Source organism: Mycobacterium sp. NGS68, assembly GCF_059812195.1.
Genome location: NZ_JCALCE010000018.1, coordinates 1 through 55,969 on the forward strand (window position 1 = coordinate 1; position 55,969 = coordinate 55,969).

Genomic DNA, 55,969 nt, shown 5'->3' on the forward strand with positions numbered 1-55,969 from the left:
GCGTCTGCTCAGCTAATTACTAAGTCGCGCGTGTAATGTCCACGGACATTCGGTACGTCCACTTTCGGGAATGAGGCTGGCAGGCGATGACGGCACAGTCGGGGTCGACATTCAACGGCAAAATCGAACTGGATATTCGCGATTCGGAACCGGATTGGGGCCCGTACGCAGCTCCGACCGCGCCGGAGAATGCGCCGAACATCCTCTACCTGGTGTGGGACGACACGGGCATCGCGACCTGGGACTGCTTCGGCGGTCTGGTGGAGATGCCCGCGATGACGCGCATCGCCGAGCGCGGCGTCCGGTTGACGCAGTTTCACACCACCGCGCTGTGTTCGCCGACCCGGGCGTCGCTGCTGACGGGTCGCAATGCGACCACCGTCGGCATGGCGACCATCGAAGAGTTCACCGACGGCTTCCCCAACTGCAACGGCCGCATCCCGGCCGACACCGCGCTGCTCTCGGAGGTGCTCAACGAGCACGGCTACAACACCTATTGCGTCGGCAAATGGCACCTGACGCCGCTGGAGGAGGCCAGCATGGCGGCTACCAAGCGGCACTGGCCGACGTCGCGTGGCTTCGAACGCTTCTACGGGTTCATGGGCGGGGAGACCGACCAGTGGTACCCCGACCTGATGTACGACAACCACCCGGTAAACCCGCCCGGCACACCGGAAGACGGATACCACCTGTCCAAGGACATCGCCGACAAGACGATCGAATTCATCCGCGACGCCAAGGTGATCGCCCCGGAGAAACCGTGGTTCAGCTACGTGTGCCCAGGCGCCGGGCACGCCCCGCACCACGTCTTCAAGGAATGGGCCGACAAGTACGCCGGCAAGTTCGACATGGGCTACGAGCGCTACCGCGAGATCGTGCTGGAGCAGCAGAAGTCGATGGGGATCGTGCCCGCCGACACCGAATTGTCGCCCGTCAACCCGTATCTCGACGTCAAGGGACCGCAGGGCGAAGCGTGGCCGCTGCAGGACACGGTGCGGCCGTGGGACTCGCTCAACGACGACGAGAAGAGGCTGTTCGCCCGGATGGCCGAGGTGTTCGCCGGCTTCCTGAGCTACACCGACGCGCAGATCGGCAGGATCCTGGACTATCTCGAGGACTCCGGCCAACTGGACAACACCATCATCGTGGTGATCTCCGACAACGGCGCCAGCGGGGAGGGCGGCCCGAATGGCTCGGTCAACGAGGGCAAGTTCTTCAACGGATACATCGATACCGTCGAAGAGAGCATGAAGCTCTTCGATCACCTAGGCGGGCCGGAGACCTACAACCATTACCCCATCGGGTGGGCGATGGCGTTCAACACGCCCTACAAGCTCTACAAGCGCTACGCGTCGCACGAAGGCGGCATCGCGGACACGGCAATCGTCTCGTGGCCCAACGGAATTGCGGCGCACGGTGAGGTGCGCGACAACTACGTCAACGTCAGCGACGTCACGCCGACCATCTACGACCTGCTTGACCTGACGCCGCCGGAGACCGTGAAAGGCATCGCGCAGAAGCCCTTGGACGGTGTGAGTTTCAAAGCCGCCCTTATGGATCCGACGGCCGACACCGGCAAGAAGACGCAGTTTTACACCATGCTGGGCACCCGCGGGATCTGGCACGACGGCTGGTTCGCCAACACCGTGCACGCCGCCACGCCCGCGGGCTGGTCACACTTCGACAAGGACCGCTGGGAGCTCTACCACATCGAGGCGGACCGCAGCCAGTGCCACGATCTGGCGGCCGAGCAGCCCGAGAAGCTGGAAGAGCTTAAGGCCCTGTGGTTTTCCGAGGCCGCGAAGTACAACGGACTACCGCTGGCCGACCTCAACCTGTTGGAGACGCTGACCCGGTTCCGGCCCTACCTGGTCGGCGAGCGCAACACCTACGTCTACTACCCGGACTGCGCGGACGTCGGGATCGGCGCGGCCGCCGAGATTCGGGGCCGCTCATTCGCCGTGCTGGCCGACGTGACCGTGGACACCACCGGCGCCGAGGGCGTGCTGTTCAAACAGGGCGGCGCCCACGGCGGGCACGTGCTGTTCCTGCAGGACGGCCGCCTGCACTACGTCTACAACTTCCTCGGCGAGCGCCAGCAGCTGGTGTCCTCGGCGGGTCCGATCCCGCTGGGCAGGCACCTGCTGGGTGTCCGCTACGAGCGCACCGGAACCGTGGCGAACAGCCACACGCCGCTGGGGGACCTGACGCTGTACTTCGACCACAACCCGGTCGGCAAGCTCGCCGACGTGACGACGCACCCGGGCACGTTCGGCTTGGCCGGCGCCGGCATCACCGTCGGGCGCAACGGCGGCTCGGGCGTGTCCAGCAGGTACAAGGCGCCGTTCGCGTTCACCGGTGGCACCATCGACCAGGTCACCGTCGACCTGTCCGGGCGGCCCTACGAGGATGTGGAAAAGGAAGTCGCGCTTGCCTTTTCGCGCGACTGACCGGGCGGCGGGCTGGCGGTACGCGGCGCTCGGCGCCGTGGCCCTGGCCTGCCTGTCGGGAGCCGCGGGTTGCGGCAGCGCCGTTGACCGCACCCAGACGGACCAGGGGCCGCTGACCACTACCAAGACGCGGCCGAAGGGCGACCCCGCCGAATCGGTCCCCGGTATCGCTGCGACGTCGTCGGACCAGATCCCGCCGGGCGCGCTGGCCTGCGTCCCGTCGGGAATCACCGGCCGCCCGACCCCGGCCACGGTGTCCGACCCGGCCGCGCCGCGGATCACGGTCGCGGCGCCCGACGGCTGGAATGCAACTGCGGGAAGCGGCGATACGGCGTTGACAATGACCGGCCCGGACGGCATGTCCGCGAAGGTGACCATCGCCCCGACGGACCTGCCGCCCGAAGGCGCCTTCCTGCGCTACACCGCGGCGATGGGTCCCGGCATGGCGCGGCTCAAGTTCTCGGTCGCCGGGGCGCCGTTTTGCGGCTACAGCAGTCAGCAGCTGACCATGACGGTTCAGGGCCCGTCGGGCCCGATCGGCTACGCCGACCGCATCACTCACATCTGGACCAACACGAAGAAGTATTTGGTGGCCGTCCATCTCGAAGGGCCGGGCAGTGCGGTCGGGTTCAACGCGGCCAAGACGGTGTTGCTGCAGCAATTCACGGTCGTCATACCCTGACGGCTGGGCCGAGTGCCACACGCGCCCCGGATTTCCACCGCGGCGGCGCACCGCGTTGTTAGTCTGGCCCGATGTCGGTTCTCGTGTTTTGGGCTGCCGCAGCGGGTAATTCGAGAAGAGCTCGGCTTCCACGCGCCGCGGCCGCAACCGGAAAGGTGACCCTCGATGTCGCATAGCGGACCAGCTACGCCACCCCCGATGTCCCGCCCGCCGGCCCCGACGACGTATGAGACGGCGCCGCAACCCAGGTCGCGCGTGATGAAGCTCGCGACGGCGTTCGGGATTCTGTCGGCTCTTATCGTCGTCTACGCCCTGACCTTGGTCGCGGTGCACATGTTGGCCAAATCGGCGCCCGCGCTGCCGCCGGTCGACCTGAGCAAGTTGGAGGCCGAGGACACCGTGGTGAAGGTCCACCTCGAGGAGATGAAACCGGTCGCTAACCGCCTCACGGTGAATGTCCAGGTGTATCCCAAGCTGACGATCTTCGACCAAAACCTGGGTGTGCTCACCAAAGATGCCGCGGTGCGGTTGTATCCGGACAACGACCTGGGTGACCTGCAGTACCCGGCCGGGAAGGCGCCCGCACAGGTGAGCACGACCTTGGTGGCGGAGGGCGATCCGGGTAATTGGCCGTTCGACTCGTACACGACGCAGACCATTCAGGCCGACGTGCTCACGGGACCCCTCGACCATCGCGAGAAGGACCCGGCCCGTGTCGAGGTCACCGGAAAGCTCGAAGGCTGGGACGTCTCCGTCACTCGCATCCACGACCCCGGCGACCCGCCGGAGGAAATGAGCAACGTCATCATCACGCTGCACAGGTCGAAAGGGTCGCTGATCTTCGACCTAGGCATCTGCCTGGTGCTCATCACCCTGCCCACGTTGGCCCTGTGGGTGGCCATTCCAATGGCGTTGGGCAAGACGGCGTTCCTGCCGCCGTTCATCACGTGGTACGCCGCCATGCTGTTTGCGATCGTGCCGCTGCGCAACATCCTGCCCGGCTCGCCACCGCCCGGATCGTGGGTCGATCAGGCCATAGTGCTGTGGGTGTTGATAGCGCTGGCGGTCGCGATGACGATGTTCATCTTCGCGTGGTGGCGACAACAGGATCCGAAAAAGAAGACCTGACCGGCGTCACTCCGCCAGAATCGGGCCGCCCACCGCGGCGATCGCGTCGATTGCCTGGGACACCCGCGCCTGGAAGCCGGGGGACAGCGGGATGTAACCGCTCCTGTTGAGGTCGATCTGGCCCGGTCCGATCGCCGCCTGCAGAAAGGCCTTGACGGCCTGGGCCTCGTCGGCCCTGGGGTACTTGGAGCAGACGATTTCGTAGGTGGCCAACACGATTGGGTAGACGTCGGGCTGGGTCGGGTTGTAGAACGACGAAATGTCGAGCACCAGGTCGTTGCCCTGCCCGACGATCCTGGCGCCGGTGATGGTCTTGCCGACCGTGTCGGTGCCGATGCGGACCGGGCGCAACGACCTGCGACTGGCGGGGGTCTTGATCTCGGCGGCGTAAAGCCCTTGCTGCAGTGCGTAAGACAGTTCGTTGTAGCTGATCGCGCCCTCGGTGGCCTTCACCAGAGCCGAGGTGCCGTTGTTGCCCGCCGCGCCGCTGCCGACGCCGCCCTGGAACGTCTTGCCGGCGCCCCTGTTCCACGCGCCGCCGGATGCCGCCTGCAGGTAGGACTGGAAGTTGTAGGTGGTGCCGGAATCGTCGCTGCGATAGATGACGTGGATGTCCTCCGCCGGCATCGATGCGTTGAGCGCGGTCAGCGCCGGGTCGTCCCAGCGCGTGATGGTGCCGTCGAAGATCCTGGCCAGCGTCGGAGCGTCGAGCACCAACGTGTCGACGGCGCTCAGGTTGTAGGTGATCGCGAGCGGCCCGAACACCACGGGCAGGTCCCAGGCGTCGGCGCCGCCGCAGCGCTGCTTGGCGGCCGCGCGCTGCTCTGCATTCAACGGCGTGTCCGACCCGGCGAAATCCGTTTTACCCGAGAGGAATTCGCTGATCCCAGCGCCCGACCCGTCGGCGGTGTAGTTGAGCGTCTGGCCCGCGCAGGCCTTCGTGTACGCGGCGATGAATCGGGTCATCGCGTTAGCCTGCGCGGTCGAGCCGCTGGCCGCCAGCGCCTGCTTGCCGCCGCAGTTGACCTTGGCTCCCGCGGTGTAGGCCAGCGTGGCGGGCGAGTTGCTGCAGGCCGACAGCGCCAAGGTGCCCGCGGCCAGCAGGCCCACGACAGCTCCCGATCGTTTGTGCTTCACGGTCGCCATTTACAGCCACCGAATTAACACCCAAACAAACACCGGGTGAAACTGGTCGAAACTTGCGCTGGATTTCGATGTCGCGACGCCGTGGGCACGCCCGCGCTACGATCTGCCTCGACCGCACCCCACCAGTCGGAAGTGGACACACCGATGAGCCATCACGCGCCGCCCGCACCCCCACCCGCGACGCCTCCGACGCCCACGCCGCCGGAAGCCCCGGAACCGGCTGCCAAGCCACGGGGTCGGCGCGCGCTGCTCGTCGCGGGCATCCTGGCGGCCTTCCTTCTCGTCTACGGTTTGTCGCTGTTCGGCGTGCACATGCTGGCCAAGTCCTCGTCGGGTCCGCTGCCCAATGTGGACGAGGACCCCGGCGAGGAAACGGTCGTGTTGGTGCGCCTCGACAAGCTGGACACCGTCGCGAATCGCCTCACGGTGAAGGTGCTGGTAATTCCGCCGAAGGCGATCTACGACGACAAGTTGCGGGTGTTGACCGACGAACTGTCCGTTCGCTTCTCCCCGGATAACGAGCAGGGGGATCTCGTCTACGCCTCCGGGAAAGCCCCCGCGGTGGTGACCACGACGTTTGAGGCCCACGGTGATCCCGGTAATTGGCCATTCGACTCCTACAAGACCGACACGTTTACGGCCGACGCGCTGGTGGGGAAGGGCGGGCAACGCCAATACAAACCCGCCCGAGTGGAAGTGACCGGGTACCTGGAAGGCTGGGACGTCGATGTGCGCCGTCTCCATGACGCCGAGGACAAGGAAGACCCGAACAGCCTGGACAACGTCGTCGTCACGTTCCACCGGGCCAAGGGACCGTTGATCTTCGACCTCGGCATCTGCCTGGTCCTGTTCAGCCTGCCCGCGTTGGCGTTCGCGGTGGCCATTCAGATCGCCATGGGCAGAAGGAAATTCGTCCCGCCCTTCGTAACCTGGTTCGCGGCAATGCTGTTCGCCGTCATCCCGATTCGTAACTTCCTGCCCGGTGCCCCGCCGCCGGGCGCGTGGGTCGACCAGGCCTTGGTGCTCTGGGTGCTGATAGCGCTGGTCGGGGCGATGGGCCTGTATATGTTCACTTGGTACCGGCAGTCGGATTAGCGATCGTCCTACCCTGGTGGGGTGCTCACCGAGCTGATCGAACTGCCGGGCGGATCATTCCGCATGGGCTCGACGAGCTTCTATCCCGAGGAAGCCCCGGTCCACAGCGTGACCGTCGGCGCCTTCGCGGTGGAGCGGCATCCGGTGACCAACGCGCAGTTCGCCGAATTCGTCGACGCCACAGGCTATGTCACCGTCGCCGAGCAACCGCTGGACCCCGCGCTCTATCCGGGGGTGAACCCCGATGACCTGCGTGCCGGCGCCATGGTCTTTCGCCCGACGGCCGGGCCGGTCGACCTGCGCGACTGGCGCCAGTGGTGGGACTGGGCGCCGGGGGCGAGCTGGCACCATCCGTTCGGCCCCGACAGCGGCGGCGGTCTGAGCGCGGGGGACAGGCCCGATCATCCCGTCGTCCAGGTGGCCTACCCCGACGCCGCGGCCTACGCGCGCTGGGCCGGACGCCGGCTACCGACCGAGGCGGAGTGGGAATACGCGGCCCGCGGCGGAGCCACGACCACCTATTCCTGGGGCGACGAGGCCCGTCCCGACGGTCAGCTGATGGCCAACACCTGGCAGGGCAGGTTCCCGTACCGCAACGACGGCGCGCGCGGCTGGGTGGGCACGTCGCCGGTGGGGACGTTCCCGCCGAACGGTTTCGGCCTGGTCGACATGATCGGCAACGTCTGGGAGTGGACGGCCACCGAGTACTCGGCGCGCCATCGGCTCGATCGCCTGCCCAAGAGCTGCTGCACCCCGTCGGGACCGGCCGACCCGAGCGTCAACCAGACGTTGAAGGGCGGTTCGCATTTGTGCGCTCCGGAATACTGCCATCGCTACCGTCCGGCGGCTCGGTCACCGCAGTCGCAGGACACCGCGACCACGCACATCGGGTTCCGTTGCGTGGCGGATCAGGCGTCCGGCTAGCAAACACAGTGAACGCCGGGTGGACGGCACATGACGAAAGCTTCCGCACTCCCGTACCCGGCGGATTTCGAGGCGCGGCGGGCGCGGGTCTTCGCTAGCATCTGACGACGTGTCGCCCCGACATAGTCAAATTCGCCGCCCCGGTGCCCGTGGCGGCGACCGATGACCACCGAGACCGAGCCGCCGCCGTCGGTCAAAGAACAGGTCAAGGAAAAGTCGCCGTCGGCAAAGAAAAAGAAGAAGAAGCCGCCGGCCCCCGAGAAGTCGGATCTGCCGCGGATCCTGATCGGTGTAGGCATCCTGGTGGCCGTCGTCACCGCCTACGCGCTGTCGCTGGTCGGTGTCCACATGCTGCAACGATCGGAGGGCCCGCTTCCTCCGCTGGACCTGAGTCAGGGCGGCGGCGACGCGACCATCGTGCAGCTGCGCCTCGAGGAGCTGAAACCCGTCGCCAACCGGCTCGTGGTGAATGTCCTTGTCTATCCAGGGGTTTCGCAGTACGACAACCGATTCGACGTGCTGGCCAACGACGTCGCGGTGCGCCTGTATCCGACCAGCGACCTGGGCGACCTGCACTACCCGAAGGGCAAGGCGCCGGTGCAGCTCAGCACCACCATCGAGGCGCACGGCGATCCCGGCAACTGGCCCTTCGACTCCTACAGCACCGAACCGATCTCGGCCGATGCGTTCGTCGGCGCCGGCGACGCGCGCAAGAAGGTGCCTGCCCGCGTCGAAGTCACCGGATCACTCGACGGCTGGGAGATCAGCGTCAACCGGGTGCACGACGCCAGCGCGCTCCCGACGTCGCGGGCCACCGACAACGGGAACGTGGTCGTCACCTTCAAGAGGGCCAAGGGCCCGCTGATCTTCGACCTGGGCATCTGCCTGGTGCTGATCGCGCTGCCCACCCTGGCGCTGTTGGTGGCCGTCCCGATGGCGCTGGGCCGACGCAAGTTCCTGCCGCCGTTCGCCACCTGGTACGCCGCGAACCTGTTCGCGATCGTCCCGCTGCGCAACATCCTGCCGGGCGCGCCGCCGCCGGGGTCCTGGATCGACCAGGCCATCGTGCAGTGGGTGCTGATCGCGCTGGTCACGGCCATGAGCCTGTACATCGTCGCCTGGATCCGGCAAGGGGATTAGGCGGCAGGCGGGGCGAATGTCGGGTTGTGGGACGCTCGCTGGCGGAAACCGTGGCATGACCCGACACTCGGCGAGCAGGGGAGCGGCGGTCGAGCAGGGGAGCGTCAGGGCGCGAATTTTGCGCTGAGCTGCCCTTCCCCTAGACTCTAGGGGTTGCCCTGGGCAGACCTCGGCTGGTCGCGCGTAAGCGCTGTCGGCCCTGCGTGCCCTTAGGCAAAGAAAGACCGCGCATGTCAGGTTATTGGTGGGTCATGCCTGCCGAGCTTTTCTCCTGCCGTGCACACGTAAAACCAGGTCAGGAGATCTAGTGATTCAGCAGGAATCGCGGCTCAAGGTCGCCGACAACACCGGCGCCAAGGAGATCTTGTGCATCCGCGTGCTGGGTGGCTCGTCGCGGCGTTACGCGGGGATCGGTGACGTCATCGTCGCCACCGTCAAGGACGCCATTCCCGGCGGCAACGTCAAACGCGGCGACGTCGTGAAGGCCGTCGTCGTCCGCACCGTCAAGGAGCGCAGGCGTCCCGACGGCAGCTACATCCGCTTCGACGAGAACGCGGCCGTGATCATCAAGCCCGACAACGACCCGCGCGGCACGCGCATCTTCGGGCCGGTCGGCCGCGAACTGCGGGAGAAGAAGTTCATGAAGATCATCTCGCTCGCCCCGGAGGTGTTGTAGATGAAGGTCCATAAGGGCGACACCGTGCTGGTCATCGCCGGCAAGGACAAGGGTGCCAAGGGCAAGGTGCTGCAGGCCTACCCGGACCGCAACCGGGTGCTGGTCGAGGGCGTCAACCGGATCAAGAAGCACACCGCGATTTCGACCAACCAGCGCGGTGCCCGGTCCGGCGGAATCGTCACGCAGGAGGCGCCGATTCACGTCTCCAACGTGATGGTCGTCGACTCCGACGGCAAGCCCACCCGAATCGGCTACCGCACGGACGAGGAGACCGGTAAGCGCGTCCGCGTTTCCAAGCGCAACGGCAAGGACATCTGAAATGACCACTACAGAGGCTGACAGGAAAGCGCCGCCGCGCCTCAAGGCGCGCTACCGCAGCGAGATCCGCGACGCGCTGCACAAGCAGTTCGGCTACGGCAACGTCATGCAGATCCCGACGGTGACCAAGGTCGTCGTGAACATGGGCGTCGGCGAGGCCGCCAGGGACGCCAAGCTGATCAACGGCGCGGTCAACGACCTGGCGCTGATCACCGGTCAGCGGCCGGAGATCCGCAAGGCGCGAAAGTCCATCGCGCAGTTCAAGTTACGTGAGGGCATGCCGATCGGCGTCCGGGTCACCCTGCGGGGCGACCGGATGTGGGAGTTCCTCGACCGCCTCACCTCGATCGCGCTGCCGCGTATTCGCGACTTCCGCGGGCTCTCGCCCAAGCAGTTCGACGGCGTCGGCAACTACACGTTCGGACTGGCCGAGCAGTCGGTGTTCCACGAGATCGACGTGGACAAGATCGACCGGGTTCGCGGCATGGACATCAACGTCGTCACCTCGGCGACAAACGACGACGAGGGACGAGCGCTGTTGCGGGCCCTCGGCTTTCCGTTCAAGGAGAACTGAGCATGGCGAAGAAGGCACTGGTCAACAAGGCCGCGCGCAAGCCGAAGTTTGCGGTGCGCGGCTACACGCGCTGCAGCAAGTGCGGCCGCCCGCGCGCGGTGTTCCGCAAGTTCGGGCTGTGCAGGATCTGCCTGCGTGAGATGGCGCACGCCGGTGAGCTGCCCGGCGTGCAGAAGAGCAGCTGGTAAGGGGCAGAGGGACTAAACCATGACGATGACTGACCCCATCGCGGACTTCCTGACGCGTCTGCGCAACGCCAACTCGGCGTACCACGACGAGGTGACGTTGCCGCACTCGAAGATCAAGGCGAACATCGCCGAGATCCTCAAAAAAGAGGGCTACATCACCGACTACCACACCGAGGATGCTCGGGTGGGCAAGGCGCTGGTCGTCCAGCTCAAGTACGGACCCAGCCGGGAGCGCAGCATCGCGGGGTTGAAGCGCGTGTCCAAGCCGGGTCTGCGGGTGTACGCAAAATCAACCAACCTGCCGCGGGTGCTCGGCGGCCTGGGTGTGGCGATCATCTCGACCTCCTCGGGCCTGCTCACCGACCGTCAGGCAGCCAGACAGGGCGTGGGCGGCGAAGTCCTCGCGTACGTGTGGTAGCGGGAGAGGTAGCGGATAAAGATGTCGCGCATTGGTAAGCAGCCGGTTCCGGTTCCCGCCGGAGTCGACGTAACGATCGAGGGCCAGAACATCTCGGTGAAGGGTCCCAAGGGCACGCTGGACTTGACGGTCGCGGAGCCAATCACGGTGTCGCGCAACGACGACGGCGCCATCGTGGTCACCCGCCCCGACGACGAGCGGCACAACCGCTCGCTGCACGGGCTGTCGCGCACCCTGGTCTCCAACCTGGTCACCGGGGTGACCGAGGGCTACACCACCAAGATGGAGATCTTCGGGGTCGGCTACCGGGTGCAGCTCAAGGGCTCCAACCTCGAGTTCGCCTTGGGCTACAGCCACCCGGTGGTGATCGAGGCGCCCGACGGCATCACGTTTGCGGTCGCCACGCCGACGAAGTTCTCGGTCTCGGGGATCGACAAGCAGAAGGTCGGCCAGATCTCGGCGAACATCCGCCGCCTGCGTCGCCCCGACCCGTACAAGGGCAAGGGCGTGCGCTACGAGGGCGAGCAGATCCGCCGCAAGGTCGGAAAGACAGGTAAGTAATCATGGCGCAATCACAAGCTGACACGGCCGCGCGAAAGCCGGTGGGGCAGAGCGTATCCGCAACCCGACGGGTTTCGCGGCTGCGTCGGCACGCCCGGCTGCGCAAGAAGATCTCGGGCACCGCGCAGCGCCCGCGTCTCGTGGTGAACCGCTCGTCGCGGCACATTCACGTGCAACTGGTGAACGACCTCACCGGCACCACCGTGGCCGCCGCGTCGTCGATCGAGGCCGATGTGCGTGGCCTCGACGGTGACAAGAAAGCCCGCAGCGTGCGGGTCGGTCAGTTGATCGCCGAGCGCGCCAAGGCCGCCGGCATCGACTCCGTGGTGTTCGACCGTGGCGGCTACACCTACGGCGGACGGATCGCGGCCCTGGCCGATGCCGCACGCGAGAATGGATTGAGTTTCTGATGATTGGGAGGACCGCATAATGGCGGAGCAGTCGGCAGGCGGCGGAGACAACCGCGCTGACAGCCGGGATTCGCGCGACGGCCGCGATTCGCGCGGTCGGCGCGACGGTGGTGGCCGCGGCGGTCGCGAGCGGGACGGTGACAAGAGCAACTACATCGAGCGTGTCGTCGCGATCAACCGGGTTTCCAAGGTGGTCAAGGGTGGTCGTCGCTTCAGCTTCACCGCCTTGGTCATCGTGGGTGACGGCAACGGCATGGTCGGTGTCGGTTACGGCAAGGCCAAGGAAGTTCCGGCGGCGATCGCCAAGGGTGTCGAGGAAGCGCGTAAGGGCTTCTTCCGCGTACCGCTGATCGGCGGCACGATCACGCACCCGGTGCAGGGCGAGGCGGCCGCCGGTGTGGTGCTGTTGCGTCCGGCCAGCCCGGGTACCGGTGTCATCGCCGGCGGCGCGGCGCGCGCGGTGCTGGAATGCGCTGGGGTGCACGACATCCTGGCCAAGTCGCTGGGCAGCGACAACGCGATCAACGTGGTGCACGCCACCGTCGCCGCGCTCAAGCTGCTGCAGCGTCCGGAGGAGGTGGCGGCCCGTCGCGGGCTGCCCATCGAGGACGTCGCCCCGGCCGGGATGCTCAAGGCGCGCCGCGAGAGCGAGGCGCTGGCCGCCGCAGCAACGCGAGAGGCGCAATCATGAGCCAACTGAAGATCACCCAGGTGCGCAGCACTATCGGCTCCCGCTGGAAGCAGCGCGAGAGCCTGCGCACGCTGGGTCTGCGACGGATCCGGCATTCGGTGATCCGCGAGGACAACCCGCAGACCCGCGGGCTGATCGCCGTGGTGAGCCACCTCGTCGCGGTGGAACCCGCTGGAGGTGACGCGAAATGACGATCAAGCTGCACGACCTGAAGCCCGCGCCGGGGTCGAAGACCGCGCGCACCCGCGTCGGTCGCGGTGAGGGCTCCAAGGGCAAGACCGCGGGCCGCGGTACCAAGGGCACCAAGGCGCGCAAGAACGTGCCGGCGACCTTCGAGGGTGGGCAGATGCCCATCCACATGCGGTTGCCGAAGCTCAAGGGATTCCGCAACCGCTTCCGCACCGAGTACCAGGTCGTCAACGTCGGTGACATCGGCCGGCTGTTCCCCGAAGGGGGCACCGTCGGTGTCGACGAATTGGTGGCCAAGGGTGCGGTTCGCAAGAACACTCTGGTGAAAGTTCTTGGCGACGGGAAGCTGAGCGTCAAGGTCGACCTGACCGCGCACAAGTTCAGCGGCAGCGCACGCGAGAAGATCACCGCCGCCGGCGGCTCGGCAACGGAGCTGTAGGCAGGGCAAAACTGAACCAAAAGCCCCCGACACGCAGTGCGTGCGGGGGCTTTTGGTTTAGATTTCGCCTCATGACCGACACCCCGGAAGCCGAGTGCGAAGAACAGCATCTGCCGTTCGACGAGGGCATCTGGGATGCGGTCGCCGCGGTCACCGAGCGGATGCATGGCAAGGGCGTGCTGTTGAGCGCGAACGCGGCCACGGCGCTGATGATGATCGCCGGCATGGTTTTCGGCGGCGGCCTGGGACGCAACACGCTCGGACACCGCGAGGTGCTGATGATCGCGGTCGCGTCGGTGTCCACGCTGATTTCCATTGCCGTCGGGTATTTTCGTGCGCTTCGCCGGGCCCGGCGGGCGTCGGCGTGGGTGCGCGAGCGGAGGCAGGCGACCCCGGCCGAGCGGCGTCTGGTACTGCTGTGGCCCGAGTCGACGGCCGTCGACGTGCTCGGCGCCTGGTCACTGGTGTCGCTGGTGGTCAGCGTGTTCGCCGCGGCGCTGGGATATCCGCCACTCAGCTCGTTTCGCATCGTCGTCATCGGCTTTCTGGCCGGGTGCGGCGCCGCTGCGCTGTCGTTCATGCTGCTGGAACAGCTGTTCCGGCCGGTGCTGCAGTTGGCCTTGGGGGGCAACGCTGCACCGGGCGGATCGAAGCTGGGGTTGCGCCGGCGGTTCTTCCTGCTGTGGGGGCTGACCGGTGCGGTGCCGCTTTCGGTGCTCGGCACCATCTGGATCGGGCAACCCGCCGAGGAGCGGGCGCTGCTGCCGGTGGTGCTCGCGGTGAATGCGGCTGTCGCCGTGGTCTGGGGTCTGGGAGGCACGTACGCGGTGTCCCGCTCGGTGATCGAACCGGTGACCGTCCTGCGGGCCGCCCAGCGGCGGGTGCAGGACGGCGACCTGACCGTACAGATCCCGGTCGACTACGGCGGCGAAGTCGGGCAACTGCAGGCCGGGTTCAACCACATGGTCGCCGGGCTGCGCGAACACCAACGGCTGCACGACATATTCGGCCGCCACGTCGGCATCGAGGTCGCTCGCGCCGCCCTTGCGACCGGGGTGCGGCTGGGGGGTGAGCGCCGGCATGCCTCGGTCCTGTTCTTCGACCTGATCGGCTCGACCGCGATGACGCAGCGCCTGGAACCCGAGGCCGTGGTGGCCGTGCTGAACGACGTCTTCGGCGCCGTCGTCGAATGCGTGACCAAAGAGGGCGGTTGGGTGAACAAGTTCGAGGGCGACGCCGCACTGTGCGTGTTCGGCCCGCCCGGCGAGCACACGGGGCAGGCCGCCGCGGCGTTGCGGGCCGCGCGGGCGTTGCGGGCTGAGTTCGTCGCGCTGGCTGAAAGCCATCCCGGCCTGGACGCCGCGATCGGCGTGTCCTCGGGGGAGGTCATTGCCGGCAACATCGGGGCGGCCGACCGCTACGAATACACCGTCATCGGCGACGCCGTCAACGAAGCCGCCCGGCTCACCGAACAAGCCAAGAAGGTGCCCGAGCGGCTGCTGGTCTCCCACGCCGCGGTCGCTGAAGCCGGCGACGAGGCGTCCTGGTGGCGAGCCCACGAGCCGATGCTGCTGCGAGGCCGGTCATCCGCGACCGAAACCTACGTCCCCCTGGCGCGAGCAGACGCAAAAGCGCCCTAGAACTGCTCGCGCGGGCTAACGCAGCCGCGGAAGCACCTCGGCGGCAAGGCGTTCCATCTGCTCACGGTTCTCCGCGACGTCGGCGCCGACCGGATTCAGCAGCAGCATCTGCGCCCCGGCGTCGATTACCCGGCCCAGCCCCCGCACGACGTCATCGGGAGTCCCGCACACCGGAACCGCGTCGACGCCGGGCATCTGGCCGTAGATTCGGCGCAGGCCGGCGAGCACCAGCTCGCGGGCGCGGGCGGCGTCGTCGTCGATGGTCAGGTAGACCCGCTTGCCGATGGTGAACCGCGCGGCGTCCTTGCCCTGTTCGGCAAGTTCGCGACGGACCACGTCGGCGGCGCCGGCAAAAGCCTCCGTCGTCGAGGATCCCGCTCCCAAGAACGCGTCGCCGTGACGCACCGCGCGGGCCAGTGCCTTCGGGGCGCCGCCCCCGAACCAGACCGGCGGGTGCGGGCGCTGCACCGGCTTCGGCTGGATCGGCAGGTCCTCGACGTCGCGGAACCGGCCATGGAACGTCACCCTCGGTTCGTCGGACCACGCCGCCTTCATCAGCTCCAGGCCTTCGGTGAAATAGCTGATATAGCTGGATTTGTCGACGCCGAATGCGGCGAACTTGCGCGTGCCGCCGCCGGGTGCCACGCCGAGGTCCAGCCGCCCGTGGCTGAGCCGGTCGACGGCGGTCGCGGCCGACGCCAGCTGCAGCGGATCGTGCAGCGATGTCACCAGGACCGCCACGCCGAGGCGCAGCCGTTCGGTGCAGGCCGCGCAGTAGGCGAGCAGCTCCAGCGGCGCCAGCAACGGGGCGGGGCCGATGATCTGCTCGAGCAGCCACCCGCCCTCGAACCCGAGTTCCTCGGCGCGCGCCAGATACGCCCGCAGCCCCGCGGCATCGAACGTCTCGTAGTCGAATTGGGGGATGGCGATCGAGAACCTCACAGAACCACCGTACGGCGGACGATCGGTAGGCTGGGGGATCATGTTTGCCTTCCTGCCTCCAATTCCAGGCCTCTCAAATGTGGGAGACGAGGTGCGTGCCCTGGCCAGCCGGGTCGACACCGCCCGCCACCACGGCATCCCCGACGGCTGCGTGCTCGAGTTCAACCTGCGCTCGGTGCCGCCGGAAACGACGGGCTTCGACCCCCTGACGCTGGTCACCGGGGGTGGCCGGCAGCTGGCGCTGCGCGACGCCGTCGCCGCGCTGCACCGCGCCGCCGAGGACCCCCGGGTCGCCGGGCTGGTCGCCCGCGTGCAACTCGCGGGGTCACCGCCCGCGGCCGTCCAGGAGCTGCGCGAGGCGATCGCGGCGTTCAGCGCCGTCAAGCCTGCGCTGGCCTGGGCCGAGACCTATCCCGGGACCCTGTCGTACTACCTGGCCTCGGCGTTCGGCGAGGTCTGGATGCAGCCGTCGGGAACCGTCGGGCTGATCGGTTTCGCGAACAACGCGATGTTCCTGCGCCACGCGCTGGAAAAGGCCGGCATCGAAGCGCAGTTCATCGCCCGGGGCGAATACAAGTCGGCGGCAAACCTTTTCACCGAGGACGGCTTCACCGACGCGCACCGCGAAGCCGTCACGAGGATGCTGGAAAGCCTGCAGGACCAGGTGTGGCAGGCGGTCGCCGCATCCCGCAACCTCACGACCGAGCAGCTCGACGGGCTGGCCGACCGGGCGCCGCTGCTGCGTGACGACGCCGTCGAGGCCGGCCTTGTCGACCGGGTCGGCTTCCGCGACGAGGCCTATGCGCGCATCGCGGAGCTGGTGGGTGTGGACCCGAAAGACGTTGATAGCGAACCAGACCCGGACAAGCCGCCGCGACTTCCGCTGGCGCGGTACGCCGGTGCGGCCCGGTCCCGGCTAACGCCGCCCACGCCGCCGATTCCGGGTCGCAAGTCCAAGCCCACCGTTGCCGTCGTCACCCTCGAAGGCCAGATAGTCAACGGGCGCGGCGGGCCCCAATTGCTGCCGGTCGGTCCGTCCAGTGCCGGCGGTGACACCATCGCGGCGGCGCTGCGCGAGGTCGCCGACGACGATTCGGTGTCCGCGATCGTGCTGCGGGTGGACAGTCCCGGCGGGTCAGTCACCGCGTCGGAGACCATCTGGCGTGAGGTGGCTCGGGCCCGCGAGCGTGGCAAACCGGTGGTGGCGTCGATGGGCTCGGTCGCCGCGTCCGGCGGCTATTACGTCTCGATGGGCGCCGACGCGATCGTGGCCAACCCGGGCACCATCACCGGATCCATCGGCGTGATCACGGGAAAGCTGGTGGTCCGGGACCTTAAGGATCGGCTCGGCGTCGGCTCGGACACCGTGCGTACCAACGCCAACGCCGACGCCTGGTCGGCGGACTTACCCTTCACGCCCGAGCAGCAGGCTCACCGGGAGGCCGAGGCGGACCTGTTCTACAACGACTTCGTGGAACGCGTCGCCGAGGGTCGCAAGATGAGCGTCGAGGACGTGAATGACGTTGCGCGCGGCCGGGTCTGGACCGGCGCGGACGCTCTCGAGCGCGGTCTGGTCGACGAGCTCGGCGGGTTCCGGTCCGCGGTGCGCCGCGCGAAGGTGCTGGCCGGTCTCGACGAGGACACCGAGGTCCGCATCGTCAACTACCCCGGCTCGTCGCTGCTCGACCTGGTGCGGCCGAGCGCGCTGCTGACGCGCGCCGTGGCCGGCTCGATCGCCACCGTCGTCGACGAGGTCGCGCAGACGTTCAGCGGGGCCCGGGCGCTGTGGCTGGGGGAGTCGCGCTTCTAGTCCCGACCGTGGCTGACCGCTGCTGCGCCCCGCTGACCGGCAGTTTGTGCACAGTCGCGGTGGCTGAGCCCGTCGACCTGCCCGCGAGGGTAGGCGCCGCGTCCGTTTGACGAGTCCCCCGCGCCACAAGAGTCGGCATTCGGCGTTTTGCCCGCAGCGACACGCTGTCGCGCGAAGGTGGGCAAACCGGCACATGCTCCCGACCGCGAATGCAGTGGCAGAGGGGGCCAGCCACCTGACTTCCGCGCACCGAGCGCGGGCGCCCTCGCCGAGCGTGAATTCCCTGCGAGATCACGGCCGTTTTTTCGCAGCCGTTACACATTCGGCGCGCCGCATGAAGGCGGTGCCGGTAGCGAGGCCGGCAGCGAGCCCGCCTCGGACAGGCCCTAGCCGCTCAGGGTGCCGCTGATGAAGATGATCTCGCCCAGCGGGTCGTCCTCATCCGGCGGGGGCACGTCCAGGCCGTTGCGGACGAACAGTTCCGACCGCGTCACGCCCTCGACGTTCCACCCCTTGGCCTTTAGATATTCCAGGACGTGGCTGCGTTCGCCGGTGTAGACCAGCGACGCCATGTCCAGGTCCAGCCCGTGGTTACGGAACGGGTTGGGCGTCTCCGCCGCCTGGTTCACGTCGAAATCCACTATGCCCGGCACGAATTCGGTCGCGACCGTGCTGCCCGGGACGCTGAGCGAGGTGATGTTGTCGAACAACCGGTCCTGGGCCTCGGGCGGCAGGTAGATCAGTAGGCCTTCGGCCAGCCACGCGATCGGCGCCGAGGTGTCCAGACCGGCCGCCGTCAACGCCGCGGGCCAGTCCCCGCGCAGATCGATGGGGACGGTGCGCCGGGTCGCGGCGGGTTCGGCGCCGATGTCGGCCAATGTCGTGGTCTTGAACTCGATCACCTGCGGCTGGTCGATCTCGTACACCACGGTCCCCGCCGGCCACGGCAACCGGTAGGCCCGCGCATCCAGACCGGACGCCAGGATCACGGCTTGGCGCACCCCGGCGTCGACGGCGGCGGTGAAGTAGTCGTCGAAGTACTTGGTGCGCACCGCCATCCCGTCGACCATCGCCTGTGCCCGCGCCGGCGAGAAGTTCTCGAACGCGGTCAGGTCGAGTTCGCCATCCAGCATCTTGACGAAGAAATCCACGCCGACCGCGCGCACCAGCGGTTCGGCGAACGGGTCGTTGATCAAACCGCGGGAGTCCTTCGTCGCCGCGGCGCGCCCAGCCGCCACCAAAGTGGCGGTTGCGCCGACGCTGGACGCCAGATCCCAGTTGTCATCGTGAGCACGTGGCATCAGACGACCCTGCCGAAGGGTGAAGTCATCGCGTGGCACTCACGTAGAACAGGTCGGTGCGGGGCATGTCGTCGTCCTCGGCGGGCGGAAGACCGTTGTCTGTCAACAGGTCCCGCGCGTTGACGGCGGTCACCGTCCAGCCGTGGCCGGCGAGGTAGGCCGCGGCCTCGTTGCGGTCGCCGAGGTAGACCAGCCCGGTCATGTCGAGGTCGAAACCGTGTGCCCGCCAACGTTCGGAGATGGCCTGCATGCGCTGCATCATCTTCTCGCGGTCGGCGGCATTGGAGTTGCTGACGCTTTCGGTGGCGAATCGGCTGCCGGGCGCGCTGAGCTCGGTGACGGTGTCCAGCAGCCGGTCCTGCGCGTCGGGCGGCAGGTACCCCAGCAGCCCCTCGGCGCTCCACGCGGTCGGCTGCTGCGGGTCGAATCCCGCCGCGCGCAGGGCGGCGGGCCAGTCGTCGCGCAGGTCGACGGCCACCGTCCGGCGGTTGGCGGTGGGCGTGGCGCCGAGTTCGGCGAGCGTGCGGGACTTGAACTCGATGACCTGCGGCTGGTCGATCTCGTAGACCATCGTCCTGGCTTGCCACGGCAGCCGGTAGGCGCGCGAGTCGAGCCCTGAGGCCAGGATGACCACCTGCCTGATGCCCGCCTTAGTGGCTTCGACGAAGAAGTCGTCGAAGAACTTGGTGCGCACGGCCATGTTGTCGGTCATGCGGGCCATGGCGCCGACAGAGCGGTCCGGATGGTCCTTGTCGTCCAGGTCGGCCGGGTCTACCTCGCCGCTGGCCAACCGGGTGAGCAGGTCCACCCCGACCGCGCGGACCAGCGGCTCCGCGAATGGATCGTCGATCAGGGCGTTGTCGGCTCGGCTTGCCATCGCGCGGGCGGCGGCGACCATGGTCGCGGTCACCCCGACGCTGGATGCCAGGTCCCAGGAGTCGCCGTCATACCTGGTTGATCCGGTGGACGTCATGTACTTGCCCCTATCAGAAACGGCGGAGTTGATACTTAGCCAATATAACAAATCGCGGCCGCGGAAGGTTCCCGGATCTTGACGCGCGGTGCAGGCTGGACGCATGGCGTATCAGGTGGCCGGCAGGCGGGTGCTCATCACCGGCGCGTCGTCCGGGATAGGGGCGGCACTGGCCCGGCGCTTGGCAGCAGGGGGCGCGGTGGTGGGCCTCGTCGCGCGTCGCCGCGACCGGCTGAGCGACGTACTGGCCGACTGCCGGCGGACCTCGCCCGACTCGGCCATGTGGGCGGCCGACCTGGCCGACACCGCGGCGGCGGGCGAACTGGCGCTGCGGGCCTGGGACCGGTTCGACGGCATCGACGTGCTAGTGAACAACGCGGCCGTCCCGAAGCGCCGGGCCGTCAGCGAGCTCCGGCCCGACGAGGTGGAAGGGGTCATGCGGGTCAACTTCTTCGCCCCGATGCGGCTCACCCTCGCCGTGCTGCCGCGCATGCTGGCGCGGCGGTCGGGCTTGATCGTCAACGTGTCCAGCGTCGGCGGCCGCCTCGGGATCATCCACGAAACCGCCTACTGCGCAAGCAAGTTCGCGCTGTGCGGGTGGAGCGAGGCGATGGCCGTGGATCTGCACGGCAGCGGCGTGTCGGTGAAGCTGATCGAGCCCGGCCCGGTCGACACGGAAATTTGGGACCAGCCCGGCAGCGAGGAGCCCCTCTACCAGGGGCCCAAGGTGCCGGCCGACGAGGTGGCCGCGGCCATCGTCGCGGCCCTGGACGGCGACGGCTTCGAGCACTACGTCCCGGACATGAAGGCGGTGGTCGATGCGAAGAGCGCCAATATCGATGCGTTCATCGCCGGTGCGGCCATGATGGCGCCGCGATGAGGGCCCTGGTGTACGGCGTGGCGCCGGAGCCGTTTGTGGTCGCCGACCACGCCAACGCGCTGACGAAGAACCTGGCGCGCACGCCGACGGTGCTGCGAGAAGTGCCGGATCCTCATCTGTTGCATGAGGATTGGGTGATCACCCGACCGCGGCTGACCGGAATTTGCGGCTCGGACTCCAAGCAGATCCTGATGGATTTCGGCGAGGACGACGTCGACAATGCGATGGCCGCGTTCTGCTCCTTTCCTCAGGTGATGGGCCACGAGGTGGTCGCCGACGTGGTGGCGTTGGGGCCGCGGGCGCGGGGCCTGGACGTCGGGCAGCGGGTGGTGCTCAACCCCTGGCTGTCGTGCGGGCCGCGCGGGATCCAACCGGCCTGTCCAGCCTGCGAAAGCGGCGACTACAGCCTGTGCTGGAGCTTCACCGACGGCGACATCAAGCCCGGCATCCACACCGGTGTCTCCGCGGACGTGACCGGCGGTTACGCGGAGTTGATGCCGGCCCACGACAGCATGCTGTTTCCCGTACCGGATTCCGTACCCGACGAACTGGCGGTGTTCGCCGACCCGTTCTCGGTGTCGCTGCACGCGATCACCCGTCACCCGCCGCCCCGCTCGGGCCGCGTCCTGGTGTACGGGGCGGGCTCGCTCGGGCTGTGCGCGGTAGCGATCCTGCGCGCGCTGTACCCCGACGCCGCGGTGGCGGTCGTTGCGCGCTTCCCCGCCCAGGCCGACCTGGCCCGGCTGTTCGGTGCCGAGATCGTCCTTGCGCACGAACCGCGCCTGGCCGTCATCGAGGAGTTGGTGGCCTGGGGTGGCGGCCGGCTGCGGCAGCCGTTGGCGGGACTGCCGATGGCGTATCCCGGTGCCGTCGACGTGGTCTACGACACCGTCGGCAAGCCGGAGACTTTCGAGGTCGGGGTGCGGGTGCTCGCGTCGCGGGGCACGTTGGTGAAGGCCGGCGTGCACGCGCCCGGGCGTTGGGAGTGGAGCCCCCTGTACTTCAAGGAGATCAGCTGGGTCGGGTCGAACGCCTTCGGGTTCGAAGAGGTCGACGGGGTGCGCAAGCACGCGATCGCGCACTACCTGGATCTGGCTGCCACGGGCCGGATTGACCTGCGGCCCATGCTGACTCACACCTTCCCGCTGGAGCGATGGCGGGACGCTTTCCTGGCAATCGCCAACCAGGCCGACAGCGGCGCGGTCAAGGTCGCGTTCGACCAGCGCTGATCCGCTACGCCGGACGGGTGGCGCGGTAGTAGTTGAGCCGCCCGACGAAGCGGTGTGGGTGGGTCGCGACCTCGGTGCAGTCGAATCCGGCGGCGCGCAATAGCCGAGGTATCGCATCGCCCAGATTGCCGGCGGCGTGCGGGCTGTGCTTGACGAGTCGCGCCGCGAGGCCGTCGTGGTCGGTCATGTTGCCGCCCATGTCGACCAGATGCAATTGGCCGCCGGGACGCAGAACCCGAAAAATCTCCGCCGCCGCTGCGATCTTGGCTTCGTCGTCCAGATGATGCAGCATCATCGATGAAAGGACCCGGTCGAACTCGCCGTCGGCGTAGGGAAGACGCTGCGCGTAGCCGCGCTCGAAACTTATCGCGTTGAGCCTCCGCGCCTTTCGCTGCGCCCGGCGCAGCACGCGCGGGTCCGGGTCGGAACCCGTCACCGTGGCCGACGGCTGGGACCGCTTGGCCAGGATGCTGAGATTTCCTGTGCCGCATCCGATTTCGAGCACACGCTGATCGTCGGCGAGTTCTGCCTGCGCGATGAGCCGCCGATAGACGCTGTGCATGCCCAACAGGCGGGCAAACAGATCGTAGCCGGGCAGCAGTACGTCGTAGTTGGTGGCGGGCAGGAAATCATGTGGATGATGTTTGAGCATAGAAACTATACTGCACCTAGACCTCGCTTGATAATTGGGCGATCTTGGTCGAAACTAGGACTATTTTTGGCGAGATGACATGACGTTTACCCGGGTGGTCAGCCACCGCGACGGTGTGCCCGTCCACCGCTACCGGACCGATCCGGACACGATCCCCGTGTCGGTGCATCGGCACGCCGGAGATGACGTCGGCGAACTTGGTCGCCACATCCACGACTTCGCGGCGCTGTGGTATGTCCCCGCGCCCGGCCTGGTGTTTGTGGTGGCCGCCGGCGAGGTGATCGACCCACGACACCTGGTGGTCATGGACGACGGGGTGGGAGTGCTGTTCGATCCCGCTGCGCTCGGTGAGGATGCCCGATCGCCGTGGCCGACGTGGCGGGGGCACCCGCTGCTGTTCCCGTTCCTGCACGGACAGTCTGGCGGGGTGCTCCAGCTTGAGGTACCGGCGGAGCGACGCGCATTCTGGGACAACGTGATTCGGTCGATCGAAGGAGAGCTCACCGGTGAGCAGGAGGGATATCGGCAGGCCGCGCTGGCGCACCTGACGCTGCTGCTGATCGAACTCGCGCGCCTGTCCCGCGACGTGGTGGCCGATCTGAGGCGCAGTGGGGAGCCGCTGTTGGCCGACGTGTTCGCGGTGATCGACGAGCGCCACGCCGAGCCGCTGTCGCTGCGAGATGTGGCGCGTGATCTCGGCATGACGCCAGGACATCTGACCACGGTCGTGCGCCGGCGCACCGGACGTACCGTGCAGGAGTGGATCATCGAACGCCGGATGGCCGAAGCCCGCGAATTGCTGGCCGAAACGGATCTTGCGGTCGCGGAGGTGGCCAGACGCGTCGGGCTGCGCGACCCAGGCTACTTCAGTCGGCTCTTCAGCCGGACGCACGGGATTTCACCCCGCCAGTGGCGTTCTAGTCCAACGCGCCGCGAGACCCGCTGATAGGCAGATCAATTGGGGTGATGATGCCCGGTTGCGCGTCACACAGAAACGGTATGGCGTTGACCGCTGCGACGGCGGTGCTGTCCATCAACACCGTCATCACGTCTTGCCCCGGACGGCCGAACCGGATCGTCGCCTCCACGTACGGCTCACCTTCGATCACCACGCTGAAACCCTTGGGGTCGTGCCATTGCGGGTCCAGCGCGTCGTCGCTCATGGTCCAGCAGATGGCCAGCTCGACCACCGGGCGACCGTTGCGGAAGCCGCGGTACGTGCGTCGTTGCCCGCCGACGGTGCCGGCCGCGTAGTCCACCCAGCCCAGCCGCAGATCCCGCTTCAGCACGGCGTTCTCGACGAATGCCTCCTTTGCGTCCAGTTCGGTGCCCAGCATGCCGGCGATCATGTCCAGGGTCTCGAAGTAACCGAGGCCGTATCGCTGCTTGCCCGGGTCGATGTGCGTGATCCGCTGCCGCGGCGGCTTGCCGAAGCCGAGCACCTTCCAGACGTCTTTGACGCGATAGGTGGTGCAGTCCAATGTCTCCACGAGTTTGACGTGGTGCACCCGCCGGCACGCGCCGGTGAGGAAGCCGGCGACGACGTTGATGAAGCCCGGCTCGAATCCGGTGCCCAGGAAGGTGGCACCGCCCTTGTGCGCCGCCGCCTGAAGCGCCGCGCGCTCGGCCGGGTGGTGGCTGCCGGTCAGGAAGTCTCCCGTCGTGACCACGTTGATGCCGCGGCGCAGCAACCCGGCCACCAGTTCGAAGTCGATGACGCGGGGCATGTAGTTCACGCAGTCCGGCGCGAGCTCGATCAGCGCGTCGACATCGCTGGTGGCGGTCACGCCGATCGGGTCCCGGCCGGCGAGCACGCCCGCGTCCCGTCCCACCTTGTCCGGGCCGAAGGCATGCAGGCCCACCACGTCGAAGTCGTCGCGGTCGAGCAGGATGCCGAGCGCCCGCTTGCCGATGTTGCCGGTCGACCACTGGACCACCCGGTACCGCGCCATGCCTCACCGTAACCGTTGACAGGACCAATCGAACATTGTTCTAATCGGAACATTGTTCGAAACGTCGGGGGAGTCGATGGGGATTGCGTCCAGTGCGCCGGTGCTGCGCTACGGCGCGCTCGACCGGGCGCACCTGACCAAGCACCTGCTCCAGCTGGCCAAGCGCGTGGGCGTCAACCGGGTCACGATGCGTGAACTGGCGGCGGAGGCGGGGACGGCGCCGTCGTCGGTGTACTACCACGTCCGCGACAAACGCGAATTGTTCGATCTGCTGATCGAATCCGTGCTCGCGCAGATCCAGGTGCCCAGCGACGGTGACTGGGAGGCGCGGCTGGTCGCGCTCTACACCAGCGCTTGGCAGGTGCTGCTCGCGGTGCCGGGGATCGCGGCGCTGCTGCAGGAACATCCGCACACCGCCGCGGCCACTGAGATGGATCGCGCCTCACGTGCCGTTCTACGCGAATCCGGCTTGCGGAAGCAAGATTTCGAGGCGGCGCATGCCGCGCTGTACATCCACCTGCTGGGTTCGGTGCAGCTCGAACACATCCGCGCCGCCGAGGCGCCCGACGATCGGGCGTTCGGCTACGGGCTGCGCCTGATCATCGCCGGCCTACGCAACGAGATCTCGGGGACCTGATGACACAAGCAACGATCGACCTCGGCCACCGGGATCTGTGGGCGTCGCGCTTCCCCGAGGACATGTTCGCCGAGTTGCGCTCCCGTACCCCGGTGTTTCACCAGCAGCTCACCGACAACGTCAAATCGACAGTGGGCCGCGAGTTTTGGGTGTGCACCCGGCACGCCGACGTCGCGCGGGTGCACCGCGACCACGAGTCGTTCACCGCGACCCGTGGCCCGCTGATTCAGGCGACCCCGCTGTTCGACGCGTACCCGGCCATCGTGAGTCTGGACCCGCCGGATCACACGGTGCGGCGCAAGGTCATCTCACGCGCGTTCACCCCGCGCGCGGTCGCCAAACTGGAGGACGGGATCCGCGAGCGGGCCAAGGCGATGGCCGGGGCGCTGCTCGAAGCCGGTGGTGGTGAGTTCGTCGATCTGGCTGCGGGGCTGCCGATCTCGGTGATCGGCGACATCGTCGGCATCCCGGACTCGGACCGGACACACGTGTTCGAGTTGATCGAGAAGGTGCTTGAGACCGCGGGTGCGCAGATGTCCGTGCCGGGCGGTGACGACGTGCTGCCGTTCGTGGAATTGTTCCAGTACGCCAGCGCGCTGACCGCACGCAAGCGGGAACATCCCGAGGACGACATCTGGAGCGCGCTGTGCACCACGGAGATCACCGACGAGTCTGGGGACAGCTTCCTGTTGCCGTCCAACGAGCTCGAGATCTTCTTCTTCGTCCTCGGCCTGGCCGGTGCCGATACGACGCGAAATGCGCTGTGCGACGGCATTCGGGCCTTCGTCGCCAACCCGGACCAGATCGCCGTGTACCGGGCCGAGCCGGACGCGCGGCGCACCGCCGTCGAGGAGGTGATCCGCTATTCCACGCCCATCATGTTCTGGGTGCGTGGCGCCACCAGGGACGTGATCCTGCGCGACACGCTGATTCCCGAGGGTGCGCGGGTGGTGACGATGCTGCGCTCCGCCAATCGCGACGACGAGGTCTTCGAGCGGCCGTACCGCTTCGACATTCGTCGCGATCCCAACCCGCACCAGTCCTTCGGCGGTGGTGGCGCCCACCATTGCCTGGGCGCGATGCTGGCCAGGGCTGAGGTGCGGGCCGCCCTTGACGAGATTCTGTTGAATGCCAACGAGATCGAAGTCGGCGAGCCGACGATGACGCTACCCAACCTGCAGAACAACATGACGGTCTACGACTCGCTTCCGGTCCGGCTGGCCTGACCCCGCACCGCCGGCGACCGCTCACAGCGGATCTATGTCCAGCCAACGCGAGACGTCGAAGTGGTCGTCGACGGCACGCAGCGCCGCGCCGCCGTGACCCGGGTAATGCGCCGGTATGACGGTCGCGCCCGCCTCGGCGGCCTCGGTGAAAATTCGCCGGCGGGTAGTCGCGGCGGCGGCCGGATCGACGTCGAAGGCGCAGGCGTCGCCGGGGCGACGCAGCTGCACCGGGCTGTGCGTGAGATCGCCGACGAAGACGGCCCGCGCACCCGCATCCAGCCACAGCACCGAGGACCCCGGTGTGTGCCCGGGGGCAGGCCGTAGCCGTAGCGACGGGCTGATCTGATAGTCGTCCGCCCACTGCACGATCTGCTCGTCGACGGGCAGCACGCTGTCCTCGAACACCAGCCGGTTCCCCCGCTGAGTCAACTCCTCCGCGTCGTCACGCGGCTGCTGCCGTGCGGCGGTTCCGTCGGGGTGGAAGTGAAGGTAGTCGGCCGCGGCCACCAGGTAGCGCGCGTTGGGGAACGTCGCGACCCAAGAGTCGTCGTCCCGCATGGTGTTCCACCCGACGTGATCGGAGTGGACGTGGGTGTTGACGACGACGTCGACAGCGTTGCGGTCGATTCCGGCGCCGTCGAGTGCCGTCAGGAATCCGGTGTCGAGGTGATCGAGCGGCGGCATGTGCGGGCGGGCGCGGTCGTTGCCGACGCCGGTGTCCACCACGACGGTCAGGCCGTCCACCTCGATCACCCAGCTCTGAATTGCGATGTGCCACTTATCGGTGGCGGGGTCGAAGAAGTCCGGCACCAGCAGGTCGGCGTTGTCGCGCCAGCCCGACGCGGGCGTCCCCGCAAAAGCGCGGGCCGGCAGGTCGAACCGCAACTCGAGCACCCGCGTCAGTGCGGCGCGACCAAGTCGCGTCTTCACTGGTTGGCGCGCAGGTAGCTGTACACGCCCGCGAAGTTGCGGTTCACCTCCTCGGGAACTGGCACAGGGCCGCCGAGCGCCCTTGCACCCCAGGCGATCTGGGCGGTGCGCTCGACCAGTGCGGTGATGTGCAGCACCTTGTCGGGCCGCGGGCCGACCGCCACCAGGCCGTGGTTGGCGACCAAAGCGGCGCCGCGCCCCTCGAGCGCCTTGACCGCGTTGGCGCCGACGTCGGGCGTGCCGGAGGCGGCGTAGTCGGCGCAGCGCACGTCGCCGCCGCAGTACACCGCGAACTCGTCGATGCAGGCCGGAATCGGTTGATGCGCGGCGGCGAACATGGTGGCCCAGATCGGGTGGCTGTGGATGACGCTGCCGATGTCGTCGAACGCGTGGTAGCAGGCCAGGTGCAGGTGCATCTCGGTGGACGGCATCCGGCCCTCTTTGGCGTGCAGCACAGCGCCTTCCGGGTCGACCAGCACCAGGTCGTCGAGCGCCATGTCGGCGTAGTCCACCGACGACGGCGTGATCACCAGGTTCCCGTCGGGCCGTCGCGCCGAGATGTTGCCCGCGGTGCCCTCGACCAGGCCGCGGCGCAGCATGTCCTTGGCCGCGGCCAAAACGGCGTCTTCGGCGTTCTTGACCGACTTCATGAACCGAGCACCTCCGGGTTGACGATGTGGGTGGGCGTGCCGCCGGACAGCAACGCTTCGAGGTCGTCGGCGACCATCTGCGCCTGCCGGACCTCAGTGTTCCACGTGGCGCCCCCGATGTGGGGGGTCAGCACGACGTTGGGCATCCCCGTCAGCGGGTGATCGGTCGGCAACCATTCGCCGGCGAAGTGGTCCAGTCCGGCGGCGGCCACCTTGCCGTCGCGCAGCGCCGCGACCAGCGCGTCGGTGTCGTGCAACTGGGCGCGGGCGGTGTTGAGGAAGACCGCGCCGTCGCGCATGGCGGCGAACTGTTCGGCGCCGATCATCCCGACGGTGTCGTCGGTGACGGGCGCATGCAGCGACACGACGTCGGCCTCACCCAGCAGGTCGGCCAGGCTGTGCCGGGCTTCGTTGTGGTACGGGTCGTGGGCGATGACGCGCATGCCCAGCCCCGCCAGCCGCCAGCGCAGCGCGCGGCCGACGGCACCCAGGCCCACCAACCCCGCGGTGAGCCCGGCGATCTCCCAGCCCCGAAACCGCTGATATGGGATGACACCGTCGCGAAACATATTGCCGCTGCGCACATCCGAATCCGCGGTCAGCAGGTGGCGAGTGGCGGCCAGCAGCAACGCCACGGCCATCTCGGCCACCGCGTCGGCGTTGCGTGCGGGCGTGTACAGCACGGGGATCCCGGCCGCGGTGGCGCCGGCGACGTCGACGTTGTTGGGATCGCCGCGGGTGGAGGCGATGGCGCGCAGGCCCAGCTCCAGCACCGGTCCGGAAACCGAGTCGCTTTCCACCACAACGACATCGGCGTTTTCGCCGGTGATCCGCTCGGCGAGCTGCTCGCCGCTGTAGATCCGCAGTGGGGTCGCAGCCCGCTCGGTGATCCAGGGGTCATACACCACATCGGCCAGCTCACGCAGCTTGTCAAACCCTGGTCCGCGCAGCGGGGCCGTCACCAGGGCACGCGGTCGAGACGTCACGTCTGCCAATGCTGGCGTACCGTGGCGCCCGTGTCACGTTTCGACGGCCAGGACGTCACCGTCGGCATCGACGTGGGTACGACCGCCGTCAAGGCGGTAGCCGCCGACGAGAACGGCCGGGTGGTCGCGCGCGCGCGGATTCCGCATCGGCTGTTGGTGCCGGCGCCCGACCTGCTGGAGCACGACGCCGACGAGGCGTGGCGGCTGGGTCCGGTGGCCGCCCTGGACCGGCTGGGCGACGCAAAAGCCAAGGCGGTCGCCGTCGCGGCGATGGTGCCGTCGATGACCGCGGTCGACGCGACCGGCCGGCCGATCACCCCCGGACTGCTCTATGGCGACGCCCGGGGCTGGGTGCCCGGCGCGGCGCTGCAGCGGACGCAGCCCGTGCCCGCGCTGGGTGAGGCCGCGGAGTTCCTGCGCTGGACGGCCGCCGCCGCGCCGGGCGCGGCCGGGTACTGGCCGGCCCCGGCGGTGGCCAACCACGCACTGGCCGGCGAGCCGGTGCTCGACTTCGCCACCGCAATCACCACCCTGCCGCTGTTCGACGGGACCGGCTGGAACGCCGCGGCGTGCGCGGAGTGCGGTGTGACCGTCGATCGCATGCCCAGGGTGGAGACGTTCGGATCGGCGGCGGGGCAGGTGCGCGACAGCGGCGCCGTGCTGGCGGTCGGCACCATCGACGCCCTCTGCGAACAGCTCGTGTCGGGCACCAACCGCGAGGGCGACGTGCTGGTGCTGTGCGGGACCACGCTCATCGTGTGGGTGACGGTGTCCGACCCCCGCCAGGTGCCGGGGCTGTGGACCATTCCGCACACGGTCGCCGACATGAGCGAGATCGGCGGGGCCAGCAACGCGGGCGGCCTCTTCCTGGACTGGGTGAATTGCCTTGTCGCGCCGGGTGATCCGACGACGGTCGAGCCGGGGCGGGTGCCGGTCTGGTCGCCGTACATCCGCGGCGAACGCACGCCGCTGCACGATCCCGACCGGCGCGCGGCGCTGGACGGCCTGAATCTCACGCACGACGCGGCGTCCGTGCGCCGGGCCGCCTTCGAGGCTTCGGCCTTCGTCGTTCGGCAGCTGATCGAACTGAGCGGATCGCCGGTGGCGCGCATCGTGGCCGCCGGTGGCGGCACCCGGGTCCAGCCCTGGATGCAGGCCATCGCCGATGTGACCGGCCGGCCCGTGGAGGTGTCCGCCGTGGCCGAGGGCGCGGCGCTGGGCGCCGCTTTCCTCGCCCGCATGGCGGTCGGTCTGGAGACGACGATCACCGACGCCGCGCGCTGGGCCGCCATCGACCACGTCGTAGAGCCCCGGCCGGAGTGGATAGATCCGGTCGCCGACCGTTATCAACGGTTCCTCGAGCTGAGCGTGCCGGGGCCGACCTAGCCGAACCGGGGCGCGGGAGCTGTCGTCACGTTCTAGGCTTATGCAATGACCGATCACGATCACACCGCCGTCCGCCGCGAGATCACCGACGCCCTGCTCAAAGCTCTCGAACGTCGCCACGAGATCGCCGATGTGGTGGTGGAGTCGCCGAACAAGGCGGCCGCGGTCGAGTCGATCGTCAAACTGCTCGACACCTCCCATCAGGCCGCCGAGGCGGTGATGAGCATGCGGTTCGACATGCTCACCCAGGACGCCCGCAAGAAGATCCTGCACGAGCTCGACGACCTGAACAAACAGCTGACCTTCGCGCTGGGCGACCGCCCCGCGAGCTCGGGCGAGAGCCTTGAGCTGCGGCCCTTCTCCGCGGACCAGGACCGGGACATCTTCGCCTCGCGCACCGACGAGATCCGCACCGCCGGCGACGGGTCCGGCAGGCCCGCCGGCAACCTGGACGACGAGATCCGCTCGGCGCTGCGCCGGGTCGAGATGGAAGAAGCCGCGTGGTTCGTGGCCGTCGACTCCGGTGAAAAGGTGGGGATGGTGTTCGGCGAACTCCTCAACGGCGAGGTGAACGTCCGGATCTGGATCCACCCCGAGCACCGCAAGAGGGGCTTCGGCACCGCCGCGTTGCGCAAGTCGCGGTCGGAGATGGCGTGGTTTTTCCCGGCCGTGCCGCTGGTCGTGCGCGCGCCCGCAGCAAACCCCGGCTAGTCGATTCGGCCCTCGTCGGGCTCATTTACACGCGCGTAACGCGCGCTTATGATCAAGCCCTGTTACCTCGGATGTCCACGAACAGCCCAGTGGCGGGGAGATCATGTGCCGAATTTTCTGATCGGCGTGGAACCCGTTGTACCCGTTTGCCTTCTGGACTGCATAACGCTCGGCAACTACTACGGGAACGGTGGTTCAAGTGAGTCGGCTGAATCGTCAATGGTATGAACACCCCTCGCTGCTGCTGCAACTGAAGGCGTTGTCGGGCCTGCGCGACGACCTGCGCGACCACAACCTGTTCGAGGGCGACGGCATTCGTCCGAAAGACGATCTCGGCGATCCCACCGAGGAGGTCAAGCGGGCGCGCACCCCGGACGGGACATGGAACGACCTGTCCGATCCGTGGATGGGGTCGAGGGGATCGGGCTTCGGGCGCAATGTCCCGCTGGCCCGCACCGTCACCGACACCACGCGCATCCTCGACCCCGACCCGCGGGTGGTCAGCCGTCGCCTGATGGCGCGCGATGAATTCAAGCCCGCCGGAATCATCAACGCATTGGCCGCAGCCTGGCTGCAGTTCGAAAACCACAACTGGTTCTTCCACGGTGATGGCTTGGCGGACAAGACGATCGACATCCCGTTGCGCAAGGGCGACGACTTCCCCGAGAACCCGATGCGGATCCGCTGCACCATCCCGCCGCGCGGCGAGATCGTGAACGGCTGTCCGGCGCCGGTGTTCAGCAACGTCGAGACCCACTGGTGGGACGGGTCGCAGATCTACGGCAGCGGCAAGGACCGGCAGGCCGAGGTCCGCACGTTCGTCGACGGCAAGATCAAGGTCGGCGACGACGGCAGGCTGCCGAAGAGCGACATCCCCGGCATCGATCTCACCGGCATGCGGGAGAACTGGTGGGTCGGCGTGGGTCTGCTGCACACCCTGTTCGCCCGCGAGCACAACTCCGTCTGCGACGCGCTGAAGAAGGCCTACCCGAGCTTCGACGACCAGCGCCTGTTCGAGCTGGGTGTCCTGGTGGTCTCGGCGCTGATCGCCAAGATCCACACCGTCGAATGGACGACGTGCGTCCTGCGCCACCCCGCGCTGCAGATCGGCATGAACGCCAACTGGTTTGGCGCCCTCGGCGAGGCGTTCAAGGACAGGGTCGGCCGGATCGGCGACAGCGAGGCGCTGTCGGGCATCATCGGATCGGCGACCGACCACCACAGCGCACCGTTCTCGTTGACCGAGGAGTTCGTGTCGGTCTACCGCATGCACCCGCTGATTCCCGACGACTGGAACTTCTTCTCGCTGGAGTCCGGGGAGCATCTCGAGAAGCGCGACTTCACCGAGCTGCAAGGACGTTTCACCCGCGACTTCATGGACCGCATGGAGATGGGTGACATGTGGTACTCGTTCGGTCTGGCCAGCGCCGGCGCGGTGTGCCTGCACAACTACCCCAACGCCCTGCGCCGCCTGACCCGCGTCGACGGTCAGGTCACCGACCTGGCCACGCTGGACATCGTGCGCGACCGGGAGCGCGGCGTGCCGCGCTACAACGACTTCCGCGAGGCCCTGCGGATGCCGCGCCGTAAATCCATCGACGAGATCACGCCGAACGCGGAGTGGGCCGCGGAGATCAACGAGATCTACAACGGCGACGTCGATGCCGTCGACCTGCAGATCGGCATGCAGGCGGAGCAACCGCCGAAGGGCTTCGGCTTCTCCGACACCGCGTTCCGCATCTTTATCCTGATGGCGTCGCGGCGGCTGAAGAGCGACCGGTTCTTCACCAGCGACTTCCGGCCCGAGGTCTACACCCAGACCGGATACGACTGGGTGAATCACACCACGATGAAAGATGTTTTGCTGCGCCATTATCCGCAGCTGCAGCCGGTGATCGGCGATGTCGAGCGGGTATTCGCGCCGTGGCCGAAGCTGGGCGCAGCCGTGCCGGGCAAGAAGCACGCCGTGATGCGCCTCGCCGACTCGGTCCGCGCGTACCTGCCCTGGGGCGGCTAGGCCCGTGGTCGACTTTCCGCACGCGTCCGCCGTCGAAGGCCTGCGATTCACCGCCCAGATCGGCGCGCCCAACATCATCCTCGGGTTGTTCAACAAGCGCGAAGTGCCCAGCCGGATCGCCTCGAAGGTGGCCGCCGACTACCTCGGCTACCGGTTGGTGGACGGCCTGGTGCGCAGTTACGGCCCGGGACCGTTCTACGTTCGGGTCGCCCGCGACGAGGCGCTCTTGGTCCACCACCCCGACGACCTGCGATTCGTGCTCGGCGGATCCCCGGACCCGTTCGCGTCGGACCCGGACGCCAAGCGCAAGGGGATGACGGCGTTTCAGCCTGAGGCGCTGACGATTTCGCGGGGCCAGCAGTGGCAGGATCGCCGTAAGTTCGCCGAGGCCGTGCTCGACACCGGCGCGCCCGTGCACCGGCTGGCCCAGCCGTTCGTCGACGCCGCCGCGCAAACCGCGGCCGAACTCGTCGCAGGAACCATCCGCTGGCAGAACTTCAACGAGGCGCTGCAGCGCCTGACCCGCCGTGTGGTGTTCGGCGCCGCCGCCGCCGACGACACCGAGCTGACCGAGCAGTTGGGCGAGCTGATGTCGGCGGGCAACCGCATGCCCGACGAACCCGCACCCGGCTACGACGAGTTCATCGCGCACATCGGGACCTACCTGACCGACCCCGAAGCCGGCAGTCTCGCCGCGCTGATCCCGGAGGCCCCCGACCCCGGGGTGCCGCCGGCCGGCCAGCTGGTGCACTGGCTGTTCGCAATGGGGGACACGCTGGCCGCCAACACTTTCCGTACGCTCGGCGTGCTGTCGACCCATCACGAGCAGCTGCACGAGGTGACCGCCGAAATGGCGGGCGCCGACATCGGCTCGGCCGCCGGCATCGCCAAGCTTGACTACCTGGCCGGCTGCCTGTACGAGACCATGCGGCTGTGGCCCACCACGCAGCTGTTCGGCCGGGTGACCACGCGCGACGTCGAGTTCCCCAATGGCGCCGTACTGCCCGAGGGGCAGCAGGTGTTGATCTACAACGTGTTCAACCACCGCAACCGCGACCGCATCCCGTATGCGGACAAGTTCTCGCCGGGCGAGTGGGTCAGCGGGGACGCGGGCGACGACTGGTCGTACAACTTCTTCAGTCACGGGCCGCAGGGCTGCCCGGGCACCGGCCTGGCGATCCTGCTCGGGCAGGCGGTGTTGGCCCACCTGATCGACGCGGGCGCGACCAACTACTCCGGAACGCGCCTGAACCCCGCGCGTCCGTTGCCGCACGCATTCGACCTGTACGGGTTCAGCGTGGCGACGACGGCGATCGACTAGTCCCGTCGCGTGCCCGCGAGCGTGCGCCGACACGCCTAAATGGCCACTGTGTGCACACTCGCGGCGGCCCGCTCAGGGAACCCCGGCGCGGCCCCTAGCCGAGCACGGCGGTAATTGAGGTGATGCTGCTGAACTGGGCCGCCGCTTCGTCGTCGGGGAAGCCGCGGCCGTACTCGGCGAACATGTCCCGTCGCGGCCGGGTGTTCACCTGCCAGCCCCGATCGGTCAGGTAGTCGACGACGTTGCTGCGCTCGCCGTCGTAGAACAGACCGGTGAGGTCGATATCGCAGCCCAGGTTGACCCACCGTTGGTTGAATTCCCGAGCTCGCTCACCCAGAGTCGCGTCGGTGTCGGCGTGATATTCGGTGGCCAGCCTGCTCCCGGGGGCGCTTAGGGCCGTGATGTCGTCGAACAACCGGTCCTGTGCCTGCGGCGGGAGATACATCAGCAGTCCTTCGGCGCTCCACGCGGTGGGCTTCGTGGCGTCGAACCCGCTTTCGCGCAACGCGGCGGGCCAGTCCTCCCGCAGGTCGATGCTGACGGTCCGGCGTTCGGCGGCCGGGGCGGCGCCCAGGGCCGCCATGGTGGCCGTCTTGAAGTCGACGACCTTGGGCTGGTCGACCTCGAAGACCACGCTGCCGTTCGGCCAGGACAGCCGGTAGGCCCGGGAGTCGAGGCCCGCGGCCAGAATGACCGCCTGGCGGACGCCCGCACCCGCGGCGTCGAGGAAGAACTCGTCGAAGAACCGGGTCCGCACCGCCATCGAATCGGTCTCGAACTGCAGGTCCCGTTCGGCGTCGGCGTAGCCGTCAGGCGGGGTTATGACGCCGTCGACCAAGCCCGTGAAGAAGTCGAGGCCGACCGCGCGGACCATCGGCGCCGCGAACGGGTCGTTGATGATCGCGTCGGGTTCGCGGCTGGCGATCGCGCGGGCGGCGGCGACCATGGTGGCGGTGGCGCCGACGCTGGATGCCAGGTCCCAGCTGTCTCGATCGGTGCGTGTCATGCGTGCTCAGCTCCCTTTCGAGGGCTATTTGGATATTTAGCAAATGTAAAGAGATGCCATCACTCTACGCCTATTTTGGGAGCCGTTCGGCGGCTATTTCCCGGCCCGTTTCGGGCGTTGCGCGGCGACCCTGGCAAGACCACCCCGGACCAGCTGTTAGTCTCGTACACGGTTTGACGCGCGACGCCGTACGTCGTGGCCTGCAGGTGTTGGGCGCGCAACTCAGGATGACCCGGGCTCGCGCAGGAGGAAGAGTGCTTTCGGCTTTCATCTCGTCGCTGCGGACAGTCGACTTGAGACGGAAGATCCTGTTCACGCTGGGGATCGTGGTGCTCTATCGACTGGGCGCGGCCATGCCGTCTCCCGGCGTCAACTTCACCAACGTGCAGCAGTGCGTCAGGGACGCGACCCGCGGTGAAGCCGGACAGATCTATTCGCTGATCAACCTGTTCTCCGGCGGCGCGCTACTGAAGTTGAGCGTGTTCGCGGTCGGGGTGATGCCCTACATCACCGCCAGCATCATCGTGCAGCTGCTGACCGTGGTCATCCCGCGGTTCGAAGAACTGCGCAAAGAGGGCCAGGCCGGCCAGGCGAAGATGACGCAGTACACCCGCTACCTGTCGATCGCTCTGGCGATCCTGCAGGCCACCAGCATCGTGGCGCTGGCGGCCAACAACGGGCTGCTGCAGGACTGCCAGCTGGACATCATCGCCGACCAGAGCATCTTCACCCTGGTCGTGATCGTGCTGGTGATGACCTCCGGTGCCGCCCTGGTGATGTGGATGGGTGAGCTGATCACCGAGCGGGGCATCGGCAATGGCATGTCGCTGCTGATCTTCGTGGGTATCGCCGCGCGCATCCCGTCGGAAGGAAAATCCATTCTGGACAGCCGCGGCGGCGCCATCTTCGCGGCCGTCTGCGTGGCCGCGCTGATCATCATCGTCGGCGTGGTGTTCGTCGAGCAGGGCCAGCGCCGCATCCCCGTTCAATACGCCAAGCGCATGGTGGGCCGCCGCATGTACGGCGGAACGTCGACGTATCTGCCGCTCAAGGTCAACCAGGCCGGCGTTATCCCAGTCATCTTCGCGTCGTCGCTGATCTACATCCCGCATTTGATCACCCAGCTGGTCCGCAGCGGGACCGGTGGCGCCGGCAAGGGCTGGTGGGACAAGTTCGTCAACACCTATCTGTCGGACCCGAGCGACCCGGTCTACATCGGCATCTACTTCGGGCTCATCGTCTTCTTCACCTACTTCTACGTGTCGGTCACCTTCAATCCCGACGAGCGGGCCGACGAGATGAAGAAGTTCGGCGGCTTCATCCCCGGTATCCGACCGGGCCGGCCGACCGCCGACTATCTGCGCTATGTGCTGAGCCGGATCACTCTCCCGGGCTCGATCTATCTCGGCGTGATCGCGGTCCTGCCCAACCTGTTCCTGCAGATCGGCAACGCCGGAGGGGTCCAGAACCTACCCTTCGGTGGTACGGCCGTTCTGATCATGATCGGTGTCGGCCTGGATACGGTCAAACAGATAGAAAGTCAGCTCATGCAGCGCAACTACGAAGGGTTCCTTAAGTGAAAGTTGTCTTGCTGGGGCCGCCGGGAGCGGGCAAGGGGACACAGGCTCAGAAGCTCGCCGAGAAGCTTGGGATTCCGCAGATATCCACCGGCGATTTGTTCCGGCACAACATCGAGAACGGCACCCCGCTCGGGCTGGAGGCCAAGCGCTACCTGGACGCCGGTGACCTGGTGCCTTCCGAGCTGACCAACAACCTCGTCGACGACCGGTTGAACGACCCCGACACTGCCAACGGCTTCATCCTGGACGGCTACCCGCGGTCGGTGGAGCAGGCCAAGGCGCTGCACGAGATGCTCGAGCGCCGGGGCACCGACATCGACGCCGTGGTGGAGTTCCGCGTGTCCGAGGACGAACTGCTGCAGCGCCTCAAAGGCCGTGGCCGGGCCGACGACACCGAAGACGTCATCCTCAACCGGATGAAGGTCTACCGCGAGGAGACCGCGCCGCTGCTCGAGTACTACAGCGGCGAGCTGAAGACGGTCGACGCCGTCGGGTCCCTCGACGAAGTCTTCGCCCGCGCGCTGCAGGCGCTGGGCAAGTAGTCATGAGCGCGTTGGCACGACTGCGAAGTCGCAGGGTCGTGCCGCAGCGCAGTGCCGGCGAACTCGACGCGATGGCCGCCGCCGGTGCCGTCGTCGCGGTTGCGCTCAATGCGGTCAAAGCCGCCGCGGAAACCGGGGTGTCGACCCTGCACCTCGACGAGATCGCGGAGTCGGTGATCCGCGAAGCCGGCGCCGTCCCGTCGTTCCTGGGCTATCACGGCTACCCGGCGTCGATCTGCGCCTCGATCAACGACCGCGTCGTGCACGGCATCCCGTCGGCCGCGGAGGTGCTGGCACCGGGAGACCTGGTGTCCATCGACTGCGGTGCGGTGCTGGACGGCTGGCACGGCGATGCCGCCGTCACGTTCGGCATCGGGACCCTCATACCCGTCGACGAGGCGCTCTCGCATGCCACCAGGGAGTCGCTGGAAGCCGGCATCGCGGCGATGGTCATCGGCAACCGGCTGACCGACGTCGCGCACGCCATCGAGAGGGGCACCCGCGCCGCCGAGGCCAAGTACGGACGGGCGTTCGGGATCGTGGAGGGGTACGGGGGCCACGGCATCGGCAGGCACATGCACATGGACCCGTTTCTGCCCAACGAGGGCGCGCCCGGGCGCGGTCCGCTGCTGGCCGCCGGCTCGGTGCTGGCCATCGAGCCGATGCTGACGCTGGGCACGGGCAAGACCGTGGTGCTCGACGACGAATGGACGGTCACCACCGCCGATGGCTCACGGGCGGCGCACTGGGAGCACACCGTGGCCGTGACCGAGAGCGGGCCGCGCATTCTGACCGTCGCCCCCTAGCCAGAACGGCTGCTGGCGCGGGCACCCGCCGGCGCGGTGAACTAGACACCTACCCGACTCGTGTCAGTTGCGGGAGGTGATCGAGTGGCTAGGGTGGCTGGTACCCGGGGCGCGTCCGGGGCTGCTGAAGCCGCTCTGATGAAGGCGCTCTACGACGAGCATGCCGCCGTCCTGTGGCGTTATGCGCTGCGGCTGACGAGCGATGCGAGCCAGGCCGAGGATGTGGTCCAGGAAACGCTGCTGCGGGCGTGGCAGCACCCGGAAGTGATCGGTGACACGGAACGCTCGGCTCGGGCGTGGCTGTTCACCGTCGCCCGCAACATGATCATCGACGACCGGCGCAGCGCGCGATATCGCAACGTCGTCGGCTCCATCGACGAGGACGGGGCGCCCGAGCAGTCCACGCCGGACGAGGTGAACGCGGCGCTGGACCGGATGCTGATCGCGGATGCGATGGCCCAATTGTCCGGCGAGCACCGGGCTGTCATCGAGCGGTCCTACTACCGCGGATGGACCACCGCCCAGATAGCCACCGACTTAGGAATCGCCGAGGGAACAGTGAAGTCGCGATTACACTATGCCGTACGGGCATTGCGGCTCACTCTGCAGGAACTGGGAGTTACCCGATGACAGCCAACGGGTCCGTCCGGCTGGTAATCGGCTCCGAATACTTGAGGGTGACGGGAGATGGATGACATGAGGACGCCGCTGCGGGGGCTCGGCCCGCCCGGTGACAGATCCGGTTTCGGTGCCGGTTTCGACGAGGGACGTGACTTTCCAATGGGTGACGACGACCGCTACGCGACATGGGACGCCGCGTACGTGCTGGGGTCGCTGTCCGCTGCCGAGCGCCGCGAGTTCGAGTTGCACATGGGCGAATGCCCGCCCTGCCGCGAGGCGGTCGCCGAACTCAGTGGTGTGCCGGCGCTGCTTTCGCAGCTTGGCGCCGACGACGTCGCCGCGATCAGCGCGTCCGGCGGGGCCGCGGGAACCAGCTTCGCGACGCCGGAGATGTCGCCAGAGTTATTGCCGACGCTGCTGGAAAAGGTGCGTTGGCGCCGACGCCGCACCCGTCTGACCACCTGGGTCGCCTCCGCCGCCGCCGCGGTGGTGTTGGGGGTCGGCGTGTTCGTCGGGGTGCAGGGTCTTTCCGCGAGCGGTCCGCAGCCGGTGACCGCGTCCGCCCAACCGATGGCGCAGGTCGGCACCGACATGCTGACGTCGACGGTGGCGGTCACTCCGCAGCACTGGGGCACGTTCATCAACCTGCACTGCGTCTGCCTGGCGCCGCTGAATGCCCATCACGACACGCTCGCGATGGTCGTCGTCGGACGCGACGGCAGTCAGACCCGGCTGGCCACCTGGGTGGCCGAGCCCGGCCACACCGCGACGCCGGCCGGCAGCATCTCCACGCCGGTCGATCAAATCGCCGCGGTGCAAGTGGTTTCCGCTGATAACGGCCGGGTCTTGTTGCAGCGTTCGCTGTAATTCCCAACCGCGGGTGAACTAAATACATCCGCGCCCCGTGTCCATGACATGCCACGGGAGCACCGAGTCGTCGACCAGATCATCGACCGACTCGCGGCCATCGGGGTCGACCACATCTTCGGAGTGGACGGCGCCAACATCGAAGACCTGTACGACGCGGCCCACTTTCACCACCGGGTCACCGCGGTCCTGGCCAAGCACGAGTTCTCCGCCGCGACAATGGCCGACGGGTACAGCCGGGCCGGGGCGGGGCTGGGTGTGGTGGCGGCGACCTCCGGTGGCGGCGCGCTGAATCTGGTTGCGGGCCTGGGCGAAGCGTTGGCCAGCCGGGTGCCGGTGTTGGCGTTGGTGGGTCAGGCGCCGACGACCATGGACGGCTTGGGCAGCTTTCAGGACACCAGCGGACGCAACGGATCGCTGGACGCGCAGGCGGTGTTCTCCGCGGTGTCGCTGTCGTGCGAGCGGGTGTTGACGCCGGCCGGCATCGATGCGGCGCTGACCCGGGCGATCGCCGCGGCGCGCAGTGGCGGACCGGCGGTGTTGTTGCTGCCCAAGGACATTCAGCAGGCACGGGTGGACTCGCGCAACGGCCATGCGGCGCGTGAGCTGCGGCCGATCGGCAATCCGCAGCCGATCGTCGGGGCGCTGGTCACCGCGCGCGGCCCGGTCACCGTCATCGTCGGCGAGCAGGTGGCCCGCGACGACGCCCGCGCGGAGCTCGAGGCGCTGCGCGCCTTGCTGCGGGCCCGGGTGGCCACAGTTCCCGACGCCAAGGATGTCGCCGGCACACCGGGGTTGGGGTCGTCGTCGGCGCTGGGGGTGACCGGCGTGATGGGTCATCCGGGGGTGGCCGAGGCGGTGGCCGCCAGCGCGGTGTGTCTGGTGGTGGGGACACGGCTGTCGGTGACCGCGCGCACCGGCCTGGATGATGCGCTGTCGGCGGTGCCGACGGTGTCGATCGGCTCTGCGCCGCCGTATGTTTCGGTGTGCGCGCACGTGCACACCGAGGACCTGCGCGGCTCGCTGCGAATGCTGATCGCGGCGTTGTCCGGGCCTGGTCGGCCGACGGGTGTGCGGGTGCCCGACGCGGTGCGGCGCACCGAGCTTGCGCCACCGCCGCATCGCGGGCCCGGGGTGCGCTACCGCGACGCGATGGCGGTGCTGGACGGTGTGCTGCCCGACGGGACCGACGTCGTCGTCGACGCCGGCAACACCGGCGCGTCGGCGATCCACTATCTGCCGGCGCGGCGCGACGGGAGATTCGCGGTGGCGCTCGGCATGGGGGGCATGGGGTACAGCTTCGGGGCGGGCATCGGGATGGCGTTCGGGCGTACCAACACCGGGCGCGCGGCCGGGCGCACCGTCGTGATCGCCGGAGATGGAGCGTTTTTCATGCACGGCATGGAGGTGCACACGGCGGTGCACTATCGGTTGCCGGTGACGTTCGTGTTGTTCAACAACAACGCCCACGCCATGTGCGTGACCCGCGAGCAGCTGTTCTATGACAACGTTTACAGCTACAACCGATTCCGGCCCAGCCAGCTGGGCGCGGGCCTGGCCGCGATGTTCCCGGGCCTGCCGTCGATCGACGTCGGCGATGCCGACGCGTTGGCCGTCGCGCTGCGCGCCGCACTGGCCATCGACGGCCCGGCGGTGATCAGCGTCGCGTGCGCCGCCGACGAAATTCCGCCGTTCGCGCCATTTCTCGGTGGCAAGTCAATGAAAACACTTGCCACGAAAAAGAGTACAACCGTGAAGGAGAACCGCACCGATGTCGCTGCCAGCGCTTGAGGATATCGTCACACCGATCGGCGGCGTGGTCCGCATCGAAACCAGTCCGCGGGAGAAGGCCACCCCGATCATCATGGAGATGATGCGGTCGGTGTACCCGCACGACCAGGTTTTCGGGCAGTACTGCACCGTCAACGACTACGTCGACTGCCCGCCCGACGAGCTGTACGCGTACCTGGCGGACACCCGCAGCCTCGAGGAGTGGACGTACAGCCTGCGGGGCTTCACCACCACCGACGAGCCGGGCCTCTGGCTGGCGTACGACCGGCTCGGGTCCGAGACCAAGATCTACACCCGCACCGTGGCCGACGGTGCGGCGCGGACCGTGGATTACCACTGCGCGTGGGACCAGGGCAAGCACCTGTGGATGGTCTATCTGATGCGCGTCGTCGACGCGCAGGTGGTGCTCGACAAGCCCGGTTCGGTGGTGCTGTGGACCAATTGTCACCACCCGTTCTACGACGAGAACCCGTACCCGGAGACGGCTCCGGCGGAGCGGCCGGTGTGGGTCGGCGACTTCTGGGACATGTTCGGCGCCGGACACCTGCTGGAGCTGAGGAACCTCAAGGCGATCGCCGAGTACCGCCACCGCAATGGCCTGCCGGTCACACCCGAATGGATGAAATGAACATGAACAAGCCCAGCGTCAGCCTGATCGACGTCTCTACCTACCTGCCCGGTGAGCCGATCGGCGCCGAGTATTACGCGCAATTCGCCGAGTCCGACGACCTGCGGGAAAACCTGATGTTCCGCGCGCCGAAGTTCCGCCACCACGTCGGGCCCGACGAGAGCGCCATCGACATGATGGAGCGGGCCGCGCAGGGGCTGATCGAGCGCCACGGCCACGACGTGATCGAGGGTGTGGACGTGTTGATCACGCACACCCAGGTGCCGGACATGGCGTTCTACGGGGAAGGCGGCGGCCTGGCCCACCGGCTGGGGCTGCGGCCGTCCTGGGTGTTGGATTTGAACAACGGCGGGTGTGCGGCATTCGTGTTGGCGCTCAACGTGGCTCGCAAACTGCTGGCTGCCGGCGAGGGGCGCACGGCGCTGATCGCGATCGCGCAGAACGCCGCGGGGCAGTTCTTCGACCAGGCCACCGTGCGCCGCAAGGCGCAGTCCGCGGTGCCGGGGGATGGGGCGGCGGTCGGGTTGGTGGCTCTGTCCGACCGCTCGCCCATCCTCGACGTCGAGTGCCGCACCTACGGCGAGTACGCCGGCGAGATGACCCTGTCCTACGACCCGCCGCGCAAGTGGTGGGCCGCCGGGTCCGGCGAGGGCAGCATCGGGTTCACCGAGAGCAAGATCACCAAGGTGCTGGCCCGCGGCAACCGACAGGTGCCCGAGGTGGCATACGCCGTGTGCGACCGAATCGGCATGTCGCCCAAGGACATGGACCTGCTGGTGACCAACCAGCCCAACCGTGCCTTCCTGCGCAACTGGCGCGAGGCGCTGGAGCTGCCGCCCGAACGCCACCGCGACACGTTCGACGAGTGTGGCAACCTGTTCGGCGCCGGCATCCCGGTCAACTTCGACCGCGCGATCACCGACGGCCAGCTGAACGCCGGTGACACGGTGCTGATGGCGGCCTTTGCGCACGCCGGCGACTTCGCCGGCGCGGCGGCGGTGCGCTGGGGCGGGCGCGGGTGATGTCCGTGTTGGCCAGCCCGGTGGATTTTCCGCACGCCGTCGATCCGTTTGCGCTCTCGCTCAACGAGAACCCGTATCCGCCGCTGCCCGCGGTGCGCTCGGCGCTGATTCGCTCGATCGACGCCGCCAACCGGTACCCGGAGTTTCTGCCGCAGCGGTTGCGCGCGTTGATCGCCGCGCGGATCGGCGTGCCCGGTGACCAGGTGGTGCTCGGCGCCGGCGCGACCGGGGTGGTGCTGCAGGCCCTGCAGGCGCTGACCACCCCCGGCGACTCGATCGCCATGGCCTCGCCCACCTTCGACGGATATCCGATCATCGCCGCGATGGCGCGGCTGAAGCCGGTGTTCGTCCCGTTGGACCGCTGCGGCCACAACGATCTCGACGGCCTGGCTGAGGCCGCCGCCGATGCGCGCGTGGTGGTGGTCTGCCGCCCGCACAACCCGACCGGCACCCTGGAGCCGACGGCCGAAATCGTCGGCTTCCTGCGCCGGGTGCCACGCGACACCGTCGTGCTGCTCGACGAGGCCTACATCGAGTTCGCCGCCGGCCAGCACCGAATCGACGTCGGGTCCCTGACGACGCGTTTCCCCAATGTGGTTCTGGTGCGCACCTTTTCCAAGGCCTACGGGCTGGCCGGCCTGCGCATCGGCTACGGCGCGGCTTCGCGGGAGCTGGCCTGCACGCTGTGGACCCAGCAGCTGCCGTTCGGCATCGCGATCACCGGCCTGCTCGCTGTCGCCGCGTCCTATGACGCCGAAGACCAACTGCTGCAACGCGTCCGGTCCATCACCGCCGAACGCCGCTACCTGCGGATGCGCCTGCACGCCATGGGGATATACACCCCAGACGCACACGCCAACTTCGTCTACCTGCCCCCGGAAGGGGGGTCATGGCGCGACGTATTCGCGGACACCGGCCTGCATGTCCGCCACTACGCCGACGGCGCCGCACGAATCACGGTGGGCGGCCGCGAATCCACGCTGGCGGTGTTGGAGGCGGTCGCGCGGCCCGCGGCCACCGCGAGCTGAACGGGCGGCGGTGAAAGACAACCCGGCTTCCCCCGCTGAGGGGGCGGGGGAAGCCGGGCGTCGCAGCTGCGGTATGAAAGGGCGTGGCCCCCTCGCAAAAGCGTGACCCGATCGCCGTCGCGCGGGCCAACTGGGAGCACGCCGGCTGGGGCGATGTGTCAGAGGGCATGGTCGCGGTGACGTCGGTGATGCGGGCGCATCAGATCCTGCTGGCCCGCGTCGAGACGGCGCTGCGCCCCTACGACCTGAGCTTCTCCCGCTTCGAGCTGCTGCGGCTGCTGGCGTTCAGCCGGACCGGGGCGTTGCCGATCACCAAGGCGTCGGACCGGCTGCAGGTCCACGTCACCAGCGTCACCCACGCGATCCGGCGGCTCGAGGCCGACGGGCTGGTGCAACGGGTGCCGCACCCCACCGACGGGCGGACGACGCTGGTGCGGATCACCGAACTCGGCCGCTCGACCGTCGAGGACGCCACCGTGACGCTCAACGAGCAGGTGTTCGCCGACATCGGCATGGACGCCGACGAGTCGCGCGCGCTGGTGTCGTCGATCGAGACGCTGCGGCGCAACGCCGGCGACTACTGAGCGGCGACGCCGAGCGTGCGGGAAACTGGCCAGGAACGGCTAGGTCGCGGACCCCCCGCGCAGGGTTTCGATCACCGCGCTGAAGTCCAGATCCGCGTGGTCCGCAGCGAATTTCGCGTAGATCTCCGCGGCGTGGGTGCCCAGCGGGGCGGTCGAACCGGTCGAGGCCACCGCGTCCATGGCCAGGCCCAGGTCTTTATTCATCAGCGCGGTCGCGAACCCCGGTTTGAAGTCGTTGTTGGCCGGCGAGGTGGGCACCGGTCCCGGCACCGGGCAGTTGGTGTGCACCGCCCAGCAGTTGCCGGTGGCGCCGGTGATGACGTCGAACAGTGACTGCGCCGAGAGCCCGAGGTTCTCGGCCAACACGAACGCCTCACCGATCGCGATCTGCTGCACCGCCAGCACCATGTTGTTGCACACCTTGGCGGCCTGGCCGGCGCCGGCCGCGCCGCAGTGAATGATCTTGCCCGCCATGGGCTCCAGCACCGGGCGTGCCCGCTGCAACGCCGACTCGTCGCCGCCAACCATGAACGCCAGCGTGCCGGCGACCGCACCCTTCACCCCGCCGGAGACCGGCGCGTCCAGCTGGGGCATGCCGTGCGAGCCGGCCAGAGCGTGCACCTCACGCGCATCGTTGACCGAGATGGTGGAGCTGTCGATGAACAGCGCGTCCGCCCGCGCGGCGGGCAGCACGTCGGCGTAGCAGCGCCGGACTACGTCGCCGTTGGGCAGCATGGTGATGACCACGTCGGCGTCGGTGACCGCGGCCGCGGCGCTGTCGAACACCGTGGCACCGTGGGCGGTGGCCGCTTCCTGTGCCGCGGGTACGGGGTCATACCCCCGCACGGCGTGGCCGGCGGCGACCAGGTTCGCCGACATCGGCCCACCCATGTGGCCCAGCCCCAAAAAGGCGATCGTCAGATGCTCCGTCATGGCTCTCTTTCTAGGGGTGGCTGCTAGCCCGCGCGGAATCGGGTGGCCTCGGCCCTACCGATGACCACACGCATGATTTCGTTGGTTCCTTCCAAAATTCGATGCACCCGCAGATCGCGGACGATCTTTTCCAGACCATACTCGCGCAGGTACCCGTAGCCGCCATGCAGTTGCAGGGCCTTGTCGGCGACCTCGAAGCACGCGTCGGTGACATAGCGTTTGGCCATCGCGCACAGTTCGACCTTGTCGGGGTGGTCGGCGTCGAGCGCACTCGCGGCCCGCCACAACAACATTCGCGAGGTCTCCAGGCCGGTGGCCATGTCGGCCAGGGTGAACCGGATGGTGGGCTCGTCCAGCAGCGCGGAGCCGAACGCCTGCCGGTCGCGGACGTATGCCCCCGCCGCGTCGAAGGCGGCCTGCGCGCCGCCGAGCGAGCACGCCGCGATGTTCAATCGGCCGCCGTTGAGGCCGTTCATCGCGATGCCGAAGCCGGTGCCCTCGCCCTCGGCGCCGCCGAGCATCGCATCGGCGGGAACGCGCACACCCTCGAGGATCACCTGTGCGGTGGGCTGGGCGTGCCAGCCCATCTTTTCTTCGAGCGCGCCGAAACTCAGCCCCGGACTGTCCTTTTCGACGATGAAGGTCGAGATGCCACGCGGCCCCGGTTTGTCAGGGCCGCCGGTCCTGGCCATCACGACGTAGACGTCGGACGCGCCGGCGCCGGAGATGAACTGCTTGACGCCGTCGAGCACGTAATCGCCACCCTGTTTGACGGCGCGGGTGCTCAGCGCGCTGGCATCCGATCCGGCACCGGGTTCGGTCAGGCAGTAGCTGGCGATGACGTCCATCGAGGCCAGACGCGGAATCCACGTCTTGCGCTGTTCGGTGGTGCCGAACCTGTCTATCATCCACGCGCACATGTTGTGGATCGACAGGAACGCCGCGGTGGTGGGATCCGCGATGGCCAGTTGCTCGAAGATGCGCACCCCGTCGAGGCGGCGCAGCCCGCTGCCGCCCACGTCCTCGCGGCAGTAGATGGCCGCCATCCCGAGTTCGGCGGCCTCGCGCAGCACGTCCGTCGGGAAGTGCTTGGTGGCATCCCATTCCAGGGCGTACGGAGCGATGCGCTTCTCCGCGAAGGCGGCCGCCGTCTCGACGATCACCCGTTCTTCGTGGTCGTGGTTAAACATGACGGCTAATCCATTGTGGGAATGCTGAATTCGGCACCGTCCTTGATGCCCGACGGCCAGCGCGACGTGACGGTCTTGACCTTGGTGTAGAACTGGATCGACGTCGGCCCGTGCTGGTTGAGGTCGCCGAAGCCGGAGCGCTTCCAGCCGCCGAAGGTGTGGTAGGCCACCGGAACCGGGATCGGCACGTTGACGCCGACCATGCCGACCTGCACCCGGGAGACGAAGTCGCGGGCGGCGTCGCCGTCGCGGGTGAAGACCGCCACGCCGTTGCCGTACTCGTGCTCCGAGGGCAGTCGCAGCGCCTCTTCATAGTCGTGGGCGCGCACGATGCACAGCACCGGCCCGAAGATCTCGTCGGTGTAGATCGACATGTCCGCCGTGACGTGGTCGAACAGCGTCGGGCCGATGAAGTACCCGCCCTGCAGGTTCGCGTCGTCGAATGTCAGGTCGTCGCTGGCGCGTTCGCGGCCGTCGACGACCAGTTCGGCGCCGGCGTCGACGCCCTGGGCGATGTAGTCGCGCACGCGGTTCAGGGCGGCCTCGGTGATCAGCGGGCCGTAGTCGGCCTTGGGGTCCAGGCTGTGGCCAACCCGCAGGCCGTTGATCCGCTCAACGAGCCTGGCGCGCAACCGGTCCGCGGTCTGTTCGCCGACCGGGACCGCGACGCTGATCGCCATGCAGCGCTCGCCGGCGCTGCCGTAGCCGGCGCCAATCAGCGCGTCGACGGCTTGGTCGAGGTCGGCGTCGGGCATCACGATCATGTGGTTCTTGGCGCCGCCGAAGCACTGCGACCGCTTGCCGGTGGCCGCCGCCCCGGCGTAGATGTACTGCGCGATGTCCGAGCTGCCGACGAAGCCGACCGCGTGGATGTCGGGGTGGTTCAGGATCGCGTCGACGGCCTCCTTGTCGCCGTGCACGACCTGGAACACGCCGGGCGGCAGGCCCGCCTCGAGGAATAGCTCGGCCAGCCGCAGTGGTACCGACGGATCGCGCTCACTGGGCTTGAGAATGAACGCATTTCCGCACGCCAGGGCCGGGCCGGCCTTCCACAGCGGGATCATCGCCGGGAAGTTGAACGGGGTGATGCCCGCGACCACACCCAGGGGCTGGCGCAGCGAGTAGACGTCGATGCCCGGGCCCGCGCCCTCGGTGTACTCACCCTTGAGCAGATGCGGAATGCCGATGCAGAACTCGATCACCTCGATGCCGCGCTGGACGTCGCCGCGCGAGTCGGCCAGCGTCTTGCCGTGCTCCAGGGACAGCAACTCGGCCAGCTCGTCGATGTTCGCGTTGACCAGTTCGACGAAGCGCATCAGTACCCGCGCGCGGCGCTGCGGATTCCATGCGGCCCAACCCTTTTGGGCCTCGACGGCCGCCGCCACCGCGGCGTCGATGTCCGCCTGACCGGCCATCGGCACCGTGGCCTGGACCTCGCCGGTGCTGGGGTTCAGCACGTCCGCGGTGCGGGTGGACTGGCCGGCGGTGCGCTGCCCGTCGATGAAATGCGGAATCTGTGTGGTCATGGCCATCCAAAGGTCAGTGGGGAGAACGGGAGGGGGAGATACTTGCATATCCTAGTAAATGCACTTCGGCGTTGGCAAGCGGCGCGGATGGGGAACGCCGCTTGAGTCAACTGACTGGTTGCATCACCGCCGTTGGCAATAGGCTGACCCGCCAATGCGCCGCATCCCGATTGCCCTGGTAGTGACATCCCTGCTGATCTTGTCGGGATGCGGTCCGTCGCAACTCCGCAGCGATCACGCGGCGCACGGTGTTTTCAATCCCATATTCGTCTACGTGGGGGTGAACCAGGCTTTCGCGGTCAACGCTGCGCTGGACAAGGAAGTGCTGTACACCGGCGACATTGGCCCTGGGGACTCGGCCTTCGTGACTGCCGACTCCCAATTTCTGGTCCTCCGGTCCGGGACCGGCGCCGTGTCCGCGATCAATCCGCGCACCAAGAGGATTCGGAAGATCGTCTGCGAATGTCATTCGGCCATTCCGAGGGCGGGCGAGAAAAGCGCAATCTACTGGTGGGCCCACGACGGCAGTATTGCGCGGCTCGCCCTGGACTCCCCGGACCTGAACGCGGAAACGGCGGTGCGTGTCACGCTGCCGGAACCTGTGCCGATCCCCGGTATGCGAACCTGGGCAGACCCGTGGACCGAAGTCGCCGGAGTCACCGACGACGGCTACCTGATATCCCGCTACGAGTATGACAACGGCCTGCAGTACGGGACGCCGAATGTCTTGTACTTCGTCGACAAAGCCGGAGCGGTAAAGCGCCTGGGACCGATCGACTCCAACACCGCGGTCGGGGACTTCATCGTGTCCGACGGAGGGGGTGCGATTCTGTACTCCACTGAGTTTCGCGTCGACGCTGCTTGTGACCAAGCCGTCCTGGGCGTGGTCTCGACCCGGCAGGCGGTCGCGTCGAGCATTCGCCTACCGGCGGACCCGTGCTCGAGGATCTTGAAAATGTGGAACGATCCACAGCGCGGCGGCACTCAGATATTGCTCTTGAGGAAGGCCGCGCCGACTCTGCCGGGAGATTACAGAAACCTGGTGCTGCTCAGGTACGCAAACAATGCGGTGAGCGAGACCGAGGCAATTCCGGTCGCGGGATCGGCCTCCAACGGCACGTTCACCGCCGACATCCAACCGCCGATCTGCGGCGAACTTCGCTTGCATTCTTCGGGCAAGACGGTGACTCTCACTCCCGACGCCTGCCAAGTTTTCTCCGTTCCGGCGCCCGCCGCATTCGCCTGATGCTCCGGCGCCCCCATCACCGAAACTGCGTCCAGAGCAAGCGAATCAGTCGCAACAGTGCCCTGAGCGCGGGCTCGAAGCCACGAGCGCAGGCTCGCGTGGAAGATCAAGGACGACGCGGTCAGGTTGGCCGGATCCGCCATCCAGTCGAAGACCCGCTCCGCCGATGCCGCGATCGTTCGACCCACCGCGTCGGATCGCCTTGAGAAACCGCCCGCCCGTCAGGGGCAGGTGACGTTGACCTCGAACGGCTTGTTCACCTGATTGCCGCCGTTGTCCACCCCGCTGGCGTTGCCGGTGATCGTGTAGCTCTTGCCGGTCTTGGTGGCCTTGGCGTCGTTTCCGGGCACGCCCTCGGTGAAGCTCATCACGACGCCGTCGACGGTGCCGAACCCGATGTTGTGCACCACCGAGCCATCCGGCTCCAGGCCGATGATGATGCCGGTCACCATGTCGCCGACCGCAATCGAGAACCTGCCCTGCGTCGTTTCGCACACCACCGCGCCGCTGACGGGCTGTGGTTTGCCGCCCACGACGACCTTGGTTTCGCCCGCTGCGGCGGGAGTGCCGGCCGCCGTCGCGGACGCGGAACTTGGGCTCGAACCCGCGCTCGAGGACGGCCCCGACGCATTGTTGTCCCCCGAACACCCCGCCACCCCCGCGACGATGCTCGCCGCGCCGGCGACGACCAGCAACCCACGCTTCACTAAATTCTCCCTTTGTCGGCGGATCCCGTCAGAGCAGTATGGCCGCCCTCGGCGCTATTTGCTGCCCAGACCGCCGACAAAGCTCTGCGCCTCGGCCCACGTCGGGAGCAGGCCGGCCGCGCGCACGTCGTCGAGTCCAAGCGCCGCGGCGTCGCGGTCGGACATGCTGGGCGGCGCGCCGTCGACCAGCGGCCAGTCGATTCCCAGCGTCGGGTCCGTGGCGCAGATGGTGTGCTCGCGCTGCGGGTTGTACTCCGACGAGCACAGGTACATGACCGTGGAATTGTCTTGTAGCGCAAGGAATCCGTGGGCAAGACCCTCGGAGATGTAGATCGTCCTGCGGTCGCGGTCGTCCAGCAGCACCGAGGCCCAGCGCCCGAACGTCGGTGAGCCCACCCGGATGTCGACGACGACGTCGAACACCGAGCCGGACACGCACGTCACGTACTTGGCCTGGCTGGGCGGCAGCTGCGCGAAATGCAGGCCGCGCAGCACGCCGGCCGACGACACCGAGCAGTTTGCCTGCCGGACGTCCAGGCGGTGCCCGGCGAACCCGCGGAACCCGCGGTCGGTGAGCCATTCGAAAAACAACCCGCGCGAATCGCCATGGATGGCAGGCGTGATCTCCCACGCGCCTGGGACGTCGAGTTCGCGAACCTGCATCTACTGCCCGCGTTCCTCGTAGCGCGCTTCCGCCGCGTCCTTCAACCGCCGCCACCACGCCTCGTTGGCGCGATACCAGTCGATGGTGTCGCGTAGACCCTCGTCGAAGTCGGTGTGCTTTGGCGCCCAACATAATTCGTCGTACAGCACCGACGGGTCGATGGCGTAGCGCAGGTCGTGGCCGACGCGGTCGGTCACGTGGTCGAAGTCGTCGGGGTCGCGGCCCATCATCTTCAGCACGCTGCGCAGCACGCTCAGGTTGTCCCGCTCGCCTTCGGAGCTGATCAGGTAGGTCCGGCCGATCTGACCGTCGGTGAGGATCCGCCAGACCGCGTCGTTGTGGTCGTCGACGTGGATCCAGTCGCGGACGTTGGCGCCGGTGCCGTACAGCTTGGGTCGTCGCCCGGTGAGCACGTTGGTGATCTGGCGCGGGATGAACTTCTCCACGTGCTGGTACGGGCCGTAGTTGTTGGAGCAGTTGGAGATCGTGGCCCGCACCCCGTACGACCGCACCCAGGCCCGGACCAGCATGTCGCCGGCGGCCTTGCTTGCCGAGTAGGGGCTCGACGGGTTGTAGGGCGTGGACTCGGTGAACCGCTGCGGGTCGTCGAGCTCCAGGTCGCCGTAGACCTCGTCGGTCGAGACGTGGTGCAGCCGGACGCCCTCGCGCCGCACCGCTTCCAGGATCACGAACGTGCCGATCACGTTGGTGTGTAAGAACGGCTCCGGGTCGTCCAGCGCATTGTCCACGTGGGTCTCGGCGGCGAAGTGCACCACCGCGTCGGACTCGGCGACCAGCCGCCCGACCAGCTCGGCGTCGGTGATGTCGCCCTCGATGAGCCTGATGGCGTCCTCGACACCGGCCAGCGACTCGCGCCTGCCGGCATAGGTCATGGCGTCGAGCACCGTCACCACGGCGTCGGGATGTTCACGGACGGTGCTGTGCACGAAGTTCGCGCCGATGAAACCGGCGCCCCCGGTGACCAGCAGCCGCATGGTCAGAACCCTAGAGGGCCTGCCAGTTCCGTGAGCACCGATACCAGCTTTTCGTCGCCCTCTGCGTCATGGGTGCCGCCCAGCACCTGGATCGCCACGTGGTCGGCGCCCGCCTCGAGATGCTCGCCGAGGCGCTTGGCGATGGCCTCGGGGGTGCCGTAGGCGACCACCGAGTCGATCAGCCGGTCGCTGCCCGGCTTGCGCACGTCGTCCTCGGTGAACCCCAGCCGCAGCCAGTTGTTCACGTAGTTGCGCAGCCCCAGGTAGAAGTCGACGACCTTGCGTCCCTCGGCGCGGGCGGCGTCGCGGTCGGTGGTGAGCACCACCTTGTGCTCCGGGGCCAGGAACACCGACGTGCCCACCAGTTCGCGCGCCTTCGCGGTGTGCTCCGGCGTGGTCAGATACGGGTGCGCGCCCGCGCTGCGCTCGGCCGACAGGCGCAGCACCTTCGGGCCCAGGGCGGCCAGGACCCGCCGGCTGGTCGGCACCGTCGCGATGTCGAGCTCGTCGAGGTAGGCGACCAGTGCGTCGTAGGGTTTTTGGTACTCCTGGGTGTGCTCGGCGTGTCCCACCCCGACGCCCAGCAGGAATCGCCCCGGGTAGGCGCCTTCGATCCGGTGGTAGGACTCCGCGACAGCCGCGGCCGGCGCCGTCCAGATGTTGACGATGCCGGTGGCCAGCTGCAGCGACGTGGTCTGCGCCAGCGCGGGCTCGACCCACGCCAGGTCCGCGGCCGGCGACATGCCGATCCAGGCGGCGCCGTAGCCCAGCGATTCGATCCGCGCCGCCAACTCGGGCGTGATCGAACCCAGCCAGACCCCGAATCGGCCCAGCTCTGGTTTGAGTGACACTGGTTCAGTCATCGCGGTCATCGCCCTCCCTATACCCGTTGCTCAGGACTTCAGACCCAGCGGCCCGGCCAGCTCGGCCAGCGCGGGGACCAGGTTCTCGCTCCTGGTCAGGACCTGGATCCCGACGTGGTCGGCGCCGGCGTCGAGGTGCTCCTTAAGCCGCGCCGCGATCGCGTCGACGGTGCCGTAGGCCACCATCTCGTCGACCAGGCGATCGCTGCCCGGGCGGGCCACGTCGTCGTCGGTGAAGCCCAGCCGCTTCCAGCTGTTGAGGTAGTTCGCGAGGTTGAGGTAGATGTCGAGGGCCTTGCGGCCGATCGCGCGTGCCTGCTCCGCGTCCGTCGTCAACACCACCTTGTGTTCGGGCGCCAGCAACGCCGACGGGCCCAGCAGCTCACGGGCCCGCGCGGTGTGCTCCGGAGTGGTCAAGTAGGGCAGGGCCCCGGCGCTGCGCTCGGCGGACAGCTTGAGCACCCGCGGGCCCAGCGCCGCCACCAGCCTGCGGTCGGCGGGCACGCCGTAGTCGTCGAGGCGGTCCAGGTATTCGGTCAACGCGGCCAATGCGTTCTGGGTATCGCGGTATCGCGTGATCGCCTCGGGATGGCCGACACCGATACCCAGCAGGAACCGGCCCGGGTAGGCCTTCTCGATGCGGTGGAAGGACTCGGCGACGTCCTTGGCCGGGGCCGTCCAGATGTTGACGATGCCGGTACCCAGCTGCAACGTGGTCGTCGCCGCCAGGATCGGTTCGACCCACGCCAGTTCCGCCGGTGGCGAGCCGCCCACCCAGACGGCGCCGTAACCCAGGGCCTCGATCTCCCTGGCTTGCTGGGGCGTTACGCCGCGTCCGAACGATCCGAACTTCCCGACGGAAGGGGTCGACTTGGGCTGGCTGGCTGCGGAACTTGCGTGAGCATCGGTCATGGTTGCTCCAACCCGCGAGGCGACCCGCGCTATTCCTGTCCGGGACCCGCTTCGATCGCCGGATCAATAAACAATGGATCGATGGCATTTCGTCGGCCGCGAATAGGCGTCGGGAAATTGCATCCCGCGGGTGCGAATGACCGCCCGGATACCCCGAACAAGTATTGTCAATATGTGTACCTTGGGCGGGAAGTCGGCTTCGCGGGACGGGGTGTGCGGGTCGGTTTGATGGTGCCGCCCACGCCGTACCGGGCCGAGTTGCGGGTATCCGGGTGCCCCGCCGGGGTGCGCAGAATTACCTGCCCTCCTCGTGGGTAGCGCATGATGGTGCAGAGCGGTTGCTGTGGGAGGGCTCGTTGCCAGAAGATTCGTTCGGAAACTACCAGCTGATTGAGCTGCTGGGCCGTGGCGGCATGGGCGAGGTTTGGCGTGCCCATGACACCGTCATCGACCGGATCGTCGCGATCAAGATCCTGCCGGCCGAGATTTCCAAAGACGAGGTTTTCCAGCAGCGGTTCCGTCGCGAAGCCCACGCCGCCGCGCGTTTGCGCAGTCCGCACATCGTGCCCATCCACACCCACGGCGAGATCGACGGACGGCTGTTCGTGGACATGCAGCTGGTCGAGGGCCGCGACCTGCAGTCGATCCTGGACAACGGACCCCTGGCGCCGATGCGCGCGGTCAGCATCGTCGAGCAAATCGCCAAGGCATTGAACGCCGCGCACAAGGAGGGCCTGCTCCACCGGGATGTGAAACCCTCCAACATTTTGATCGACGACGACGACTTCGCCTATCTGATCGATTTCGGAATCGCCCTGGCGATCGGCGACCGCGGATTGACGACCGTCGGCGACGTGATTGGCACTTTCCATTACATGGCCCCGGAACGGTTCAAAACCCAGGAGGCCGGCGCCCCGCCGATCGACGCCCGGTCGGATATCTACGCGCTGGCCTGTGTGCTGTACGAGTGCCTGACGGCGGAGCACGCGTTCCGCGGCGACAGCCTGGAGCAACAGATCGGCAACCACCTGGTGTCGCCGCCGCCGCGGCCGTCGGCCTCCAACCCCTCGCTGCCGCGCGGTTTCGACAACGTGATCGCCAAGGGCATGGCCAAGAAGCCCAGCGAGCGCTACGAGACCGCCGTGGAGCTGGCGCGGGCCGCCCGCAACGCCGCCACCGCGCCGGTGCAGGTGCCGCGGCCTCCGGTCCGTCGGCCCCCGCCGCCGCTGGCGCCGCCACCGCCACCCAAGCCGATCGCGCCGCCGGTCCGCGTCGACAACTACGGCTTCCGGCCGATGCCGGGTCCGGCACCGATCCCCGGGCCGGTGCCCGGCTCGGTGTCGGGATCGGTACCAATGCCGGGGCCGCCGAATGCCGCCGGTCCAAGTACCCAGCGGCAGCCGGCGATCAATCCGAACGCCCGACGGGAAGCCCTGGCCGCGCCGCCGCGGAGCACTCCGGCCCCGTCGTCGACGCCGTCCGCGCCGAAATCCGCGCCGCCGACGCCATGGTGGCGCCGCAAGAACGCCGTCATCGCCGCGGGCGTCCTGCTGACCGTTGCTGTCGTCGTCGGGGGTATCGCCCTCAGCGGCAACGGGGGTGGGCCGGCCGTACCCGAAAACCAGACGACGCTGCCCTTCAGCAACCTGCGTGGCCCGCAGGGGCTGTCGGTGGATCGTGCCGGGACGGTGTACGTCGCCGACACCGATCACCACAAGGTGTTCTCGTTGCCGCTCAACGCGCCCAAACCCGATCGACTGCCGTTCGACGACCTCAACTTCCCGACCGGGGTGACGGCGGACAGCACCGGCAACATCTACGTCAACGACTCGGGCAACAGGCGGGTGTGGCAGCTCATCGCGGGTACGAAGCAGCCCAGCGTATTGACGGCGTTCGGTGAACTCTCCAAGCCGACCGGGCTGGCCGTGGACACCGTCGGCACCGTCTACGTCACCGAGACGGGCAAGAACCGGGTGCTGGCCCTGGACAAGGGGGCGAACGCGCCGCGGGTGATCACCCAATTCACGGACCTCAAGGAGCCGAGCGGTTTGGTGGTGGGCGGGGACGGGACCATCTACGTCGCCGACGGCGGCAACCACCGGGTGCTGTCGTTCCGCCCGGGAGTCGACAGCAAACCGAAGGTCGTGCCCTTCAAGGACGTCCACGAGCCCGGCGGCCTGACCGTG

General features: G+C 67.9%; 57 protein-coding genes (1 of these 57 cut by a window edge). 39 read left to right on the forward strand and 18 right to left on the reverse strand.

The window, feature by feature from the left end; genetic code table 11:
• The first annotated feature begins 86 nt into the window (after nt 1–86).
• From AC5Y5V_RS19440 to AC5Y5V_RS19450, 3 genes are all read left to right on the forward strand, one after another.
• Nucleotides 87–2,450, forward strand: a complete 2,364-nt coding sequence (locus tag AC5Y5V_RS19440; protein WP_499938625.1) for an arylsulfatase — start codon at nt 87–89, stop codon at nt 2,448–2,450.
• The gene (locus AC5Y5V_RS19445) at nt 2,431–3,132 is read left to right on the forward strand and encodes a hypothetical protein (RefSeq protein ID WP_499938627.1); all 702 of its coding nucleotides are present in this window, start codon (nt 2,431–2,433) and stop codon (nt 3,130–3,132) included. The genes AC5Y5V_RS19440 and AC5Y5V_RS19445 overlap by 20 nt, the downstream gene beginning before the upstream one ends.
• 165 nt (nt 3,133–3,297) lie before the next feature.
• Entirely contained in the window at nt 3,298–4,260 is a 963-nt protein-coding gene (locus AC5Y5V_RS19450; protein ID WP_499938629.1) for a DUF4436 domain-containing protein, read from the forward strand.
• Between the two features lie 6 nt (nt 4,261–4,266).
• Here the strand turns inward: AC5Y5V_RS19450 and pstS are convergent, their stop codons facing one another.
• A complete protein-coding gene (gene pstS, locus AC5Y5V_RS19455; RefSeq protein ID WP_499938904.1) occupies nt 4,267–5,397 on the reverse strand; it encodes a phosphate ABC transporter substrate-binding protein PstS in 1,131 nt (376 codons plus the stop codon).
• A 153-nt stretch (nt 5,398–5,550) separates the two neighbouring features.
• Between pstS and AC5Y5V_RS19460 the strand changes: the two genes are divergently transcribed.
• The 14 genes from AC5Y5V_RS19460 (at nt 5,551) to AC5Y5V_RS19525 (ending at nt 14,669) form a co-directional block, all read left to right on the forward strand.
• Nucleotides 5,551–6,501, forward strand: a complete 951-nt coding sequence (locus AC5Y5V_RS19460) for a DUF4436 domain-containing protein (RefSeq protein WP_499938632.1) — start codon at nt 5,551–5,553, stop codon at nt 6,499–6,501.
• A gap of 21 nt (nt 6,502–6,522) precedes the next feature.
• Complete coding sequence (locus tag AC5Y5V_RS19465) at nt 6,523–7,425, forward strand: formylglycine-generating enzyme family protein (protein ID WP_499938634.1); 903 nt, start codon at nt 6,523–6,525, stop codon at nt 7,423–7,425.
• Between the two features lie 162 nt (nt 7,426–7,587).
• Nucleotides 7,588–8,565, forward strand: coding sequence for a DUF4436 domain-containing protein (locus tag AC5Y5V_RS19470; protein WP_499938636.1), 978 nt, complete (start codon nt 7,588–7,590; stop codon nt 8,563–8,565).
• A gap of 307 nt (nt 8,566–8,872) precedes the next feature.
• Nucleotides 8,873–9,241, forward strand: coding sequence for a 50S ribosomal protein L14 (rplN, locus tag AC5Y5V_RS19475; protein ID WP_499938638.1), 369 nt, complete (start codon nt 8,873–8,875; stop codon nt 9,239–9,241).
• On the forward strand, nt 9,242–9,559 hold the full coding sequence (gene rplX, locus AC5Y5V_RS19480) for a 50S ribosomal protein L24 (RefSeq protein WP_499938640.1): 318 nt from the start codon (nt 9,242–9,244) through the stop codon (nt 9,557–9,559). It begins immediately after the preceding gene.
• 1 nt (nt 9,560) lies between these two features.
• On the forward strand, nt 9,561–10,133 hold the full coding sequence (gene rplE, locus AC5Y5V_RS19485; protein ID WP_499938642.1) for a 50S ribosomal protein L5: 573 nt from the start codon (nt 9,561–9,563) through the stop codon (nt 10,131–10,133).
• Between the two features lie 2 nt (nt 10,134–10,135).
• Nucleotides 10,136–10,321 carry a type Z 30S ribosomal protein S14 gene (locus tag AC5Y5V_RS19490; RefSeq protein WP_011739072.1) on the forward strand — a complete coding sequence of 62 codons (186 nt, stop codon included), beginning with the start codon at nt 10,136–10,138 and terminating at the stop codon, nt 10,319–10,321.
• Between the two features lie 19 nt (nt 10,322–10,340).
• Nucleotides 10,341–10,739: a 30S ribosomal protein S8 gene (gene rpsH, locus AC5Y5V_RS19495; protein WP_499938644.1), complete on the forward strand. Its 399-nt coding sequence runs from the start codon at nt 10,341–10,343 to the stop codon at nt 10,737–10,739.
• Nucleotides 10,740–10,760: 21 nt separating this feature from the next.
• Entirely contained in the window at nt 10,761–11,300 is a 540-nt protein-coding gene (gene rplF, locus AC5Y5V_RS19500; RefSeq protein WP_499938646.1) for a 50S ribosomal protein L6, read from the forward strand.
• A gap of 41 nt (nt 11,301–11,341) precedes the next feature.
• Nucleotides 11,342–11,710, forward strand: a complete 369-nt coding sequence (gene rplR / locus AC5Y5V_RS19505) for a 50S ribosomal protein L18 (RefSeq protein WP_499938907.1) — start codon at nt 11,342–11,344, stop codon at nt 11,708–11,710.
• A 19-nt stretch (nt 11,711–11,729) separates the two neighbouring features.
• A complete protein-coding gene (gene rpsE, locus AC5Y5V_RS19510; RefSeq protein WP_499938649.1) occupies nt 11,730–12,401 on the forward strand; it encodes a 30S ribosomal protein S5 in 672 nt (223 codons plus the stop codon).
• The gene (gene rpmD, locus AC5Y5V_RS19515) at nt 12,398–12,592 is read left to right on the forward strand and encodes a 50S ribosomal protein L30 (protein ID WP_499938651.1); all 195 of its coding nucleotides are present in this window, start codon (nt 12,398–12,400) and stop codon (nt 12,590–12,592) included. Before rpsE ends, rpmD begins: the two co-directional genes overlap by 4 nt.
• On the forward strand, nt 12,589–13,029 hold the full coding sequence (gene rplO / locus AC5Y5V_RS19520) for a 50S ribosomal protein L15 (RefSeq protein ID WP_499938653.1): 441 nt from the start codon (nt 12,589–12,591) through the stop codon (nt 13,027–13,029). The genes rpmD and rplO overlap by 4 nt, the downstream gene beginning before the upstream one ends.
• A gap of 71 nt (nt 13,030–13,100) precedes the next feature.
• Nucleotides 13,101–14,669, forward strand: a complete 1,569-nt coding sequence (locus AC5Y5V_RS19525) for an adenylate/guanylate cyclase domain-containing protein (protein ID WP_499938655.1) — start codon at nt 13,101–13,103, stop codon at nt 14,667–14,669.
• A gap of 15 nt (nt 14,670–14,684) precedes the next feature.
• Here the strand turns inward: AC5Y5V_RS19525 and AC5Y5V_RS19530 are convergent, their stop codons facing one another.
• Entirely contained in the window at nt 14,685–15,611 is a 927-nt protein-coding gene (locus tag AC5Y5V_RS19530; RefSeq protein WP_499938657.1) for an LLM class flavin-dependent oxidoreductase, read from the reverse strand.
• Nucleotides 15,612–15,651: 40 nt separating this feature from the next.
• Here AC5Y5V_RS19530 and sppA point away from each other — a divergent pair, with 40 nt between their 5' ends.
• A complete protein-coding gene (gene sppA / locus AC5Y5V_RS19535) occupies nt 15,652–17,421 on the forward strand; it encodes a signal peptide peptidase SppA (RefSeq protein WP_499938661.1) in 1,770 nt (589 codons plus the stop codon).
• A 386-nt stretch (nt 17,422–17,807) separates the two neighbouring features.
• Here the strand turns inward: sppA and AC5Y5V_RS19540 are convergent, their stop codons facing one another.
• Both AC5Y5V_RS19540 and AC5Y5V_RS19545 read right to left on the reverse strand, forming a co-directional pair.
• Nucleotides 17,808–18,722, reverse strand: a complete 915-nt coding sequence (locus AC5Y5V_RS19540) for a class I SAM-dependent methyltransferase (RefSeq protein WP_499938664.1) — start codon at nt 18,720–18,722, stop codon at nt 17,808–17,810.
• Nucleotides 18,723–18,747: 25 nt separating this feature from the next.
• Nucleotides 18,748–19,695 carry a class I SAM-dependent methyltransferase gene (locus AC5Y5V_RS19545; protein ID WP_499938668.1) on the reverse strand — a complete coding sequence of 316 codons (948 nt, stop codon included), beginning with the start codon at nt 19,693–19,695 and terminating at the stop codon, nt 18,748–18,750.
• A 115-nt stretch (nt 19,696–19,810) separates the two neighbouring features.
• Between AC5Y5V_RS19545 and AC5Y5V_RS19550 the strand changes: the two genes are divergently transcribed.
• The gene (locus AC5Y5V_RS19550; RefSeq protein ID WP_499938911.1) at nt 19,811–20,575 is read left to right on the forward strand and encodes an SDR family NAD(P)-dependent oxidoreductase; all 765 of its coding nucleotides are present in this window, start codon (nt 19,811–19,813) and stop codon (nt 20,573–20,575) included.
• Complete coding sequence (locus AC5Y5V_RS19555; protein ID WP_499938671.1) at nt 20,572–21,804, forward strand: zinc-dependent alcohol dehydrogenase; 1,233 nt, start codon at nt 20,572–20,574, stop codon at nt 21,802–21,804. Before AC5Y5V_RS19550 ends, AC5Y5V_RS19555 begins: the two co-directional genes overlap by 4 nt.
• 4 nt (nt 21,805–21,808) lie before the next feature.
• Here AC5Y5V_RS19555 and AC5Y5V_RS19560 read toward each other — a convergent pair whose 3' ends face one another.
• Nucleotides 21,809–22,456, reverse strand: a complete 648-nt coding sequence (locus AC5Y5V_RS19560; protein WP_499938674.1) for a class I SAM-dependent methyltransferase — start codon at nt 22,454–22,456, stop codon at nt 21,809–21,811.
• A 79-nt stretch (nt 22,457–22,535) separates the two neighbouring features.
• On the opposite strand from AC5Y5V_RS19560, the gene AC5Y5V_RS19565 reads away from it, so the two are divergent.
• Complete coding sequence (locus AC5Y5V_RS19565) at nt 22,536–23,402, forward strand: helix-turn-helix transcriptional regulator (protein WP_499938676.1); 867 nt, start codon at nt 22,536–22,538, stop codon at nt 23,400–23,402.
• Here the strand turns inward: AC5Y5V_RS19565 and AC5Y5V_RS19570 are convergent.
• A complete protein-coding gene (locus AC5Y5V_RS19570; RefSeq protein WP_499938678.1) occupies nt 23,374–24,408 on the reverse strand; it encodes an NAD(P)H-dependent amine dehydrogenase family protein in 1,035 nt (344 codons plus the stop codon). The genes AC5Y5V_RS19565 and AC5Y5V_RS19570 overlap by 29 nt on opposite strands.
• A gap of 76 nt (nt 24,409–24,484) precedes the next feature.
• On the opposite strand from AC5Y5V_RS19570, the gene AC5Y5V_RS19575 reads away from it, so the two are divergent.
• Both AC5Y5V_RS19575 and AC5Y5V_RS19580 read left to right on the forward strand, forming a co-directional pair.
• Nucleotides 24,485–25,045: a TetR/AcrR family transcriptional regulator gene (locus AC5Y5V_RS19575; RefSeq protein ID WP_499938680.1), complete on the forward strand. Its 561-nt coding sequence runs from the start codon at nt 24,485–24,487 to the stop codon at nt 25,043–25,045.
• Entirely contained in the window at nt 25,045–26,271 is a 1,227-nt protein-coding gene (locus AC5Y5V_RS19580; protein WP_499938682.1) for a cytochrome P450, read from the forward strand. The genes AC5Y5V_RS19575 and AC5Y5V_RS19580 overlap by 1 nt, the downstream gene beginning before the upstream one ends.
• A gap of 21 nt (nt 26,272–26,292) precedes the next feature.
• Here the strand turns inward: AC5Y5V_RS19580 and AC5Y5V_RS19585 are convergent, their stop codons facing one another.
• From AC5Y5V_RS19585 to AC5Y5V_RS19595, 3 genes are read right to left on the reverse strand one after another with little or no spacing between them, the layout of a single operon-like run.
• The gene (locus AC5Y5V_RS19585) at nt 26,293–27,201 is read right to left on the reverse strand and encodes an MBL fold metallo-hydrolase (protein WP_499938685.1); all 909 of its coding nucleotides are present in this window, start codon (nt 27,199–27,201) and stop codon (nt 26,293–26,295) included.
• Nucleotides 27,198–27,851, reverse strand: a complete 654-nt coding sequence (locus AC5Y5V_RS19590) for an L-fuculose-phosphate aldolase (RefSeq protein ID WP_499938687.1) — start codon at nt 27,849–27,851, stop codon at nt 27,198–27,200. The genes AC5Y5V_RS19585 and AC5Y5V_RS19590 overlap by 4 nt, the downstream gene beginning before the upstream one ends.
• A complete protein-coding gene (locus AC5Y5V_RS19595; protein WP_499938689.1) occupies nt 27,848–28,837 on the reverse strand; it encodes an NAD(P)-dependent oxidoreductase in 990 nt (329 codons plus the stop codon). Before AC5Y5V_RS19595 ends, AC5Y5V_RS19590 begins: the two co-directional genes overlap by 4 nt.
• 21 nt (nt 28,838–28,858) lie before the next feature.
• Here AC5Y5V_RS19595 and AC5Y5V_RS19600 point away from each other — a divergent pair, with 21 nt between their 5' ends.
• From AC5Y5V_RS19600 to AC5Y5V_RS19615, 4 genes are all read left to right on the forward strand, one after another.
• Nucleotides 28,859–30,223: a xylulokinase gene (locus tag AC5Y5V_RS19600; protein ID WP_499938691.1), complete on the forward strand. Its 1,365-nt coding sequence runs from the start codon at nt 28,859–28,861 to the stop codon at nt 30,221–30,223.
• Between the two features lie 45 nt (nt 30,224–30,268).
• Nucleotides 30,269–30,934 carry a GNAT family N-acetyltransferase gene (locus tag AC5Y5V_RS19605; protein ID WP_499938694.1) on the forward strand — a complete coding sequence of 222 codons (666 nt, stop codon included), beginning with the start codon at nt 30,269–30,271 and terminating at the stop codon, nt 30,932–30,934.
• A gap of 199 nt (nt 30,935–31,133) precedes the next feature.
• Nucleotides 31,134–32,951 carry a peroxidase family protein gene (locus AC5Y5V_RS19610; RefSeq protein WP_499938696.1) on the forward strand — a complete coding sequence of 606 codons (1,818 nt, stop codon included), beginning with the start codon at nt 31,134–31,136 and terminating at the stop codon, nt 32,949–32,951.
• A gap of 4 nt (nt 32,952–32,955) precedes the next feature.
• On the forward strand, nt 32,956–34,272 hold the full coding sequence (locus tag AC5Y5V_RS19615) for a cytochrome P450 (protein ID WP_499938698.1): 1,317 nt from the start codon (nt 32,956–32,958) through the stop codon (nt 34,270–34,272).
• A 94-nt stretch (nt 34,273–34,366) separates the two neighbouring features.
• On the opposite strand, the gene AC5Y5V_RS19620 is transcribed toward AC5Y5V_RS19615, so the two are convergent.
• The gene (locus AC5Y5V_RS19620) at nt 34,367–35,278 is read right to left on the reverse strand and encodes a class I SAM-dependent methyltransferase (protein ID WP_499938700.1); all 912 of its coding nucleotides are present in this window, start codon (nt 35,276–35,278) and stop codon (nt 34,367–34,369) included.
• Between the two features lie 254 nt (nt 35,279–35,532).
• Between AC5Y5V_RS19620 and secY the strand changes: the two genes are divergently transcribed.
• The 10 genes from secY (at nt 35,533) to AC5Y5V_RS19670 (ending at nt 44,747) form a co-directional block, all read left to right on the forward strand.
• Nucleotides 35,533–36,858, forward strand: coding sequence for a preprotein translocase subunit SecY (gene secY, locus AC5Y5V_RS19625; RefSeq protein WP_499938703.1), 1,326 nt, complete (start codon nt 35,533–35,535; stop codon nt 36,856–36,858).
• A complete protein-coding gene (locus AC5Y5V_RS19630) occupies nt 36,855–37,400 on the forward strand; it encodes an adenylate kinase (RefSeq protein ID WP_499938705.1) in 546 nt (181 codons plus the stop codon). The genes secY and AC5Y5V_RS19630 overlap by 4 nt, the downstream gene beginning before the upstream one ends.
• 2 nt (nt 37,401–37,402) lie before the next feature.
• Nucleotides 37,403–38,206 carry a type I methionyl aminopeptidase gene (gene map / locus AC5Y5V_RS19635; RefSeq protein ID WP_499938707.1) on the forward strand — a complete coding sequence of 268 codons (804 nt, stop codon included), beginning with the start codon at nt 37,403–37,405 and terminating at the stop codon, nt 38,204–38,206.
• Between the two features lie 84 nt (nt 38,207–38,290).
• A complete protein-coding gene (locus AC5Y5V_RS19640) occupies nt 38,291–38,836 on the forward strand; it encodes a sigma-70 family RNA polymerase sigma factor (RefSeq protein WP_499938709.1) in 546 nt (181 codons plus the stop codon).
• A 57-nt stretch (nt 38,837–38,893) separates the two neighbouring features.
• The gene (locus tag AC5Y5V_RS19645) at nt 38,894–39,694 is read left to right on the forward strand and encodes an anti-sigma factor family protein (protein ID WP_499938711.1); all 801 of its coding nucleotides are present in this window, start codon (nt 38,894–38,896) and stop codon (nt 39,692–39,694) included.
• A gap of 48 nt (nt 39,695–39,742) precedes the next feature.
• A complete protein-coding gene (locus AC5Y5V_RS19650) occupies nt 39,743–41,485 on the forward strand; it encodes a thiamine pyrophosphate-binding protein (protein WP_499938713.1) in 1,743 nt (580 codons plus the stop codon).
• Nucleotides 41,466–42,113 (forward strand): SRPBCC family protein, encoded by a 648-nt coding sequence (locus AC5Y5V_RS19655; RefSeq protein WP_499938715.1) that lies wholly within the window; start codon nt 41,466–41,468, stop codon nt 42,111–42,113. Before AC5Y5V_RS19650 ends, AC5Y5V_RS19655 begins: the two co-directional genes overlap by 20 nt.
• A 2-nt stretch (nt 42,114–42,115) precedes the next feature.
• Entirely contained in the window at nt 42,116–43,135 is a 1,020-nt protein-coding gene (locus AC5Y5V_RS19660) for a 3-oxoacyl-ACP synthase III family protein (RefSeq protein WP_499938718.1), read from the forward strand.
• Nucleotides 43,135–44,163 (forward strand): pyridoxal phosphate-dependent aminotransferase, encoded by a 1,029-nt coding sequence (locus AC5Y5V_RS19665; RefSeq protein WP_499938722.1) that lies wholly within the window; start codon nt 43,135–43,137, stop codon nt 44,161–44,163. Before AC5Y5V_RS19660 ends, AC5Y5V_RS19665 begins: the two co-directional genes overlap by 1 nt.
• 83 nt (nt 44,164–44,246) lie before the next feature.
• The gene (locus AC5Y5V_RS19670; protein ID WP_499938724.1) at nt 44,247–44,747 is read left to right on the forward strand and encodes a MarR family winged helix-turn-helix transcriptional regulator; all 501 of its coding nucleotides are present in this window, start codon (nt 44,247–44,249) and stop codon (nt 44,745–44,747) included.
• A gap of 39 nt (nt 44,748–44,786) precedes the next feature.
• On the opposite strand, the gene mmsB is transcribed toward AC5Y5V_RS19670, so the two are convergent.
• The 3 genes from mmsB to AC5Y5V_RS19685 are packed head-to-tail and all read right to left on the reverse strand — an operon-like array spanning nt 44,787 to nt 48,396.
• On the reverse strand, nt 44,787–45,680 hold the full coding sequence (gene mmsB, locus AC5Y5V_RS19675) for a 3-hydroxyisobutyrate dehydrogenase (RefSeq protein WP_499938726.1): 894 nt from the start codon (nt 45,678–45,680) through the stop codon (nt 44,787–44,789).
• Between the two features lie 23 nt (nt 45,681–45,703).
• On the reverse strand, nt 45,704–46,870 hold the full coding sequence (locus tag AC5Y5V_RS19680) for an acyl-CoA dehydrogenase family protein (protein ID WP_499938729.1): 1,167 nt from the start codon (nt 46,868–46,870) through the stop codon (nt 45,704–45,706).
• A 5-nt stretch (nt 46,871–46,875) separates the two neighbouring features.
• Entirely contained in the window at nt 46,876–48,396 is a 1,521-nt protein-coding gene (locus AC5Y5V_RS19685) for a CoA-acylating methylmalonate-semialdehyde dehydrogenase (protein WP_499938731.1), read from the reverse strand.
• A gap of 154 nt (nt 48,397–48,550) precedes the next feature.
• Here AC5Y5V_RS19685 and AC5Y5V_RS19690 point away from each other — a divergent pair, with 154 nt between their 5' ends.
• Complete coding sequence (locus AC5Y5V_RS19690) at nt 48,551–49,642, forward strand: hypothetical protein (RefSeq protein WP_499938733.1); 1,092 nt, start codon at nt 48,551–48,553, stop codon at nt 49,640–49,642.
• A 221-nt stretch (nt 49,643–49,863) separates the two neighbouring features.
• Here AC5Y5V_RS19690 and AC5Y5V_RS19695 read toward each other — a convergent pair whose 3' ends face one another.
• From AC5Y5V_RS19695 to AC5Y5V_RS19715, 5 genes are read right to left on the reverse strand one after another with little or no spacing between them, the layout of a single operon-like run.
• Nucleotides 49,864–50,349, reverse strand: coding sequence for a lipoprotein LpqH (locus AC5Y5V_RS19695; protein ID WP_499938735.1), 486 nt, complete (start codon nt 50,347–50,349; stop codon nt 49,864–49,866).
• Between the two features lie 54 nt (nt 50,350–50,403).
• A complete protein-coding gene (gene rfbC, locus AC5Y5V_RS19700; RefSeq protein WP_499938738.1) occupies nt 50,404–51,012 on the reverse strand; it encodes a dTDP-4-dehydrorhamnose 3,5-epimerase in 609 nt (202 codons plus the stop codon).
• Entirely contained in the window at nt 51,013–52,008 is a 996-nt protein-coding gene (gene rfbB / locus AC5Y5V_RS19705; protein WP_499938740.1) for a dTDP-glucose 4,6-dehydratase, read from the reverse strand.
• 2 nt (nt 52,009–52,010) lie between these two features.
• A complete protein-coding gene (locus AC5Y5V_RS19710; protein WP_499938742.1) occupies nt 52,011–52,871 on the reverse strand; it encodes an LLM class F420-dependent oxidoreductase in 861 nt (286 codons plus the stop codon).
• A gap of 30 nt (nt 52,872–52,901) precedes the next feature.
• Nucleotides 52,902–53,783 (reverse strand): LLM class F420-dependent oxidoreductase, encoded by an 882-nt coding sequence (locus AC5Y5V_RS19715; protein WP_499938745.1) that lies wholly within the window; start codon nt 53,781–53,783, stop codon nt 52,902–52,904.
• A 356-nt stretch (nt 53,784–54,139) separates the two neighbouring features.
• Here AC5Y5V_RS19715 and AC5Y5V_RS19720 point away from each other — a divergent pair, with 356 nt between their 5' ends.
• A protein-coding gene (locus tag AC5Y5V_RS19720) for a serine/threonine-protein kinase PknD (protein WP_499938748.1) crosses the window boundary here: on the forward strand, nt 54,140–55,969 show its 5' portion. Its footprint extends 192 nt past the window's final position; 1,830 of the gene's 2,022 nt are visible here — the first part of the coding sequence; the start codon lies at nt 54,140–54,142; its stop codon lies off the right edge, out of view.

Coding starts and splice junctions, on each gene's coding strand:
- AC5Y5V_RS19440 (WP_499938625.1), top strand. CDS start 87: ATGACGGCACAGTCGGGGTCGACATTCAACGGCAAAATCGAACTGGAT.
- AC5Y5V_RS19450 (WP_499938629.1), top strand. CDS start 3,298: ATGTCGCATAGCGGACCAGCTACGCCACCCCCGATGTCCCGCCCGCCG.
- AC5Y5V_RS19460 (WP_499938632.1), top strand. CDS start 5,551: ATGAGCCATCACGCGCCGCCCGCACCCCCACCCGCGACGCCTCCGACG.
- AC5Y5V_RS19470 (WP_499938636.1), top strand. CDS start 7,588: ATGACCACCGAGACCGAGCCGCCGCCGTCGGTCAAAGAACAGGTCAAG.
- rplX (WP_499938640.1), top strand. CDS start 9,242: ATGAAGGTCCATAAGGGCGACACCGTGCTGGTCATCGCCGGCAAGGAC.
- rplE (WP_499938642.1), top strand. CDS start 9,561: ATGACCACTACAGAGGCTGACAGGAAAGCGCCGCCGCGCCTCAAGGCG.
- AC5Y5V_RS19490 (WP_011739072.1), top strand. CDS start 10,136: ATGGCGAAGAAGGCACTGGTCAACAAGGCCGCGCGCAAGCCGAAGTTT.
- rpsH (WP_499938644.1), top strand. CDS start 10,341: ATGACGATGACTGACCCCATCGCGGACTTCCTGACGCGTCTGCGCAAC.
- rplF (WP_499938646.1), top strand. CDS start 10,761: ATGTCGCGCATTGGTAAGCAGCCGGTTCCGGTTCCCGCCGGAGTCGAC.
- rpsE (WP_499938649.1), top strand. CDS start 11,730: ATGGCGGAGCAGTCGGCAGGCGGCGGAGACAACCGCGCTGACAGCCGG.
- rpmD (WP_499938651.1), top strand. CDS start 12,398: ATGAGCCAACTGAAGATCACCCAGGTGCGCAGCACTATCGGCTCCCGC.
- rplO (WP_499938653.1), top strand. CDS start 12,589: ATGACGATCAAGCTGCACGACCTGAAGCCCGCGCCGGGGTCGAAGACC.
- AC5Y5V_RS19525 (WP_499938655.1), top strand. CDS start 13,101: ATGACCGACACCCCGGAAGCCGAGTGCGAAGAACAGCATCTGCCGTTC.
- sppA (WP_499938661.1), top strand. CDS start 15,652: ATGTTTGCCTTCCTGCCTCCAATTCCAGGCCTCTCAAATGTGGGAGAC.
- AC5Y5V_RS19540 (WP_499938664.1), bottom strand. CDS start 18,722: ATGCCACGTGCTCACGATGACAACTGGGATCTGGCGTCCAGCGTCGGC.
- AC5Y5V_RS19545 (WP_499938668.1), bottom strand. CDS start 19,695: ATGACGTCCACCGGATCAACCAGGTATGACGGCGACTCCTGGGACCTG.
- AC5Y5V_RS19555 (WP_499938671.1), top strand. CDS start 20,572: ATGAGGGCCCTGGTGTACGGCGTGGCGCCGGAGCCGTTTGTGGTCGCC.
- AC5Y5V_RS19560 (WP_499938674.1), bottom strand. CDS start 22,456: ATGCTCAAACATCATCCACATGATTTCCTGCCCGCCACCAACTACGAC.
- AC5Y5V_RS19565 (WP_499938676.1), top strand. CDS start 22,536: ATGACGTTTACCCGGGTGGTCAGCCACCGCGACGGTGTGCCCGTCCAC.
- AC5Y5V_RS19570 (WP_499938678.1), bottom strand. CDS start 24,408: ATGGCGCGGTACCGGGTGGTCCAGTGGTCGACCGGCAACATCGGCAAG.
- AC5Y5V_RS19575 (WP_499938680.1), top strand. CDS start 24,485: ATGGGGATTGCGTCCAGTGCGCCGGTGCTGCGCTACGGCGCGCTCGAC.
- AC5Y5V_RS19580 (WP_499938682.1), top strand. CDS start 25,045: ATGACACAAGCAACGATCGACCTCGGCCACCGGGATCTGTGGGCGTCG.
- AC5Y5V_RS19590 (WP_499938687.1), bottom strand. CDS start 27,851: ATGAAGTCGGTCAAGAACGCCGAAGACGCCGTTTTGGCCGCGGCCAAG.
- AC5Y5V_RS19605 (WP_499938694.1), top strand. CDS start 30,269: ATGACCGATCACGATCACACCGCCGTCCGCCGCGAGATCACCGACGCC.
- AC5Y5V_RS19620 (WP_499938700.1), bottom strand. CDS start 35,278: ATGACACGCACCGATCGAGACAGCTGGGACCTGGCATCCAGCGTCGGC.
- map (WP_499938707.1), top strand. CDS start 37,403: ATGAGCGCGTTGGCACGACTGCGAAGTCGCAGGGTCGTGCCGCAGCGC.
- AC5Y5V_RS19645 (WP_499938711.1), top strand. CDS start 38,894: ATGGATGACATGAGGACGCCGCTGCGGGGGCTCGGCCCGCCCGGTGAC.
- AC5Y5V_RS19650 (WP_499938713.1), top strand. CDS start 39,743: ATGCCACGGGAGCACCGAGTCGTCGACCAGATCATCGACCGACTCGCG.
- AC5Y5V_RS19655 (WP_499938715.1), top strand. CDS start 41,466: ATGTCGCTGCCAGCGCTTGAGGATATCGTCACACCGATCGGCGGCGTG.
- AC5Y5V_RS19660 (WP_499938718.1), top strand. CDS start 42,116: ATGAACAAGCCCAGCGTCAGCCTGATCGACGTCTCTACCTACCTGCCC.
- AC5Y5V_RS19665 (WP_499938722.1), top strand. CDS start 43,135: ATGTCCGTGTTGGCCAGCCCGGTGGATTTTCCGCACGCCGTCGATCCG.
- mmsB (WP_499938726.1), bottom strand. CDS start 45,680: ATGACGGAGCATCTGACGATCGCCTTTTTGGGGCTGGGCCACATGGGT.
- AC5Y5V_RS19680 (WP_499938729.1), bottom strand. CDS start 46,870: ATGTTTAACCACGACCACGAAGAACGGGTGATCGTCGAGACGGCGGCC.
- AC5Y5V_RS19685 (WP_499938731.1), bottom strand. CDS start 48,396: ATGACCACACAGATTCCGCATTTCATCGACGGGCAGCGCACCGCCGGC.
- AC5Y5V_RS19690 (WP_499938733.1), top strand. CDS start 48,551: ATGCGCCGCATCCCGATTGCCCTGGTAGTGACATCCCTGCTGATCTTG.
- rfbC (WP_499938738.1), bottom strand. CDS start 51,012: ATGCAGGTTCGCGAACTCGACGTCCCAGGCGCGTGGGAGATCACGCCT.
- rfbB (WP_499938740.1), bottom strand. CDS start 52,008: ATGCGGCTGCTGGTCACCGGGGGCGCCGGTTTCATCGGCGCGAACTTC.
- AC5Y5V_RS19710 (WP_499938742.1), bottom strand. CDS start 52,871: ATGACTGAACCAGTGTCACTCAAACCAGAGCTGGGCCGATTCGGGGTC.
- AC5Y5V_RS19715 (WP_499938745.1), bottom strand. CDS start 53,783: ATGACCGATGCTCACGCAAGTTCCGCAGCCAGCCAGCCCAAGTCGACC.